The sequence below is a fragment of the Streptomyces sp. NPDC015532 genome, assembly GCF_043078065.1.
Taxonomy (GTDB): Bacteria; Actinomycetota; Actinomycetes; order Streptomycetales; family Streptomycetaceae; genus Streptomyces.
In genome coordinates this window covers 112,572-170,242 of the sequence record NZ_JBIBSY010000018.1, presented here as the reverse complement: position 1 = coordinate 170,242, position 57,671 = coordinate 112,572, and the positions used below count along the sequence as shown (strand labels likewise).

Here is a 57,671-nt window from a genome sequence, read left to right as displayed (position 1 = left end):
CAATGCCCGGCTCGCCGCGGACGAGGTGGACGCCGTGGAGGCCCATGGCACCGGGACCCGGCTCGGCGACCCGATCGAGGCACAGGCGCTGCTGGCCACCTACGGCGAGGAGCGTTCCGAGGACCGGCCGCTGTGGCTCGGTTCACTGAAGTCCAACATCGGCCACGCGCAGGCGGCCGCGGGCGTCGGCGGCGTCATCAAGATGGTGATGGCCATCCGCAGCGGCGTCCTGCCGCGGACGCTGCACGTCGATGAGCCGACCCCGGACGTCGACTGGTCCAGGGGGAACGTGCGCCTGCTCACCGAGCAGACCGCCTGGCCCGACCGGGACAGGCCACGGCGTGCGGCCGTCTCCTCGTTCGGGATGAGCGGCACCAACGTGCACACCATCATCGAGCAGGCCCCGCGGACCGCGCCCGCCACCGAGGGCGAACAGACCCCCGCGGCGCAGGACGCGACCGCCGCCCGACCCCTGGACGTGCTCCCGTGGGCGCTGTCCGCGAAGACCGCCCGGTCCCTGCGCGAGCAGGCCCGCCGGCTCCTGAACCACCTCGACCGTGCCGAAGGGCTCTCGCTGTCCGACGTCGGCCGCGCCCTCGTCACCACGCGGACGCCGCTGGAGCAGCGGGCCGTGGTCGTCGGCCGCGACCGGCACGAGCTGCGGGCCGGGCTCGCGGCGCTCGCCGACGGTGAACCCGCGGACACCGTGGTCCAGGGCACCGCCGAGGCCTCCGGCAAGGTCGCCTTCGTCTTCCCCGGCCACGGCTCGCAGTGGACCGAGATGGCCCGCGAACTGCTGGACACCGCCCCGGTCTTCGCCGAGCGGGCGAAGGCCTGCGCCGAGGCGTTCGCCCCCTACCTCGACTGGCCGCTGCTCGACGTCCTGCGCGCCGAGCCCGACGCGCCTGACGTGGCCGAGGTGGAGGTCGCCCAGCCCGCGCTGTTCACCGTCATGGTGTCGCTGGCCGCCCTGTGGCGCTCCTACGGTGTGACGCCTGCCGCCGTCGTCGGCCACTCGCAGGGCGAGGTCGCCGCCGCGTATGTCGCGGGCGCGCTGACCCTGGACGACGCGGCCCGGATCGTGGCCCTGCGCAGCCGCTCGCTGACCAGGCTCATCGGCAAGGGCGCCATGCTCGCGGTCGCCATGCCCGCCGACCGGGTGCGCGCGAGGCTGGAGAAGTACGGGGACCGGCTGTCGGTGGCCGCCGTGAACGGGCCCGCCGCCCTGACCGTCTCCGGAGAGCCCGACGCGGTCGACGAACTCCTGGCGGAACTCGAAGCCGAGGGCGTGCGCGTGCGCAGGGTCCGCGGCGCCACCGGCGCCGGGCACTCCGCCCAGGTCGAGAGCCTGCGCCCCGAACTGCTCGAGTTGCTCGCCCCGGTCGCGCCGCGCGCGGCGGACATCCCCTTCTACTCCACGGTGACCGGCACCGTGCTGGACACCACCACCCTGGACGCCGAGTACTGGTACCGCAACGCGCGGCACACGGTGGAGTTCGAGCGGACCGTACGGTCGCTGCTGACGGACGGGCACGGGGTGTTCGTCGAGTGCAGCGCGCACCCGCTGCTGGCCGGCTCGGTGCAGGAGATCGCGGAGGAGGCCGGTGCCGACGCCGTGACCGGCGCCTCGCTGCGCAGGGGCCAGGGCGGCATGGACCGCTTCCTGCGCTCCGTGTCCGAACTGCAGGTGAGCGGCGTGCACGTCGACTTGACGGTCCCCTTCGCCGGGCGTCCGGTACGGCGCGTGGACCTGCCGACGTACGCGTTCCAACGGCAGAGGTACTGGCTGGAGAGCGCCGACCCGGTGCCCGCGGGCACCGATCCGGTCGAGGCCGGGTTCTGGGAGCTGGTGGAGAACACGGACCTGTCCGGGCTCGCCGATGAACTCGGGGCGGATGACGCCGACCTCGTCGGCCCGGCGCTGCCGGTGCTGTCCGCGTGGCGTCGGCGCAGTCGCGAGAAGTCCACCGTGGACGGCTGGCGCTACCGAGTCTCCTTCCGGCGGCTGACCGACCACCCTGCCCCCGGCCTGGACGGCCTGTGGCTCGCCGTCTTCCCCGCCGGAATGGCGGACGAGCAGTGGGCGCCCTGCGTCGTCGGTGTGCTCGGCGCCCACGGCGCCAAGGTGCGGGTCGTCGAACTCCCCGTCGACTGCGACCGGTCGCAGGCCGCGAAACGGCTCACCGAGGAACTCGGCGGCGAACAGCCCGCCGGTGTCCTGTCGATGCTCGGCCTCGCCCCCGGCCGCCACCCCGCCCACCCCACGTTGTCCGCGAGCCTCGCCGCGACCGTCACCCTGGTGCAGGCGCTGGGCGACGCGGACGTCCAGGCACCGCTGTGGTGTGCGACCCGCGGAGCCGTGTCCACCGGAGCCACCGACCCGCTGCGCGACGCCGGCCAGGCACAGCTCTGGGGCCTGGGCGTCGTCGCCGCACTGGAACTGCCCCGGCGCTGGGGCGGTCTCGTCGACCTGCCCGAGAAGCTGGACGAGCACGCGCTGCGCCGCCTGGCCGGGGCGCTGGCCCGGCACGACGAGGATCAGCTCGCCGTACGGGTCGACGGCGTGTACGGCAGGCGCTTGGTCCGGGCGCGGCCCGCCGACGTGGAGTCCGCGACACCGTGGCAGCCGCGCGGCACCGTCCTGGTCACCGGCGGAACCGGTGGCGTGGGCCGGCACCTCGCCCGTTGGCTGGCCGGCGCGGGCGCGCAGCACCTGGTGCTCACCAGCAGGAGCGGGCCCGACGCCCCCGGTGCGCGGGAGCTGCACGCGGAGCTGACCGCCCTGGGCGCCGAAGTGACCATCGTCGCCTGCGACATCGCCGACCGTGACGCGGTCGCCCGGCTGCTCGCCGGCATCGAGTCCCGGCACCCGCTCACCGCGGTGCTGCACGCCGCCGGCACGGCACGGTCGTCCCCGCTGGCCGACGCCGGTCTCGACGAGTTCGCCGAAGCCGCGGCCGCCAAGGTCACCGGCGCCATCCACCTCGACGAGTTGCTCGACGGCCGTGAGCTGGACGCGTTCGTCCTCTTCGCCTCCGGTGCCGGCGTCTGGGGCAGCGGCGGGCAGGCCTCCTACGCCGCCGCCAACGCCTTCCTCGACGCCCTGGCCCTGCGGCGGCGGGCCCGCGGCCTGACCGCGACCTCGGTCGCCTGGGGCGGCTGGGCGGGCGGCGGCATGGTCGACGACGCGGTCCAGGAGCGCGGCGAGCGGCGGGGCCTGGGCCTCATGGCCCCCTACCTCGCGATCACCGCCCTGCGCAGGGCCGTCGAGCACGACGAGGCGGCCCTCACCGTCGCCCCGATCGACTGGGAGAAGTTCCTGCCCGCCTTCACCGTCGGACGGCCCAGCCCGCTGCTGGCCGACCTGCCCGACGTACAGCGGCTCCTGGAGGCCGAGCAGGCCGCCGGCGAGGAGACCGGCGCCGAAGCGGCGCTGGCGACCGAGCTCGCCGCACTCGCCCCGGCCGAGCAGGAGGAGCGGCTGCTGGAGCACATCCGCGCCCAGAGCGCCGTGGTCCTCGGCCACGCGTCGGCCGAGGACGTGCCGCCCACCGCGCACTTCCTGGAGCTCGGCTTCGACTCGCTCACCGCGATCGACCTGCGCCGGCGCCTGTCGGCGGCGACCGGTGTCCGCCTGCCCGCCGGACTGGCCTTCGACCATCCCACGCCCGCCAGGCTCGCCAGGCACCTGTTGACGCGGCTCCGGGGCGCCGGCCACGGCACGGCGGAGGAGCGGTCCGCCGACATGCTGGTGCAGCTCTACCGGCACGCGAGCGAGAACGGGACGGCCGCCGAGGCCATGGGGATGCTGATGGAGGCGGCCCGTTTCCGGCCCTCGTTCCAGCTGCCCGAGGAACTGGACCGGCGGCCCGCCCCGGTACGGCTGTCGCAAGGCGACCGTCCCCTCGCGCTGATGTGCTTGTCGCCGTACGTCGTACCGGCCGGGGCGCATCAGTACGCGCGGTTCGCCGCACCCTTCCGCGACCGGCTGGACGTGTGGGCGCTGGTCCACCCCGGCTACGAGAAGGGCGAGCCGGTCCCGTCCGATCCGGACGTCGTGCTCCGGCTGCACGCACAGACCGTACGGGAGTGCGCTGGCGGAAAGCCGGTCGTCCTGCTCGGCTACTCCTCGGGCGGCTGGATCGCCCACGGCGTGGCGGCACACCTGGAGGCCATGGGCGAGCCGCCGACGGCCGTGGTCATGGTCGACAGCTTCAGCCGCGAGGTCCCCTTCGACCACCAGGTGCTCAACGCGATGGCCCAGGCGCAGTCGCAGCGCCTGGACTTCATGAGGTCCGGCGGCGAACAGCTCACCGCGATGGGCCGCTACATGCGCCTGTTCGACGGCTGGGCCGCGCCGCAGATCGCCGCGCCGACCCTGCTCGTACGGGCGAGCGAGCCCATGCTGGCCGACGCCGCGGACGGCGACGGGCGCGCGGCACCGCCCGAGCACGTGGACACGATCGTCGAAGTGGCCGGAAACCACTACTCGATGCTGGAGGACCACGCCGGCAGCACCGCGGCGGCGGTGGATTCCTGGCTGGCGGACGTCGTCACCGATCCGTCCGGCCCTGCCGCACCTCCGGACGCAACGACCGCATGACCGGCCCGCGACCACCGCGGGCACCCCGGACCCGGACAGAGCAGATGTGGGAGAGAAACCATGACGAAGACTCTCTACGAGATGGGCGAGACCCCGCCCCTCGGTGAGGTCCCGCGGCAGATGTACGCCTCGGTGATCCGCCAGAACCGCTTCGGAGAGCCGAAGCAGGCGTTCCGCACCGAGGTCGTCGACACCCCCCAGGTGGGCCGGGGCCAGGTGCTGGTCTACGTGATGGCCGCCGGCATCAACTACAACAATGTGTGGTCCTCGCTGGGCGTGCCGGTCGACGTCATCGGCATGCGGCAGCGCCAGGGCCAGCCCGAGGACTTCCACATCGGGGGCTCGGAGGCCTCCGGCGTGGTGTGGGCCGTCGGCGAAGACGTCCGCAACGTCGCGGTGGGTGACCACGTGCTGCTCACCAGCGGCCAGTGGGACGAGGCCGCCGCGGACATCCGGCTGGGCACGGACCCTCTGGTCTCGGAGAGCATCAAGGCCTGGGGATACGAGACCAACTACGGTTCCTTCGCGCAGTTCTGCCGCGTCGACGAGTACCAGTGCCACCCCAAGCCCGCCCATCTGTCGTGGGAGGAGTCGGCGGCGTTCCTGCTCACCGGGCCCACCGCCTACCGGCAGCTGTTCGGCTGGCAGGGCAACACGGTCCGCCCCGGTGACCCCGTGCTGATCTGGGGCGGTGCGGGCGGCCTCGGGTCGATGGCCATCCAGCTCGTCAGGCTGGCCGGCGGCATCCCGATCGCCGTGGTCTCCAGCGAGGACCGCTCCGAGTACTGCCGCCGCCTCGGGGCGGTGGGCACCATCAACCGCCGTGACTTCGATCATTGGGGCCGGCTGCCCGATGCCGGGGACGCCGAGGCGTCGGCGCGGTTCCTGCGCGGCGCTCGCGGGGTCGGCAAGAAGGTCTGGGAGATCCTCGGTGAGCGCAGGTCCCCGCGGATCGTGCTGGAGCACAGCGGCCAGGACACCCTGCCGACCTCGATGTACCTGTGCGACAACGCCGGCATGGTGGTGATCTGCGGTGGCACCTCCGGCTACAACGGCGACGTCGACCTGCGCCACCTGTGGATGCGCTCCAAGCGCCTCCAGGGCTCGCACTACGCCGACACCCGCCAGTGCCGCGAGGTCATCAGCCTCGTCGGCGCCGGCATGCTCGACCCCTGTCTGTCCGTCTGCGAAGGCCTCCAGGACATCGGGCGCATGCACCAGATGATGCACGACAACGTGCACCCCTCCGGGAACATGGCCGTCCTCGTGAACGCGCCCCGGCGCGGCGAGATCGCGCTCGAACTCGCCGCCGCCTGACCGTCCCGCCGTACGAACCCCCTTTCCACAAGCGCTAGGAGAGTCATGCCCGAGCCCACCGTCGACGTTCCCGCCGTCCCCAAGGCCCGCAGCTGTCCGTTCCTGCCGCCGGACGGCATCGCCGACATCCGGGCGGCCGCCCCGGTGACCCGGGCCACCTTCACCAGCGGCCAGGAGGCGTGGCTGGTGACCGGTTACGAGGAGGTGCGCGCCCTGCTGCGCGCCCCCTCGTTCAGCGTCCAGGTGCCCCACGCACTGCACACCCAGGACGGCGTCGTCACGCAGAAGCCCGGCCGCGGCAGCCTGCTGTGGCAGGACGAGCCGGAGCACACCTCGGACCGCAAGCTGCTCGCCAAGGAGTTCACCGTCCGGCGCATGCAGGCGCTCCGGCCGAACATCCAGCGCATCGTCGACGAGCACCTCGATGCCATCGAGGCGCACGGCGGCCCGGTCGACCTGGTGAAGACCTTCGCCAACCCGGTGCCGTCCATGGTGATCTCCGACCTGTTCGGTGTCCCGGTCGAGCGCCGGGCGGAGTTCCAGGACATCGCCGAGGCGATGATGCGGGTCGACCAGGACGCCGCCGCCACCGAGGCCGCCGGCATGCGCCTGGGCGGGCTGCTCTACCAGCTCGTCCAGGAGCGCCGGGCCGACCCCGGGGACGACCTGATCTCGGCGCTGATCACCACAGAGGACCCCGACGGCGTCGTCGACGACATGTTCCTCATGAACGCGGCCGGCACCCTGCTGATAGCGGCCCATGACACCACCGCCTGCATGATCGGCCTCGGCGCGGCGCTGTTGTTCGACCGCCCCGACCAGCTGGCCCTGCTTCGCGAGGACCCCTCGCTGGTCGCCAACGCGGTCGAGGAGCTGCTGCGCTACCTCACCATCGGCCAGTTCGGCGGCGAACGCGTCGCCACCCGGGACGTCGAACTCGGTGGCGTGCGCATCGCCGAGGGCGAGCAGGTCGTCGCGCACGTCCTCGCCGCCGACTTCGACCCCGCCTTCGTGGAGGAGCCGGAGCGGTTCGACATCACCCGCCGCCCCGCCCCGCATCTGGCCTTCGGCTTCGGCGCACACCAGTGCATCGGCCAGCAACTCGCCCGGATCGAGCTGCAGATCGTCTTCGAGACCCTGCTCCGCCGTTTCCCGACCCTGCGCCTGGCCAAGCCCGTCGAGGAACTCCGCTTCCGTACCGACATGGTCTTCTACGGCGTGCACGAGCTGCCCGTCACCTGGTGACCTCCGCACCACCGCTCACTCCCAGAGGTGATCAGCGCCCGCGGACCGCGTGCGCTGATCACGCCTTCCGCCGCCGCCTCGCGCCGGGGGCGGCCAAGGCGGCCGTGCGCACCACTGGTTGCCCTGCTTCAAGTACATGACCGTCGGACCTGGATTGCCCGCGTGCCGGTCTTCGTGCCGCCGGGACTCTCCCGCCGCTGCCGCGGTCCTCGCGCCGACCGTCCCCGAAGCCGCTTGCCGCACGCCACAGCGCGACGCAGTGGCGGTCGCGTCCCGGGCGGCCCGGCGCGCAGTCCCGTTCACCGAGGCGGCCGTCACCGAGCACGGAGCCGGTCACTTGCCCGACGAAGGGTCCGGGGCCGGACGGCCGGGTGCAGACAGGGCTGCGTACGGCCTTGCCGACGGACTGAAACCTGTTTCCCGTAGCCCATCACTCACCGATGAACGACCGCACTGCCGATTGTTCGAAAGGCACGACATGACCGAGACCGAAATGCGCCTCACCGGGTCGCGGACTCCGTCCTTCCCTCAGGACCGGACCTGCCCGTACCAGCCGCCGAAGGCCTACGCGGAATGGCGGGGCGAGAGCCCGCTGACGCAGGTCACGCTGTTCGACGGCCGACCGGCGTGGCTGATCACCGGGCATGCGGAGGGACGGGCGCTGCTCGTCGATCCCCGGCTGTCCTCCGACTGGGGTCACCCGGCCTTCCCCGTCGTCGTCCGGCGCACCGAGGGCCGGGACGGGCTCGCCTTCCCGCTGATCGGCGTCGACGACCCCCTGCACGCCCGTCAGCGGCGCATGTTGATCCCCAGCTTCGGCGTCAAGCGCATGAACGCCATCCGTCCCAGGCTTCAGAGCCTCGTCGACCGGCTTCTGGACGACATGCTGGCGGAGGGGCCGGTCGTGGACCTGGTGTCGGCCTTCGCCCTGCCGGTGCCCTCCATGGCGATCTGCGAGCTCCTCGGCGTCCCGTACGGCGACCATGACTTCTTCGAGGAGTGCTCCCGCGACTTCGTGGGCGCCGCGACGTCGGCGGAGGCCGACGCGGCCTTCGGCGAGCTCTACACGTATCTGCACGGCCTGGTCGGGAAGAAGCAGGCCGAGCCCGAGGACGGTCTGCTGGACGAGCTGATCGCACGCCAGTTGGAGGAGGGCGGGCTGGACCACGACGAGGTGGTCATGATCGCGCTGGTCCTGCTGGTGGCCGGCCACGAGACCACCGTCAACGCGATCGCCCTCGGTGCCCTCACGCTCATCCAGCACCCCGAGCAGACCGACGTGCTGCTGAGGGATCCCGGTGCGCTCCCGGGAGTGGTCGAGGAGCTGCTGCGGTTCACCTCCGTCTCCGACTACTTGGTCCGGATGGCCAAGGAAGACATCGATGTCGGCGGCGAGACCGTCAGGGCCGGGGACGCGGTGCTGGTCTCCATCACACTGATGAACCGCGACGCGAAGGCGTACGAGGACCCCGACGTCTTCGACGCCCGGCGCACCGCACGCCACCACGTCGGCTTCGGCCACGGCATCCATCAGTGCCTGGGGCAGAACCTCGCCCGCGCCGAACTCGAGATCGCCCTCGGCGCGCTCTTCGCCCGCATCCCGGGCCTGCGGCTGGCCGTACCCCTGGACGAGGTGCCCATCAAGGCCGGCCACGACGCCCAGGGCCCGATCGAGCTCCCGGTCACCTGGTGAGGGGCCGGGCGGAAGGAACGGAAGGAAGCGAGACCGGCCACACCATGCGCATCACCGTCGACCGCGACCGGTGCATCGGCTCCGGCCAGTGCGTCATGACCGCACCCGGCGTCTTCACCCAGGACGACGACGCGCTGGTCGCCCTGGTCCCGGGACATGAGGACGCGGCGGCGGACCCGCGCGTGCGCGACGTCCCCATGGCCTGTCCGGTACAGGCGATCGCGATCCACGAGGACTGAGCCGCGTCGGCCGTGAGGCCCGGGGGTCCGCAACCGTGCGAGTGGTGGCTCTCCGGGAGCCGGGCGGTCAGGGCCACCGCTTGTTGAATCCCGCAGCGGCGCGTCACGGGGACATGGAACTGGATGAGTCGACCGGCGAGGCAGAGCATGGATCCATCACGCTCGTCGGCCGGAGCCGGGCCCGACCCGTCCCGGGCCCCGCCCCGTGAGCGCGTCGTCGGCACCGTGGCTCAGCAGTTCGTGGAGCAGCGGGGTCGCGGGCAGTGCCGGGTGGAGGTACACGCGCTCGCGGCGTTGTTCGACGGCGGCCAGGAGCTTCCGGAAGGTGGTCCTCGCCTCCTCGATCCGCCCGCCGTGATGTTGCGCCTGGCCCAACAGGCCCAGGTGGAGCGGGTGGCGTAAGCACGTCCTGGACTGGCCCAATTCAGCCAGTGAGGTGTGGATGAGGTCGAGGCCGTCGTCGTGATGTCCTGTGTGCGCCAGGCCCCACCCTTTGACGACGCCCAGCATCGCCTTCCAGTAGAGCAGTCCGTGTTCGCCCGCGACGCGGATGCCCTCGTCGCTAGAGGCGAGTGCGGTGAGGGTGTCACCCTCCCAAGCCGCCACGACCCCGTCCACGTACAGCGCGAAGGAGCGGTCGGACGGCCTGCTTTCGTACTCGGTGAGGCTCAACAGCTCACGTCGGCGCGCGCCGGCGGTCCGCCGGTGTCCAAGGAGCCAATGGGTGAAGGTGTCGTAGGAGCGGCAGGAGACGCGTGGGTCGTGCTGGAAGGTTCGCGCCAGCGCGTGATTCTCGTTGGCGAAACGATCCGCTATGCCGACGCCGCGCTCCAGTTCGGCGAGTGCCTGCGGGAGCATCCCGCGCACATGCAGCACGATGCCTTCCCCGTACGCCGCACCGAGCGCCGCCACGGGCTCCCAGGTCTGCCGCGAGATCTTCCGCAGCAGGCCGGAGAACTGCCGAGAGGCGTCGTAGCGGCCGGTGACCATGTACGCCGTGCACAGCGCCCAGAGCACCGACGGGTCCTCGGGGGCGTGAGCTGCCGTGCTGAGGGCGCGACCGCGCGTCAGCGCCGTCTCGGCCTCGGGGTGGCCGTAGCCGCGAGTGGTGGCGAGTACCTGGCCGAGTTGGATGTGCAGGTCCTGTTCCAACCTCCCTGTGGCGGGATCGTCCTGCGGCAGGAAGCCGACCAGGTGCACGGCGCGGCGCAGCCAGATCTCCACCTGCTCGTACGCCATGGACTGCTCGGCGTGTTCCGCGGCGAGCAGCAGCCGAGGCAGCACCTCGGCGGCGGGCAGCGCACTCTTGGCGTGCCAGCTGTGATGCGCCACCCGCTCGATCTCCTCGTCCCCCACCTGCCCGCGCCTGCGTGCGCACAGCGCGTCGGCGACCCTGGCGTGCAGACGGTGGCGGTCCTCACGGGGGAGCTCGTCGACGAGCGTCTCCTGGACCAGGGCGTGAGCGAAGTGCAGCCGTCCCGGATGGTGCGGGTCCTCCCCGAGCAGGCCGGCACGGATGGCCGACTCAAGACCCGCGACGACCGGTTCGTCGTGCGTGGCGGTCCGGTGCAACAGGTCGGTGTCCACCTCGGCGCCGATGACGGCGCACAGGTGAAGCACCCGCAGGACCGGCTCGGGCAGCGCGGCGAACCGCTGGTGCAGTGCCTCGCGTACTCCGGTGGGAATGTGAGCCAGGAGCGTGTCGGCCGCATCCGGGCGACGCAGCTTACGCGCGTCGTCCACGAGAGAGAGAAGCTGGATCACCGAGTACGGGTTGCCTTCGCTGCGCCGGTGCAGCACCTCGACGACCTTCGGGTCCACACCAGGTCCTGCGTGTGCCTCGACGAGGGCACCGACGGCCTGCGGGGAAAGCCCGCCGAGCCGCAGCGTCTCGGTCCTGGGGCCGCGTAGCACCTCGGAGACCATCCGGCGCAGCGTCGCGTCCGACTCGGCCTCGAACGCCCGCGCCGTGAGCACGATGCTGATCGGATGGCCCTGGCAGCGGGTGCTCAGCAGCCTGAGCAGGTCGAGGGAGGCGGTGTCCGCCCATTGCAGATCTTCGAGGAGCAGGACGAGCGGGCGTTGCCCGGCGAGGGCGAGCAGCACCTCGCAGACCGCGTCATGGGTGAGGAAGCGGGCCTGGCACCAGTCGGAGGCCCGTCCCGGGCCTCCGGCACGGGCCGCCGACCGTTCGGGCATCAGTGGGGCGAGCAGGGCGCCGAACGGTTCCGTCGCCTCGCGAAAGGCATCCGGCCGGGTCGCGGACAGCCGCCGCAGGATCTGCGTCCACAGCCAGTAGGCGGGCACGCCCTCGCCGGGGAAGCAGTGGCTCCAGAACACCTCCAGCCTGGAGCCGTTCTCGTGCGCGTCCATGCTCTCCAGACGCGCCGCGAGTTCGAGCAGCAGGCGGGTCTTTCCGACTCCCGGGGGGCCGAGGACACCGGCCACATGGCCATGGCCCACGACCGCGCTCGCGGCCGCGGTCGTCAGGCGGTCGAGCTCCTGGCCACGGCCGGTGAACGGCGAGGGGGCAGGCGCCCACCCCGACTCGAACTCCGGGGATTCCCCGGCTTCCGGGGCGGCAGCCGGCTCGTGTTCCGGTCCGGGTACGGGCCGCGACCGGGACGACCCGGTCCGCGTGCCGGCGGCATCCGCCCGCGGGCCCGGCGGCACGTCGGTTCGCGCCCTCGGGCGCGCGTCGGTCCCCGCGATCCCCTCGCGTTCGACGGCCGTGCCGGACTCGTCCGTCCCGTCGGCGCCGCCGGATGCCACCACCGGGCCGTACCCCCGGACCGTGACGGCCGTCCCGCCGTTCCAGGAGGCCCCGAAGCTCTGCAAGCCCTCGGAGTCGTGTACTCCGACGTCACCGATCTCGTTCGTCACCGGCGGGACACACGACGCTCCGGTGGACTCGAGCAGTGGGGGAGACAGCTTCTTCGAGGGGGCGCTCGCTCCCGGCTCCTGGCGCAGGATCGCACCTCTGACCCGGCGCAGTTCGGCCGCGGTGTCCACGCCGAACTCATCGACCAGATGCCTGCGCGTCCGCTCGTACACCTCGAGCGCCTCGGCCTGCCGCCCGAGCCGGGACAGTGCCGTCATGAGGTGGCCGACCAGCCGCTCCCGCGTGGGATGACGGCGCGCCTCCCCGTCCAGATCGGCGGCCACCTCCTCGGCCGCGCCGAGAGCCAGCCGTGCCTCGGCGCGGGACTCGACGGCGGTGAGCCGGATCTGTTCGAGTCGGGTGCACTCGTCGCTGAGCGGCGGATGGCCGTCGAACTCCGCGTACGGCGAGCCGCGCCACAGCCCCAGGGCCTCGGTGAGCCGTGCATGCGCGGCGCGCGGATCGCGCTGCTCCAGCAGCCGCCGTCCGTCGGTGACCAGACGCTCGAAGCGGCAGGCGTCGACCTGTTCGGGGTCGAGATCGAGGACATAGCCCGGTGTCCGATGACGCAGCACCGAAGTTTGGCCTGTTCCCGTCTTTGTGCGCAGGGACCGTCGCAGATGGGAGACGTGACTCTGGAGTGTGGCGACGGCGTGTCGGGGCGCCTGCTCACCCCACAGTTCCTCGACGAGCAGCTCGGTGGGCACCACCCGGCCGAGGCGTATGAGCAGCAGGGCGAGCAGGGTTCGCCGACGTGGCGGGCCGAGCGGCAGGTCATGCCCGTCGTGTCGCGCCGACATGGGCCCCAGAACGCTCAGGAGGAGCTCAGCCCGGCCGGTCGTCCCGGGTGACACGTCTGCGGGCGGAGGGAAAGGCATGAACGGTCCTCATCATGCTTGCGGATATGGCTGACGGACAGTTCGAGCTGGCTGTTCTCACACCTTCTTCTGTGGATCCTGACATGGCGAACGACGCCCTCCAAGCCGGAGATCCGGCGATTGGCAAGAAAGCGTCAGGTGTCCGGCAAGGATTTCGACAAGGGGGCCTGGAAACGACGGCGGGCGGCGGCAAGGTACCGCCAGCGGCTCGACCAGAACCCTGCAAGGGCCGTGACGCACGATGTTCGCATCTGGAGTTACCGCTGGTCCCAGGGCCGATGACGCCCCTGCCGACAGCCTCACGGCCGTTCGCCGGCGTCCGAGTTCATTTCGCCCAAGTTTCTGGGAGGTCTCTCTTGCTGAGTCCAGCACCTGCAACTCCGGGCCTGTGCATGGCGAGTCTCGATAAAACCTTGACCATCCAGCAGGCGAACCAGGAGTTCTTCAGTCAGTTCAACGGATCGTCCGAGGACATATGCGGTCGCAATTTCCGTGACGTCGTGCACCCGAGCGTGCAGCAACCGTTGATGCGTCAATTATTGAATTTACTCGAAGGGAAACACCAGCGATTCGTCACGCCCGTCATCGCCGTGGGGCCCGGCGCGGAGTCCGCCTTCACCGTTCCCCTCACCGCGGTCGCGGTACGCGGCGTCCTGCCCGACACGACCGCGATCCTGGTCATGATGCCCACGGCCGGGGACGCCGAGCAGACACCTGTGATGCCCCGACGCAAGAAGATCCTCTCCTCGATGGACGCGCGCATCCTCGAAGGCGTCGCCGCCGGCGTCTCCACCATCCCCTTGGCGGCAAGCCTCTACCTCAGCCGGCAGGGCGTCGAGTACCACGTGACCTGCCTGCTGCGGAAGCTGAAGGTGCCCAACCGCGCCGCGCTGGTCTCCCGTGCCTACTCACTGGGCGTACTCAAGGTCGGCACCTGGCCGCCCCAGGTCGTGGACGACTTCGTGAAGTGAGCGGGCACGGGGCCCGCGCCGGGCGCCCGCGCGCGGGTGGCCGGCGCGGCGTTCGCCCGGGCCGGACACAGGGTCGCCGGACTCGCCGTTCACCCGGTATCCGGCAAGCACCTGGGGGAGCGGCTCGCGTGCGTGCACGCGCGGTGGACGAGCACCTCACCGGCGCCCACCACAGGCTCCGGGCCGCCGGACGGCCCGAACCGGCCGCGTCCTGCCCTCTGCCGCCCGGTCCGGCGGACGCCTGAAGACATGCGTGAACTCTGCCCGCGCCCGGGAGCGGGCCGTACCGTGACGCCCTCTTCCGCGCCCCGGGCAACCGAAGAGCCGTGCCTGGCCTTCACCGGGTCGGCCCGCGTCCGATCCGGACGTCGCCGACGGCCTTTGCGCGATCTCCACTCGGTCCGTTCCGCCCCGGACCGCCACTCCGGTCGGCGTTCCGATTCACCTTTCCCCCCAAGTTCAGGAGCCACAGCGTGATTGCCCACCAGCCTCTGTCCCGCCGCCGCATGCTCGGCCTGGCGGTCCTGGGTGCCGCCGCACTCGGGGGGCAGACCACGATCACCGCCGCCCCCCGGGCGGCCGCTGCCACCGCAACCAGTGGTTCCGGCGGCACGTTCGTCCCTGCCGTCGTGGTCGGCACCGGTTACGGCGCGGCCGTCTCCGCCCTGCGCCTCGGCGAGGCAGGGGTTCCCACCCTGATGCTGGAGATGGGCCGACTGTGGAACCAGCCCGGTCCGGACGGCAGCGTGTTCTCCGGAATGCTCAAGCCCGACAAGCGCTCCAGCTGGTTCAAGACCCGCACCGAGGCGCCGCTCGGCTCCTTCCTGTGGCTCGACCTCGCCAACCGGGACATCGAGCCCTACGCGGGCGTACTGGACCGGGTCAACTTCGACCAGATGTCCGTATACGTGGGACGCGGGGTCGGTGGCGGTTCGCTCGTCAACGGCGGCATGGCGGTCACGCCCCGGCGCTCGTACTTCGAGGAGGTGCTGCCCCAGGTCGACGCCGAGGAGATGTACACCAAGTACTTCCCCCGCGCGAACTCCACCCTCCGGGTCAACAACATCGACAAGAGCTGGTTCGAGCGGACCGACTGGTACTCGTTCGCGCGTGTCTCGCGCCGGCAGGCCTCGAACGCGGGCCTGAGCACCACCTTCGTGCCCAACGTCTACGACTGGGACTACATGCGCCGTGAGGCGGACGGTGCGGTGCCCAAGTCCGCGCTGGCCGCCGAGGTGATCTACGGCAACAACCACGGCAAGGTCTCACTCGACAAGAGCTACCTGGCGGCCGCCCTGGGCACCGGCAATGTCACCATCGAGACCTTGCACGAGGTCAGGACGATCCGTCAGCAGAACGACGGCACATATGCGCTGACCGTCGAGCAGAGGGACGCCGACGGCAAGCTGCTCGCGACGAAGGAGATCTCCTGCCGCCACCTCTTCCTCGGCGCAGGCAGCCTCGGCTCGACCGAGTTGCTGCTGCGTGCCCGGGAGACCGGCACTCTCCCGAACCTCAGCCCTGAGATCGGCGGAGGCTGGGGCCCCAACGGCAACATCATGACCGCCCGCGCCAACCACGTGTGGAACCCCACGGGCACCAAGCAGTCGTCGATCCCCGCCCTCGGCATCGACGACTGGGACAACCCGGACACCCCCGTCTTCGCCGAGATCGCCCCCCTGCCGGCGGGAGTCGAGACCTGGGCCAGCCTCTATCTGGCCATCACCAAGAACCCGGAGCGCGGCACCTTCGTCTACGACGCCGCCAAGGACCGGGCGGACCTGCGCTGGACCCGGGACCAGAACGCACCCGCGGTCGCGGCCGCGAAATCGCTGTTCGACCGCATCAACAAGGCCAACACCACCGTCTATCGGTACGACCTCTTCGGCAAGCAGATCAAAGCCTTCGCCGACGACTTCTGCTACCACCCGCTCGGCGGCTGCGTCCTCGGCAAGGCCACCGACAACTACGGCCGCGTCGCCGGATACAAGAACCTCTACGTGACCGACGGCTCACTCGTCCCCGGCAGTATCGGCGTCAACCCGTTCGTGACCATCACGGCACTGGCGGAGCGGAACGTCGAGCGCATCATCAAGCAGGACGTCACGGATTCCTGACCAGCGGTACGCGCGGCCCGACCGAGCCCCACCCCTTCTCCTCCCGGCGAACGCCCCGCCACGGCAGGCGGTCGAACCGAAACCGAAAAGGAACGACTCCGTGAACTCCCCGCTCACCGAGAACAACAGCCTCTGGATCCGCAGGTTCCACCCGCGCCCCGACAGCCGCGTCCGGCTGGTCTGCCTGCCCCACGCGGGCGGCTCCGCCAGCTTCTACTTCCCCGTGTCCCGGTCCATGCCCGACAGCGTCGACGTGCTGTGCGTGCAGTACCCCGGCCGCCAGGACCGCCGCACCGAACCTCTCCTGGACTCCGTACCGGCGCTCGCCGACAAGGTCTACGAGGCCCTCCTGCCCTGGACCGACCGGCCCATCGCCCTGTTCGGCCACAGCATGGGCGCCTCCCTCGCCTACGAGATCGCCCGACGGCTGGAGCAGGAGCGGGGCGTCATGCCCGCCGCCCTCATCGCCTCCGGCCGCCGCGCCCCGTCCACGCACCGTGACGAGGCACTCCACCTGCGCGACGACGACGGCCTCGTCGCCGAGATGCGCGGCCTCAGCGGCACCAACCCCCAGCTGCTGGGCGACGAGGAAGTCCTGCGCATGATCCTCCCGGCCATCCGGGCGGACTACCGCGCAGCCGAGACCTACGTCTGGGAACCCGGGCCGCCCCTGCGCTGCCCCGTGACCTGCCTCGTCGGCGACGACGACCCGAAGGTCACCGTGGAGGAGGCCGCCGCCTGGTCCGGGCACACCGACGGCCCCTTCATGCTGAAGGTCTTCCCCGGCGGTCACTTCTTCCTGGCCCAGCACCAGACGGAGATCGTCCGCCTCATGACCACCCAGCTGGAGGCGTCCGACCGGGCATGAGGACCGGCCTGCCCGTCGCGCCGTGAGACCTCCGCACGGCGCGACGATCCTGCTGCAGCACGTTGCCATGGCCTGCCGGCAGCAGGTCGTCCTGCAGGGCCCCCGACGGAGCGCTCCGTCACCCGCTCTTCCCGCACGTGCGGCGCGAGCTGACCGACGCGTACGTCAGGCTCGTCGGCATGAAGTCGTTCAGCGACCGCGCTGTCGACTGCTTCCGCTCCGCCGGGCCCGACGACCGCCGCTACCCGCTCTTCAGCCCTACGACGAAGATGAAGGTGAGTACGGAGGGCGAGAAGGCGCTTGGTCCTGGAACACGGACTCCGACCCCACAGTCCCTCGATGCGAACAGTGCTGAGTTCTTCGCACTGGCCAGGACTCTCCATGCCTGCGATTCGACATCAACTCCGGGCAGTGACATCCGGAATTCGGCCAGTGGCCACCCAGGATCTGATGACCGGCTCCGCGGGCGATCCGAAGACGCCCGCCAGCAGGACGTGTACCAGGAGTTTGACGGCCGTTGTGAACAACGCGGGGGAGGACTCCTGGTTGAAGCCCGCCCGGTCGATCACCAGGTGGCCGGCTGGTAGGGCACCGGCGTTGAGGTCTGCCCACAGGCCCATCGCCGCAGCGTCATCCAGCCTTGCGGGCAGACCCGGCAGCAGTGCACCGGGCAGCAGCCCCTGCTGTGGAGTAGGCCGGGCCGTCTCCCAGCACCTGACCCGCCAGGCAATCCGGTCGCCCTCTCCCGGCACGAACTCGCCACCCACCAGAGCCCTGAACTGCAGACGGCCATAGTTCTGTTGCAGTTCCAGGAGCGCGCGGGATCGGACGCCCGTGGTGGCCGGGCGTGCGAGGTCCAGCCCGCTGAACTGTCTCCTCCCCAGGAGTTTGAACTCAGGGCGGTCGTCGTCGACTGCCGCGCTTCGGCCGGACGTCCTCACCACAAACACGCAGTACTCCCCCTGTTTCACGCAAGACCGGAACCAGCGACGCGAGCGCGCGATGAACGGACCCAGCTACCGGCCGGACAAGCGACCCAAGAACCTCGGTGAGAAGCCGGCGAAAAGCTAAGCCGCTTCCTCGGATCACGGCTCATCTTCCCCTGCCGTCCCGATGACGTCAGGCTCGTCCCCAGCCGGGCGGAAGCAGGTCCCAGGAGTCACGACCGAGCCATTCGCCGAAGGTCACAGGCCGGGCGCCGCCAGTATGGTCGAGGGACAGCGGGATGATCAGGTCGCTTGTCGCCCGTCCGTCCCACCAAAGCGTCCCGGCGAACGGGCCCGTGATCACCAAAAGCGTGGCGAATCCGCAACCGTGCTCCTTCGCGACGAAAGACCCCGTTGTCTTCCGCTCGTTGAAGTCCCAATGCTCGGTGTTCCAGCCACTCATGGACTCCGAGAACGCGTCCTCATCCGCATGGTCCTCAGCCCGAGGCGGGCGCCGATAGGCTCCCATCCCGTCTGCCGTCGACCCACACACCGTGGAGCGGGCGTGGTTCCTGGCGTCCAGGTGGAGCGCGCCACTGTACGAACGACTGTGAGGCTTGGTTGCGGCATCGCTCGGGGGTCTGACCCACCGAACGATTGACGCTTCGGGCTGTCCTCCCCTGCAGTCTGCCGCGCCTCACCTCCATGCCGGTAAGGCTCAATTCTGGTTGGCCTCCCGCGGTCTGGCAGGTCTCGAAGGTGGGAGCAGACTCGGCGGCCGCCGAGACGACCGGCTGTGGTCGCAGTGCGGGTGCTGCTGCCGGTGGGACTCTCCTCGGCCTGACCACCTTGCCCTAGGACATCGCAGGAGCGAAGAAATTGCGCCCAGGGGACGTCGAGCCGTGAGAAGTGAGCCGCACTCGGCCCGGATCGAGCCGCAACCGTTCGGCTCGTACGCCGAGGCTGCCGCGCCGTCCCGGTCATCAACGTCCCTTCCAGCAGAGTTACATACCCCACTTTTCAGCCTGCGGGTGAGCACTCATTCGAGGCGCCCCGTTGAACCCAGTAACCGGTGACCCACCTCTAGACCGGTAAGTGAGGTTTGTACATGTCAAAGATCGGTCCCAAACAAACCAAGCGGCGTCTCCCCACCGCTGACTGCTGCCCGGGTTGGGTGCACCTTTGCTCCCGTCAACTCAAGGACTGAGGACGGTCGCTTCATGGACTACTGCATCCCGTGCAGCCGCACGCTCAACGGCGCCGTTACCTGCCCAGAGTGTGGGGCATACGACCCCGGCATGGCACAGCTGAGCGATCAGAGAGGCGGTGCTCCGGCCGTCGAGGCCGCGATGCCGGAGGTCCGCTCGAGTCGGGGACCGAGGTCCTCCGGGTCGCCCCTTCCCGGGTCACCGACTGCCCTGCAAGACCTGTCGGCTGACCGGTACGACCGTCCGGCGCGGCTGAAGAAGTATGCCGTCCGGTCTCTTGCCGCAGCCGCCTTCACCCTGCTCGGAGGCCTGGCCACCGCATCGGTGTTTCCCCAGTCGACGGCCCCACGAGCAGCCTCGATCCCGGAACAGCCGTCCCCCGAAGAGCCCGGGGTCCGCGTTCCCGATTCACAGGCTTCACCGGAGCGTGTGACCACGCACCCGGCCCGAAAGGGCGTCCATGACCGAAACGGTGACGGGATCTGGCGTCCTCTGCCAACGGCGACTCGCAGCACGTCACCGGTCTCTCGGCCTCCCGCCACCACCAGTGCATCGCCACCGGTGAAGGCGAAGCCGACCCCCCGAGCCTCCAGCGGCCGCCGCCCCAGCTCGCCCTCGCAGTCGGCAACCCCTTCCGCGAGGCCCTCCGCCAGTTCCTCCGCCAGTTCTTCCGTCAGTCCTTCCGTCAGCATCAGCGCCTCTTCTACCAGTTAGTGGCTCACCGAGCAGCAAAGGGGAAGCCGGTGGCTGAAACATGGGCAGGGCTCCCCAGCACAGAAACCTCCAGCTGGTCCGAGCACGGCATCCGTCTGATCGGCGGCGGGCTCGCCGGCGCCAACAGAGGCCACAACCACGCACCCGTCTGCCGTCAACGACGTGCGGCTGGTGGACTGAGGTGGGTCTCGCGCTTCCAGTGGTCATGGGGTTGCGGCGGTCGCCCAGCGCGCGGCACACCAGGTTGGCAGGGCGGCTTGGTGGCAGGTGGTGCAGACGCCGGTTCAGCACCTCGGAACGTCCTGGAGCGTGTCGAGGACTTGGTAGAGGGTGAGACCGGTCCGGGTGCTTTTGGGGCGAGGCGCTGTTCGGTGAGGAAGACGTGGGCGGCGGTCACGAGGGTGACGTGGTGGTGCCGGCCGGCCAGGATCGGCTTTCGAAGTGGTCCGGGCCCAGGCCGTGTTGAGTTCGCGGTAGTCGTGCTCGACGCGCCGGCGGACCTTGGCTGGACAGACCAGGTAGTGACGGGACTGCTTGTGGGAGCCGTTCATTTCTGTCCGTCGTCCCTCTGAGCCGCATCCCACGCACTGGGCACCGACGAGTAGCCGGCACCGACGATTCGGTGCTGGGAACGTGCGATCGCCCACAGTTATGTTGTGCACAATTAAATTGCGTACTAGCGTCTGTGCGCAGTACCCCACGAGAGGGAGGCGGCACAATGAATCCTGTTCGCTACGAGGACTACCGGCCCATCGAACGCCCGTCCTACCAGGAGGAGATGGAAGCAGTCATCGCCCAGGTGGCGCGTCGTACTCGCGCCTCGGTCGAGCGCGAGACCGTCGGCCGCGCTGTCCGCACGGCCCACGGCAAGACCTACGGCCTCCTCAAGGCCACGGTCACGGTTGGTGACAATCCAGGCTTCTACCGGCAGGGAATCTTCGCACGGCCGACCGCGTACGATGCCGTCGTCCGCTACTCGAACGGCTTGGGCCACGACCGCCCCGACCACCAGCTGGGCGCGGCTTGCGGAATGGGCATCAAGCTGTTCGGAGTTGCCGGCCCCTCGCTGCTGGACGACGAACGAGACAGCGGCACCTTCGACCTCAACCTGATCAACAACGATGTCTTCTTCGCGAACACGGCCTACGACTACATGGTGATCGAGGATTTGTTCGCCGAATTGCCCGAGGCTCTCGTGGACCCAGCCCGCCGCAAGACCTGGATGGCGGAGTTCCTGACCCGCCGGCTGACGCTCACCGATCCCGACAGCTGGCTGTGGGACGAACTGCTCGCCATGCTGTCGTTCACCGGTGTCCCGCGCAGGAACCTGCTGTCGTATACCTACAACAGCATGGGCGCCTTCCGTTACGGCGAACACATCGCCAAGCTCCGTACCGTGCCGACCGCCGCGTCCCTGGCCTCCATCACGCAGCAGATCGTGGACGTGCGCGCGGACAATGAGGCATTCCGCCGCACCCTGGTGGCCGAGGCCGCGGAGCGAGACCACTCCTTCGAGCTCCAGGTCCAGCTCAACACCGATCTGGCCCGTATGCAGGTGGACAACACGTCCGTCAAGTGGCCCGAGGACCTGTCCCCCTGGGTGACGGTCGCCCGGGTGGATCTCCCGCGCCAGGCTATCGGCGGGGACGACAACCTGGCGGCCGCCGACGTCACGTCGATCACGCCGTGGCGTTCACGTGAGGACCACCGGCCCATCGGCGAGATTCAGCGGGTGCGGCAGGAGGTGTACCGGCGCTCGTCCATCGAACGGCACCGCATCAACGGGCAAGAGCGGCGCGAGCCGGCCGGAAGCGCTGAGCTGCTGGGCTGACTGCCTCGGTCGCGCCCGCTGTCGCGCAGGTTATGTGGGCACGGCACCGCCGTCCACCGGCCCGCTGGACACCCAGGGGCGCGGCAGCCAGGTGGTGGCCGGCGGATCGGATGGCCAGCAGGTGTGTGGTGCCCCGGAGGCCGGCGGCGACTCCCGTGGCTCGGACCGGTTGAACCCGTGCACGAACCGCTCGTGCCCAGCATCCAGTTCACTCGCCCACAAGCTGACGTCAGCAAGGTCCCCATCCATATCCACGCACGTCATCTGCAAGCACCTGCGACTTCAAGATCCTGGGCGTCGACTTCGCAGGGCCGCCTGTCTTCGACCGGATCGGGCCCGGCCAGTCGAATCTGACCCAACTGGTAAGGGACCAGGAAGGCCGCAGGCGGGTGCTGCGGTGCCCACTGCTGGGTCGCCTGCTGGCGTCGGCGCACGACGTGGCCCGCGAGGCGCGGATTCTGACCGCGCTGGAGGGCGCTGCCGTCTCAACCCCGTGGATGCTCGGGCCGACCGACGGTGTCTGTGGGCGAGCAGCTCGTCGGCGCCACCCGCCTGTACGCCGTGTACGACCCGGTCTCCCTCCGCCGCCCCCACCAGCACGGTTGAGCTCCGGTGCTGGGTGCGCGCTGACTTCAAGGCCACCCATGAGGTAAAACCGCAGGTCCTAGCTCCGATCGGATGAGTTGTCGTACCACTCGATGGTGGTGCCGATGAGACTGGCGGCGACGATGCGCTTGAGACTGGCGGGGGGTGGGGGAGTGGTGGTTCCGGAGGCCATGTGCGCCACTTCCTCGTGTGCGGTGGGGGCGGGTACGTGTCGGCACACGGTAGGAAGAGGCATGTCAGGGGCACATGTGGTGGGGCAACATAGTTCGAGGGTTGGCTATGCGCGCGGCCACCATGCCGACTCACGGAAGCGGGGTGCGGGGGCTCGAAGTTCGACGCCCACGGCCAGGCGGACCTGGCATCCGGACTGAGCTCGCGCGAGGCGGCGGAACGGCACTACGACGGAGAGTTCGCCAGGTTCGAGAGCCCGCGCGCATGGTGGCGCATCGCTGAACTGCCCGACGGCGGCGGCCCGGTGGGCTTCGTGATCCCGGCCCGCAACAGCTACCACCCGATCATCGCGTACATCGGCGTCCTGCCCGCCCACCGCGGCAACGGCTACATCGACGAGATCCTCGCCGAGGGCACCCTCATCCTGGCCGCGGAGGGCGTCGACCGGATCAGGGCGTCCACGGACCTCGGCAACGTCCCCATGGCACGAGCCTTCGCCCGTGCCGGATACGTCGACTTCGAACGCTCCCTCAACCTGGTCTGGGACTGACCCCCTTCGCCGCGCCTCCGGATCTCTCCCCGAACGACCTTCGCCCCGCGCAGCCGGATGATCTCCTCTCGCGGGGCGGCGATACGGGCCAAGGGCCGGAGCGTCACCGCCCCGGCCCCCTTTCCGTTCGGCGCGCTTTACGGCTCGGTGCCCCAGACGAGGGTGCCCGACACGTACACGGTCACCTTCGCCGCGTCGGCGTAGGAGGTGCCGGCGCCGCGGCTGTAGTCGTTCGACTCGTCGAAGGCCGACCAGTCCGACTTGGCCAGGCGCAACTGGAGATCACCGCTGTCGGCTCCGACGGCCAGCGAACCGGAGGTGAAGCCCACCTCCAGGTAGTGGTCCGCGCCCGTGCGGCTCGGGGAGACGGCGCTCACCGAAGTCTTCACCGTGGAGCAGCCGAGCTGCGCCCAGTCGCAGAAGGTCTGGTAGCCGGCGGAGGAGGACTCCCCGGTGAACCAGTAGCGGATGGTCACCTTGGACAGATCGACGGCGCCGGAACCGCCGTTGACGAGCTTGAGGCCGGGCCTGATCCCGTTGTCACTGGTGGAGGAGTCGTTGTTCTTGTACTGCGCCTTGAGGCCCGACGTGCCTCCGCCTCCGCCCGAGGCCTTGGTGGTGGCGGACACCGCCGTGGACGAGGCCGAGACGTTGCCGGCCGCGTCCTTGGCCTTGACGGTGTACGTGTAGGTGGTGGAGGCGGCGAGCCCGCTGTCGGTGTAGGACGTCGTGGTGGCGCTGCCCACCTTCGTGCCGTCGCGATAGACGTCGTATCCGGTGACCGCGGTGTTGTCCGTGGACGCGCTCCAGCTCAGGGTGGCGCTGTTGCTCGTCGTGGAGCTGACCGCGAGACCGCCGGGAACGGTCGGGGCCTGCGTGTCACCGCCGCCGCCACCCGATCCGCTCAGGGGCGGGTTGGCGTTGGCGAGCAGCTGACGGAACTGGGCGGAGAACCAGTGCCCGGCGAGCGGGGAGTTGGCCAGCGCTCCGGTGAGGTTGTTCCCGTTGCGCCCGTTCCCGGTGTACGTGGGGTCGCACATCCGGTCGAAGCCCTTGCCCTCGTCGTTGTCGACGGCCTGGCTGGCCCCGTCGGACTCGCCCGGCGGCTTGGCCCACACGTAGGCGTCGATCCCGGTGTCGGGTGCGGTCGCCGGGCGCTCACCCAGGCCGGCCCCGCTCTGGTTGCACCAGTTTCCGGCGTGGATGCGCCGGTCGATGCGACCGCCGTCCACGTAGGCGTCGACACTGGTCGTCGGGCCGGGACCGGTCGGCCGGGCCGAACCGCCCCAGCCGTTGCGCGAGGTGTCGATGAGCATGCCGATGCCGGCGTCGAAGCCCTGCGCGACGAGCGCGGTGCGCAGACCCTGTGCGTACGAGCTCTCGTCGTCGTACTGGTTCCAGTCGATCCACTTCGACTGGCGCACCGTCTGCCCGTTCACCGTGTCCGTCACCTTGACGTACGGCTCTTTGGTGGCGGAGTAGTTGGCGGTGTTGACGATGAAGCCCGTCACATCGTTCACGGTGGCGCCGTTGGTGGTGGCGGCCTTCTTGAACTCCTGGGCCGACGGCGTGAGGTTGCTGTCCCAGCCGAGCCAGCCGTGGTGGCCGGCGTCGATGTAGTTGTAGGCGTTGGGCAGAGCGCCGAGCTTGTGGAGGGCGTAACCGACGCCCTTCTCGTAGTTGCCGTTCGCCTTCATGGTGGCGCACTGGGTCGTGGAACCGGCCGTGCCGCCCGCGTTGGTCACGAGGTTGGGCAGCGAGTCGGGCTCGATGAGGTTGACGATCCGCAGGCTCGCGTAGGCCGGGTCGGCGAGGATCGCCGCGATCGGGTCGATGTAGTCGCTCTGGTAGGTGGCCAGGTCGTCGGGACCGAGTTCGCCGTTGGAGGCGAGTGCCGCGCAGTCCCGGCCCGGCAGGTCGTAGATGACCAACTGGACGAGGTTGGCGCCCTGCGCCTTGGCCGCGTCGAGGTGCGCCTTGAGGCCACGGGCGTCGGCGGTGCCCTGGATCGCGGCCATCCGGTCCAGCCAGACGAACGTCGGCTGGTCGGAGATGGCCGAACCGCCCGGCTCGGCCGCCGCCTTGGCCGACCAGTCGGGATTCACGTAGGCCTTCGCGCCGACGTAGGGATTGTCGAGTTTGGCGGCCGCGTTCGCGGTGGTCGGAAGGGCGGTGACAGACAGGGCTCCGAGGAGGGCGCCAACGGCCAGAGCGGCGGTCCGCTTCGGTCCGCTTCGGCGCACGGTGGAGTCGGGTCTACGGGAAGGCATCAGCCATCTCCTGGGGAGTGCATGCGGGTACGGTCGGCGTGCGGGGTCGCCGGCGGCGCCCCGGTGTGCCGCGGCTCGGGCACACCGGACGGAGCTCCGCCGGACGGGCGTTGCGTGCGGGCATGACGAAGGTGCGATCGCGTGCGTTGCGCAAGCTGGAGCTGGAGGGCCGCCGGACACGAGCGCGCCACGGCGTCGTCCGGACGGGCGCCCGACATCTTGGCGGCGCGCGTGGACGGTGCCCGGTCACGGATGTGACGGCGGGGACAGGGACTGCGGGTGGGAGCGCTCCCAAGGTGCGACGTTCGACCTTCGGATGTCAACACTCGTGCAAAAGATGGGTTGCTGACGCTCCGTCACTCATTGAGCCCGTGGCGTGCTCGCTCGCGGGCCGCGCGGTCGCGGGCCGGGTCCCGGCGGGCGTGAGGGCGTGGGGGATACGGGGAGCTTCCCGCGGAGAATCCGGAAGGCGGGGGCGCCTCCGTGGCCGCGGCGGCGCGGGCGTGGCCCGAACGCGGCGTTCTCACGGTCGACGGTCCCGCGGAGGGGCAATCACCGCGTGAGGTATTGACGCGAACACGCTTAGTGGCTTCCATGTGCGCAGTCCGGCTTCGATGAGCCGGCCGTCGGGAGCGGGACACTCCTGCCGGTCCGCGGGAGCCGTCATGCCGGATGCCCATCCGCCTGCCCGCCCGGAAACGCGCGCCCAAGAATGGGAGCGCTCCCACCCGGAGAGGACCCCCCCCACCATGCGTCACCCACCCTCACTTCGCGTCCGGCGCACCCTGGTCGCGCTCCTCACCGCGGCCCTCGCGGCCCTCGTCCCGCTCGCGGTGGCGGTGCCCGCGCAGGCGGTCGCCGCCTCGTCCCCGGCGCCCGCGGCAGCCGCGTCGGGCGCCGGATACTGGCACACGGAGGGCCGCCGGATCCTTGACGCGCAGAACCAGCCGGTGCGCATGGCGGGCATCAACTGGTTCGGGTTCGAGACGTCCAACTACGTTGCGCACGGCCTCTGGTCGCGTGACTACAAGTCGATGATCGACCAGATGAAGACCCTGGGCTACAACACCATCCGTCTGCCCTACAGCGACGACATCTTCAAGGGCACCCAGCCCAACGGCATCACCTACGCCAACGGTCTGAACTCCGACCTGCAAGGCCTCAACTCGCTCCAGGTGATGGACAAGATCGTCGGCTACGCGGGCTCGATCGGCCTCAAGGTCGTACTCGACCGTCACCGGCCCGACTCCTCGGCCCAGTCGGCGCTCTGGTACACCTCCGCCGTACCCGAGGCGACCTGGATCGCCGACCTCAAGGCCCTGGCGACGCGGTACCAGGGCAACGCCGCCGTGATCGGTATCGACCTGCACAACGAGCCGCACGATCCCGCCTGTTGGGGATGCGGGGACACGAGTACCGACTGGCGGCTCGCGGCGGAGCGGGCCGGCAACGCGGTCCTGTCCGTCAACCCCAGCCTGCTGATCTTCGTCGAGGGCGTCCAGACGGTGAACGGTCAGAGCACCTGGTGGGGCGGCAATCTCGCCGGGGTCGCCGCCGCGCCGGTGCGGCTGAGTGTCGCCAACCGCCTGGTCTACTCGGCCCACGACTACGCCACCAGCGTCGCGCAGCAACCGTGGTTCAGCGACCCGTCGTTCCCGGCGAACATGCCGGCCGTCTGGGACAAGTACTGGGGCTACATCTTCAAACAGAACATCGCCCCCGTCTGGCTCGGCGAGTTCGGCACCACCCTTCAGTCGACGGTCGACCAGAAGTGGCTGGCGGCGCTCGTCGACTACCTGCGTCCCACCAGCACATACGGGGCCGACAGCTTCAACTGGACCTTCTGGTCGTGGAATCCGAACTCCGGCGACACGGGAGGCATCCTCAAGGACGACTGGCAGACCGTGGACACCGTGAAGGACGGCTACCTGGCATCCGTCAAGGCCCCGGGCTTCACCGGAGGCGGGACGGGCGGAGACTCGACCGCGCCCTCGACGCCGACGGGACTGGCCGTGACCGGTAGCACCGCGTCGAGTGTGTCCCTGTCGTGGAAAGCCTCCACGGACGACACCGGGGTGGCCGGTTACGACGTCTACCGTGGTACCGCCAAGGCGGGTGAGGCCACCGGCACCTCCTTCACCGACACGGGCCTCACCGCGGGGACCCGCTACGACTACACCGTGCGGGCTCGCGACGCGGCCGGCAACACCTCCGCGGCCTCCGCGTCGGTCAGCGCGACGACCACCGGCACCGGGGGCGGCTCCAGCGGATGCACCGCCACCTACAAGGTGAGCAGCGACTGGGGCGGTGGCTTCAACGCCGACGTCACGGTCACCAACACGGGCACCTCGACGACCAGGTCGTGGCAGGTCACGTGGGAGTGGCCGGGCAGCCAGACCATCTCCGCGATGTGGAACGCCTCCTACAGTCAGGTGGGCAAGACGGTGACCGCGAACAACGCCGACCACAACGGCGCCATCGCGGCCGGTGCCTCCACCGCCTTCGGGTTCGGCGCGGCACCAGGAGGCGCCGGTACGCCGGTCCTGAGCTGCCGAGCCGGATAGCGAGACTGCCCGGGCGCCTGTCTCGGCCGTACCGCGACCGCTGCCGCACGGTGCGGCAGACGACATGGTGAGCCTCTCCGTGCGGCGGCACGCGGACGAAGCCGGACACGGCGTCCTTCCCGTCTTCGGGACGGGCCGTACCGTCTCGCATCCGCCGCACGGAGAGGGAACCCAGCCCTCCACACCATCGAACGACCCGTCGGAATGCGGGGTGGGTCAACCCCGGACGGGCCCGCGATGCGAATCCCGTGCCGGCGCGAGGTTCTGTCCTGGACGGGGCAAGAGGGGGCTTCCGCCGGCGGCGGTGAGCCCCCTCCCTCTCATGCCAGGGCGAACTTCTGGGCGCCGGAGCTGTTGCAGTCCCAGATCTGGAGGCGTGTGCCGTTCGCGGTGGCGCCGGACGGTGAGTCGATGCACCGGCCGGTGGCCGGGTTGGACATCGAGCCATCGGCGTTGGTGACCCAGTTCTGGTAGGCACCGCCGTTGCAGCCGGCCAACTGGAGCTTTGTGCCTGCCGCGTTGACACCGCCCGCGATGTCCAGGCACTTGCCCAGCGTGCGCAGGGTCTGACCGTTCCAGGTCCACTTCTGGTCGAGGGAGGTCGCCTGCTGGCAGTCCCACAGCTGGACCGCGGTGCCGTCGCCGCCGATGTCGTCACCCGCCACGTCCACGCACTTGCCGCCCGGTCCGTAGATCGGGGTACCGATGGCGAAGTTCTGGGCGCCGGAGCTGTTGCAGTCCCAGATCTGGAGGCGTGTGCCGTTCGCGGTGGCGCCCGACGGCGAGTCGACGCACCGGCCGCTGGCCGGGTTCCTCAGCGAGCCGTCGGTCTGCCGCACCCATGCCTGGTAGCCGCCGCTGTTGCACGTGGCGAGCTGCAACTTCGTCCCCGCCGCGCTGGTGCCACCGGCGATGTCCAGGCACTTGCCGAGGGTCTGGAGAGTCTGGCCGCTCCAGGTCCAGTGCTGGTCCTTGGCCGCCGACTGGCAGTCCCACAGCTGCACCGCGGTACCGTCGCCGCCGGTGTCGTCACCCGCCACATCGACACACTTGCCGCCCGGTCCGGTGATCGTCTGGCCGGTCGACGAACCGCCGCCGCCACCCCCGGAGCCAGGCCCCTTGTTGTAGACGGCCACGGAGTCGACGACCAGCTTGCCGCCGGAGACCGTCGACGCGTCCGGGCCCCCGCCGAAGGCGTCAGGGAAGCCTCCGCCGATCGCCAGGTCGTAGATGATGAAGAAGGGGTGGTCGACCGCGTCGGCCCAGGTCGTCGCGTCCACCTGGTTGGCGTTGACGGTGAAGAAGTTGTTCCCGTCGAGGTAGAACCTGATCTGCTCCGGTGACACCGAACGGTCGATCTCCGCCGCGTAGTCGTGGAAGCCGGTCTGGCAGCCGCCACAGGCGCGTTCACCCGAACCGATGCCGGTCGACTCGTTGCACGGACCGCCCGGATTCACGCCGCAGTGCAGGGTGCTGAAGACGGAGCTGCGGCCGTTGATGTCCTCCATGATGTCGATCTCGCCGGACTTCGGCCAGGTCACCCCATCACGCAGCGGCGCGCCGAGCATCCAGAACGCCGGCCAGTAGCCGGCGCCGTTGGCGGTGCTGACGTTGGGCTGCTGGAGGACGGACTCGATACGCACGACTCCGCCGGCCGGGGCGCCGAAGGACGCCGACTGGGTCTCCACGCGCCCGGAGGTCCATCCGCCTCGCGGGTCGGAACCGGAATGCAGCGCTTGGAGCACCAGATGACCCTGACCGTCGTAGTAGACGTTCGAGGTGCTGTTGGTCATGGTCTCGATCTCGCCGGTGCCGAAGTTGCTGCCCGGCCCGGTGTCGTACTTCCACAGACTCTGGTCGATGCCGGTCCCGGACGCACCGTTGAAGTCGTCGCTCCACGTGAGCGTGAAACCCGACGGCGTCGGAGGCACGGCCGCTTCGGCGTTCAGCGTCCCGGTGACGGTGGCCGCCACCGTCACCACGACGACGGGAATCAGGGTCAGCGCTCGCTTCCATCCACGGCGCCGTGGTCTCGCAGAGGATAATTGCATGGGTCGGACCTCCGAGGAAAAGGCGCGATCGTGTCTGTCCGCCACGCCGCCCCGGTGATCTCCACCAACGGCGCGCAGGGCACGCGCACGTGAGGATCCGGAGGACGACGAACAGGCGAGGACCGGCACCTTGGCTGCCGTGGACAGGCAGTCCCAGCGGGCGGCCGGGCTCCCGTCCCTGGCCGGCGGACACACCATCAGCGCAGGTGACGGCTGGCGGGTGTTGAGCCGTGTGGAGTTCTGTGCGGGGGCGACGCTATTGGACCGGACCAATGCCGTCAAGGCTGTGCGACGGACCTCGTTTCTGGAGGGATCGATCTCTGTGGCTCTGTCCTGAGGGGGCGGTTCATGCGCCCTTGAGCTGCTCTCTGATCGCCTGATGCTGTGTGCGGCTTGGCAGTTGGGTGCCGCGTTCGCTCGAAGTCGCGGAAATGGGCCGGGCATCGCCGTCCGGATCCCAGGATCGCGGTACGTCGGTCTGGGGAGCCGCTCGACGGGTGCCGCCTGAACGAGCTGTCCTGGCGCTTGAAGTCCCTTCGTACGTAGCTGAGTTGGCGGGGGGCCACGGCAGACCGTGGCACACCGCTCGCTAACATCTCTTCGCATGATGAGGCGGGGGTGGCGGCTGGGTGCCGTCGTGGTGCTGGCGGCGGTCTGTGTCTCCGGTCCAGGAGGGCCGAAGGTCATCCGTACGGCGTCGGACCTCGGCCCCCTGCCTGCCGACCGCTACGACTACACGCCTCAGGACTATCAACGTTCGCAGCGGGCATCGGCGTTGCTGGTCCGGCAGTGCATGGCGGAGCGTGGCCACCCGGACTTCCCGCTCGACCCCCGCTACCCCAGCGACCCCATAGTCGTCACCGCGGTCAGCACCGACTACGGCGCCCTGGATCTGGCCGCCGCCCGCCGGTGGGGTTACGGCTGGGACCCGGCGAAGACCCTGTCCCGGCGGCCGATGGGCCGCCGGATGACCAACGCCGAGTATGCGGACCTCCCCGCCTGCAACCTCGACGCGAACCGGCGGCTGATGCGCGGCATCGACCTCAAGCGGGACTGGCTCTACGCGAGCACACGGGCGATCGAGGTCGACAAGGCGGTCAAGCGCGATCCGCGTCTCCGCGCGGCTTGGGATGCCTGGTCCCGCTGTGTGGCCGACCAAGGATTCCCGCGCTATCGAGACCCCGTCGCGGCGTACAGGGACACCGCCTGGCGGCGGAACGCTGACGGCAACACCCGGCATACGCGGCGGGAGCGGTCCACCGCCGTCGCGGACGTCACCTGCAAGCGCCGCCACCACACGGCCGAGCTCTGGCACACCGTACGGGCGCGGGAGCAGGCCGTGGACATCACCCGCCACCGCGACCGCTACGCCGCCGGCCTGCGGGCGCTGCGGACGTACCGGACCACCATCGCCGAGGTGCTGCGAAAGCTCGGCTAGTGCGGTCACCGCGTACGTTCGCCGGGTTGGGTTCAGGCCACCCTGTGACTCACAGCCAAAGGGGCACTCCCTAACCGGCGTCGAGCGATGAGTTCCGATACGAAGAGAAGTCTTCTTGGGCGAACGTGCTCATGAGGTGCCGCTGGAGGCGCCGCCCAGGCCTCGGACCGTGGGCACGTACGAACGTGACCAAGCTCGACGACCGGTGAGGAGACTCCAGCGTGAGCGACATCGTGGTCCAGAAGATCGTCCGGCCTCAGCGCCTGGTATCGGGCCCGTGGCTGGAGGTGATCGCCTCGAATCTCGACTACCACCGAGCGACCTTCCTGTGGAAGTGCGAGGGCCTCTCGGATGAACAACTGCGGCTGCGTCCCGTGCGGTCGTCGGCGTTGACCCTGCTGGGTCTCATGCGCCATCTGCAGGGGGTTGAGCGTGCCTGGTTCCAGCGGACGTTGGCCGGCACGACGCCTCGCTTCTTTCCCTATCGGACCTACGTCACCGCTGATGGCGGCGAGTGGTACGACGAGTCGGACGCCACGTCGGGCAGGGACGTCTACGAGGACTACCTCACGGCGTGCGAGGAGTCGCGGCGGATCTTCGAGAAGGTGACCGTCGACATCGCGCGCATCGTGCCGAACGCGGAATTCGGTGACACCGATGTGCGGTTCGTCCTGGAGCACGTGATCGAGGAGTACGCCCGCCACGTCGGCCATGCGGATCTTCTTCGCGAGGCCATCGACGGGGTCACCGGCGAGTAGCCGACCGCTGCGCGCGGCCGGCGCGTTCCAGCCTCACATCCGGGATCTCAGCACGTCGACCTCGCAGCCCGGCGCGAACGGGTCGAAGCCGTGCTCGGTCAGCCAGCGAACCACCAGCAGGCTGCGCAACGACCACCACGCGTGGATCACGTCGAGGTCGACGGCGGTGCCGTATCCGGCGACGACGTCGTCGAGGTGCTCCTCGTGTCCGAGTGTGAAGGTGGCGAGGTCGAACAGGGCATCACCCTGGCCCGCCTCGGACCAGTCGATGATGCCGGTGACCTCGTCGCCGTCGAGGAACACGTGTGCGATCTGCAAGTCACCGTGCGTGAACGCCGGGGTCCACGGTCTGAGCGCGGCCTCGGCGACCTGGCGATTGCGGGTGACCACGTCGGCGGGCAGGACGCCGCTCGACACGAGCGACTCGCACTCGTCGTCGAGTTCCGCCGCCAGCGCGACGACGCTCCGGCCGGCCCTGCCCGACCGGGCCGGCAGCGGCGCGTCATGCAGCTTCCGGATGGCGGCGCCCGCCGCGGCCCACGCCGCCGGCGACCCGGTCGACGGCCCGCCGAGGCGCCCCAGCGTCGTCCCCGGGAGCGCGGCCATCGCGAGCACGGGCGGCTTACGCCACAGGACCTCCGGGGTCGGGACCGGCGCCAGTGCCATCGCCTCGACCTCGACGTCGATGCGCGTCTGATCGGCGTCCACCTTCAAGAACACGTCGCCGACGCGCAGAGTCGCGCGCTCGGAATGGGCGACGACGACTTCGACCTCATCCATGGGCGACGAGTATCCCGGGGATGACCGTCCGCGTCGCCGGGTTCATCGCGTGCGATTGCAGAGCCGACCGCGTCCCGCTGCTCGGCAGTGTCCGCGCGGCCCGTCGGACCGCCGACTGGGATCGACGACACGAGCGTGGCGTGCTTGACCGGCCATGCCGCCCCCTGCAGAGTCGGATTGCGCCACCCCAGCACGGTGCCGCCCGACACCACCGACCGTCCCGCTTGTCAACAGACGGCAGACAGCCCTCATCCAGGAGCGACTGATCCGATGGTCCTCGACCTGCTCGTGATCGGTACGGCCATCACCCTGGGGCCCCTGCACAACAGCGCCTTCATCCTGCTGCTCTCCTCCCGGCGCGGCGTTCGCCAGGGTCTGGCGTTCCTGTTGTCGTGGCTGGCCAACCTGATCGCGGTGATCGCCTGTGTGGTGCTGCTGACCGGCGGTCAGCCCCCAGCCCGTCACAGCGTGCCCTCGACCGCCACGATCGCTGTGAAACTCGCCATCGGCCTGGGGCTGGTGCTGTACGGCGCGCACCGGCGCCGCAGACCGCCCCGCCCGCACGGCCCACCACGCTGGACCGCCCGGATCGACAACGCCTCCCCGGCCACGGCAGCGGGCTTGGCCTGGCTGCTGCAGCCCTGGGCCATGGTCGGCGCCGGAGCCGCGACCGCCGTCGACGCGAACCTCTCCACCCTCACCGACTGGCTCGCCCTGACCGGCTACTGTCTGCTGGCCACGCTCAGCCTCATCGTCATGGAGATGTACACGGTCTGGGCGCCCACGGCCGCCAACGCCCGCTTGAACGGCCTGCGCAGCTGGCTGGAACAACACCAGGAACAGCTGATCGTCACGCTCTCCCTGCTCGTCGGCCTGTGGCTGATGGCCCGGAGCATCTACGAGCTGGTCACCTGACACGGACGGTCCCGGCAGAGGTCTTCCCCCAACCCGCATCACGCGCGTCTCCGCGGTACAGCAGCCAAGCGCGGCAACCCTGTTGACCAGCGCCGGCCGACCTCGCCCCGAACGGGGTGGGGTGCCAGGCCGGGAGACCTCACAACCATCGTGCCCATGGTTCGCATGGAGGGATCGAGCGGTGGCGGCCGACTTCGGTCGCGTTACGATGCGCGGTCTGGAGGGGATCATGACTCGCACTGTTCCGCCAGCCCCGTTCGACATCGCTGACGCATTTCCAGAACTCGTGCCGTATGCGCGGGCGACCACCCTGCTGTACCCGCGCGCCGGCAGCCCTGGACGGGATGAGAGCTCGCTGGGCGGGCCGCTCCTTTGGCCCGCCGATGAGTCCTGGCCGGAGTGTGCGGCTCCCGATCACTACAACCCCACCCGCGGTTGTGCGGTGGTCGGCCCGGCCCCTGTCTCCATGGTGCCCGTCCTGCAGCTCATCGCTCGCGACGTTCCGGCATTGGTGTTCCCGGCCGGCACCGATCTACTTCAAGTGCTCTGGTGCCCGCTGATCCACTCCGAGCACGACCAGCACTCGCCGGTGCCGGTGCTGCGGTGGCGATCCGTCGCCGACCTGGCAGATCGTCCCCTGCTGGATGAGGCGCCACGCCCCCACGAGTTCGAGGACGAGTTCGTTCCACGGCCCTGCGTGATACACCCCACTGAGGCCGTGGAGTACCCCAACTGGGACATGCCTGCGGAGTTGTCCGAGCGCGTGGGCAAGTGGAGCGAGGAAGTGGAGGAGTCCTGTGGCATCTCCTACTACGACGCCTTCACCACCCAGCAGAGCAAGATCGGCGGATACCCCGGCTGGACACAGCCCCCGAACTGGCCGTACTGCGCCTGTGGTTCCCGGATGGAACACTTGCTGACCATCTCGGCGAGCGAATCCTGTGGCCGCTGGCTCCCGGTCGAGGAGCGCACCAGCCCCGGCTGCGCCGGGGAAGTCTCCGACAACCCCGAGCCGCAGCGTGACAGCCACGACATGGACATGGGCGACAGTGGAGGCATCTACGTCTTCGTCTGCCGCACCTGCCCCACCTGGCCCACGGTTCACCGCTACGACTGCTAGTGGTGCCGTGGTCCGTCGATATGGATGCCGGTATGTCGCGTTGGCTGGTCAGGGGGCTTATATTGCGCAGACTCCCGGATCTTGGACCCCCTGGTCCGAACGGCCGGGTCCGGCACTTGAGCGAGCGGAACGACAGCCATGGCACGCAGCAGGATGACCCGACGTCATGGGTGGGCGACGGTGGCGCTGCTGTGCGCGGTGGTGTCGTCGGCAGCCGCGTGTACGGCAGCGACCGGGAAGCCGGCGGCGACCGAGGCCAAGGCGAAGGCCACCGCGTCCGCGCCGTCCTGCGCGGGCGGGGCCGTCCGGTGGACCTCGGTGCACCGGGAGCGGCGGCTCACCGAGGTCTCGCCGGTCGTGAACGTCCGCGAGAGCGACGGCGGGGTCACGTTTCACCCGGGGCTCGTGCGCAACATCGTGGCCCAGGTCAGCACGAGCGACGACCGCGTATCAGCGCACCAGGTCCTCGCCGCGCTCACCAAGCGCCTCAAGCGGTGGGACGTCGATCAGCTGGCCGCTCCGGGGAAGGAGTCCGCCGATCGTCGGCGCAACCCCGTCAAGGTCGACTTCCTCGGACACGCGGGGCGTTTCGTCGAGGCCGAGGCAGTCCAGGCCGTCGAAGCGAGCTTCACTGTGACCTGCCCCGGCGGTGACATCTACGGCAGCGTGACCACCTGGTTCGGCAGTTCAGGTGCATCCCTGGCCTGCGGCGTGAACCCCCACACCAAGGAGCCCTGGGTCCAGGAGGCCTACCGGCTGACCTGCGGTCCGCTCAGACTCTGAGGAGCGGACCCGGCGGGCGGCCTGAAGTGCGCCCGCCAGATCCCGGACGATGTCACGCCGTCCCTCGACGACTGGCCGGCGAGTGCTTTCGAGCTCGCGACCGCTGCCTCGTGCGGCTTACGGACGACGTTGCCGATCAGGCGGACTTGTGGCGGGCGCCGCCCTCGATGTGGATCGTCTCGCCGGAGACGAAGCCCGCACGCAGGAGCCACATCACCGTGTCGACGACGTCGTCGGCCTCGCCGTGGCGGCCGACGAAGGTCCCGGCCGCGCTCTTGCTCAACAAGCCGGTCTTCTTCTCACCAAGGCGATCCCATGCGCCCGAGTCCACGACACCGGGCGAGACGGCATTGACCCGTACCGGCGCAAGATCCGCCGCCAGGTGGCGCGCGGCGTACTCGACCGCACCGTTCGTGACGCCCTTGACGAGTGATCCCGGCCCAGGGCGCCAGCCGACCACACCGGAGAACAGCACCATCGACCCGGTCGGCCGCAGGACCGGCGCGAAGTGCTTGGCCACCAGCATCGGGCCGACCACCTTCGCCGTGAACGCGGCCAGCAACTTGTCGCGGTCCAACTCGGTCGCGCGAACGTCGTGCGGCGCCGAACCAGTCGTCACGATGTGGTCGATTCCGTCCTTCAGCCGTTCCGCCGCGGCCGCGAGCGTCGACTCGTCCTGCAGATCGACCCGCACGGCGGTGGCGCCGATCTCGCGCGCCAGCACGTCGGCCGCAGCCAGGTCGCGGGCACCGACAACGACCTCGTACCCGTCCTTCGCCGCACGCCTCGCGACGGCCGCGCCGAGCGCCCGTGCACCACCGATGACCAGGATCCGTTCCATGTGTCTCGACTCCCTTTCGTAGGATCGAGCACCACGGTATGAATTTGATACCGGTATCTTCAACGAAACTGGGAGCGGCGATGGGCAAGGCGTACGACGTGATGGCAGCGACCTGCCCGAGCCGCACGGTGCTGCACCGTATCGGCGCCCGCTGGACCGTGTTCGTCGTCAACGCCCTGGACGACGGACCTCGCCGCTTCAGCGAACTGAAGGGGCATATCCGGGGCATCACCCCGAAGACCCTCACCGAGACCCTGCGCTCCCTGGAAGCCGACGGTCTGGTCAGCCGCCACGCGTACGACGAGAACCCGCCCCGCGTCGAGTACACCCTGACGCCGCTGGGCCGCTCTCTGCTCATCCCGCTCCGCGCCGTACGGCTCTGGGCCGAAGAGCATGTCCCGGACATCGAGGCGGCCCGAGCACGCCGGCCGATTCTCTGACCCGTGCGTCGGCTGCCGACACGCACCTCGGTCGCGGCCGGCGGCCAGGGCCCCGGCGAGTTCCTCACGGGCAATCACCCGGCGCTCCAACACACCTTCCGCGTGGGCGGAGCCGCAGCAGTGACTGCCCACGGTCAGGGGCTCGGCGCGCCCCTTCCGGCGACACGAACTGCCGTCCACGCCTCACCGAAACGGAGCGCCCGTCCTTATCGCGGCGGTGAGGGGGCGAAACCCCGAACGAGCGCCACGGCCGCCCTGTGCCGCGCTACGTGCGGCGGCCGGCCAGCCACAGCACCGTGACGCCCGCGGCGGCGACCAGCAGCACGGTGCGGTTGTCCCGGGCCAGCCGCGCAGACCGGGCTGCCGTCTGCCGCAGAGGCACGGGGGCCCTCTCCTCCCACATCCGTCCGGCCTGCCCTGCCGTGACGCGGACCCGCCCGGACGCCTGGGCGGCCTTGTCCTTGACAGAGCCGGGCAGCTTGTCCCCGGCTCGGGAGGTGACCGTCGCGGCCCGAGCCTTGACCTCGTCGGCTATGACGACGGCCCGTTCCTTCAAGTGCCCGGCCTTCCGCTGGGCGCGGACCTTGACGTCGGTCTTGTCAGCGAGGGCCTGGACGGTCTGTCCGAGGGCATGGCGGGTCTGCTCGACCTGTTCGCGGAGCTGGTCGGGGGTGGGAGTGCTCTGCTGGTCGGCGGGCGTGTGGGTCATCGGTGGGCGCTCCTCTTGATCTCGGCCACGTCGGCCTTGACGTTCTCGATCGTGCTCTGGGGCGTCGGCGGGGCGGCCCTGCCGATCTGCTTCTTCCCGCTCAGGGCGAGAGCGGCAGCGAGCACACCGAGAGCGCCGGTGACGATGAGGGCCGAGGCCCACACGGGCAGCAGCAGGGCCAGGGCCGCGATGACGGTGGCCACCAGTGCCTGCAGCATCAGGAATCCGGCCAGTGAGGCACCGCCGAAGAGCCCCCCGCTCTTGCCGTAACGCTTGCCCTTCTCCCGCATCTCCGCCTGTGCCAGCCTCATCTCGCCGCGCACCAGTTCGGTCAGCTGCTGCGACGCCTGCCGCACCAGCTCGCCCACCGGCTCGTGCTCCACGCCGTTCGCAGGCTTGCCCGAGGCGGGGCTGTGCGGTTGTGTACTTGACACGCGATCACCTTCTGCTCCGTCGATCCTGTCGGCCGGACCGTGCTCACCGGGGGACCCGGCCGTCCGGTGAGTGCGCGAGTACCCCGAAACGGCGAGTTCAGGAGAAGGCGATCTGCCGCGAACAGGGACGCGCCCGGGTCCTCCGCGTCGGCGAGAAGAGCGGTGCCGCTCCAGGCCGGCCGGGCGCGCGCCCGCTTCCGGCACGCCGCGCATGCTTCAGCGTCCGTGACCTGGGCACTCCGATCTACACAGGGCACCGCACGTGCAGCCCGCGGAATCCGGGGAACGGTCTTTGGAACGATGCCGTCTCGTCTCAAGGAGTGGCCGTGAACGCGTCCATCGGGGTGGAAGAGGAGTTCCACATCGTCGATGTGGAGACAGGGATATGGGCGCCGCGTGCCGAAGCCGTGCTCGAGGGGCTCCCCGGGGAAGTCTTCACCACCGAGTTGAAGCAGTCCGTGGTCGAGACGAACAGTGCGGTGCATTCTTCTTTGAGTGACCTGCACACAGACCTGCTCGGCAGTCGGCGGCGGTTGGATGCCGCCGCCTCCGCCAAGGGTCTCGCGGTGGTGGCGGCGGGGACAGTACCGCTGGCCCGCCGTTCGTCGTCGGTGCCGCCGACTCCCAGCGCTCGCTACCGGCACATGGTGGACGAATACCGTGCGGTCGCCGACGAGCAACTGATCTGCGGTGCCCAGGTCCATGTGGGCGTAGCCGACCGGGACATGGCCGTGCGGATCATGTGCGAGGTTTCGCCGTGGCTTGCGGCGCTGCTGGCCCTGTCCGCGAGTTCCCCGTTCTGGCAGGGCGCCGACACGGGTTACGCGAGCTGGCGCACGATGCTGTGGCAGCGCTGGCCCACCGCCGGCCCCGTGGGCTGTTTCGCGGACGGGAGCGAGTACGACGCGGCCGTACGGGAGCTCGTCGGCTCGGGCGTCATCAGTGATCCGGGAATGATCTACTACGATGTCCGGCCCTCCGCCCACCTGCCGACGCTGGAGATGCGGATCTGCGACGCCTGCCCGCGCGTGGAGACGGTGGTGCTCATCGCGGGCCTGTTCCGCGCCCTGGTGACGCATGCACGTGAGCAACTGGCGGCACGCGGCGCTCCAGCCTGCCAGATGCGCCATGAGTGGCTGCGAGCCGCATCCTGGCGGGCCGCCCGGTCCGGTCTCGAAGGGGACTTGATCCATCCGGACACCCGCCGCGAGGCGCCGGCGCCGCAGGTGATCCGCGGCCTGCTGAAGCGGGTGCGTCCCCAGCTCGAAGCCGCCGGGGACTGGGAGACCGTGGTGGCGCTGACCGAGGAAGTTCTGGCGCGGGGCAGCGCCGCCCACCGCATGCGCTGCGTCGCCGACCAGGAGGACCTGCTGGCCTGCGTCGACCTCACGGTCGCCGAAACCCGCGGGGAACGCAGGCGGCCCCGGTCGGCATCCGCCACCGCACGCCGGCCGATCGCGCCCCTGACGTCATCGCCCGGCGACGACGACGCCAAGGGCCCCGACACGGCGCAGGTCGCCGGCCCCTGACACAGGTGCCGCCCCCGTTCATCCTGTCTGGCCGAGCGGCCGACTCCACGGTGCACCCCTACGCGGAGCGTCCTGACCGAGGAGCCCACCGCGTCCGGGATGAGGGCACCGTGCCCGACTCCGCCGCGCAGGTGGGCAAGAACCCCTTTGGTGATCACGTCGCCAGGTACCACCGCAGGCACCCCCGCGGGGCCCGGGCTGATCGTCTCGGCGTTGACGGGCCCTGCCGGGAGCCGCCCGGTTCCCGGTCGCGTGATGGTGAGGGCTGATTTGTACCGATCACTGCCGTGGGACTCGCCGGAGGACGTGAGCCGAGCAGACTGGGAGTCGCGGGTGCCTGCGTGCGGTCGTCCGAGCAGCGTGGGAGAACAGGGAGATCGGCTCGTCCTCACCGGCCTTCCCGGGATGCGCGGGAGAGTCATCCCGGGCTCCAACCGGCCGGTGAGGACGGCAGGCGGGTTGGAGTCGGGTAGTCGGTGGCCTGGCTCCAGCCCGCCCTCGGTGGTGTCCGGCCGGAGCCGGCGAGGTGTACCGAGCGCCGGCGCGGACACGGAGCTTGGGTCCAACTCCCTTGTACGGGACAAGGGTAGAACCTGCGGTCCCGTGATCGGAAGCCAAGAATCCGACCGCCGCCCGCACGGCAGACCCTCCCTCGGCGGGAGACGTGCGACTGGAACGCCGGGATACGGCTCACATCCTCACGGTCACCACGTCCGGGGGCGGGCACAGAAGCGGAGTTGACGGACTGTCACCGGCACATGAGAAGTGGGGGCGGCCGAAGCTGCTCCGGCCGTCCCCACTCCCGGGGTGGTGCTGAGAGGTCAGGCACGCGGGTTCTGGTAGTAGCCGCCGACCTGCTCGTGATAGCCGACGTCCCCGATGTGCTTGTCCTTGTCGAACTCGGGGGACTCCTTGATCTGGTCCTTGGTGAGGGCGACGTAGATCTTCCGCTCGTCCTGGTCGACCCGCTCGACGGTTCCGGCCGGCAGCAGAACGTGCTTGCCGAAGATCCATACGCCGGTGTCGACGACGAGGTACGCGGAGCCCACGTCGTCCGAGTGCTTGTCGACCTTTCCGATACCGCCGTCGATCGCCTCGACCTTGAACCCGGTCAGATCGGTGCCCGCGATGTGGCCGGTGGTCGGCTGGTAGCCCCAGATGCTGTCACTCATGAATCGGCTCCCTCATCGAGATTCATCGTTACTCCACGGTCGGACCATGGAGTCTCTTCAGGTGTCATCGAATTCGGTGACCTTCCCTCAGAACGCCGAGTGCCCTTCCTGCCGGAGCTCACACACGCGCTCCATCCGTGATGCGCGACGGATCCGCCAGGCCCCCGGCGAGTGGCGTCGAGTCCAGACAGCGAACTGCCGTGAGCTCGCCTCGTCGGGTCGTCGACGCGTGGCCGCCGCCCGCACCCGCGGTGCGCGGGCGCGGCGCCGTTCCGCCGTCGTCGGTGAGTTCCGGCAGGCGTGGCAGGCCAGGGACGTGGATGCCCTGGTGCGACTCCTCGACCCCTCGGTCGTCGCCGTCGCCGCCGCCGTCGTCGCCGACGGTGGCGGTCGCGCGATGGCCTCGCCGGAGCCGGTCCAAGGCCCCCTTCGGGTCGCGGAGTTCCTGGTTCACCTGGCGGGTCTTGCCGGCCGGCTCGACCTCCTTGAACGGACCGTCAACGGCCAGCCGGGACTCGTCGCGGTGAACGGCGGTCAGGTGATGACGGTGTACGCGTTCGACATCGACGAGTCCCGCATCCGGTGCATCTGGGCGATGCGCAACCCGGACAAGCCGCGGTCATGGAGCAGTTGAGGGGCGCGTCGGCCTCGGGCCTGACAACTCCCGCCCCAAGGCCGTCGATCGGTCGGGCCGTCGGCGCGTTTGATGCCGTGCTCGAACCGGCCGGACCAAGATCTCGGAAGGGAAGCACCGATGTCGTTCAACTCCCACACCCTGCACCTGACCACTCGCGGTACGCACGAGGCATCCGCCTGGTACCAACGGGCCTTCGGTGCCGCAGAGTTCACCAGGCTGGTGGTACCCGGCGGCCGGCTGATCCACGTCCAGATCCGCATCGGGACGCTCACCCTGATGCCGGCCGACGAGTTCCCTGAGATGGAGTCCTTCGGGCCGGGGCACTTCGGCGGCACCTATGGTGCCATCTACCTGCATGTCGACGACGTCGATGACACTTGGCAGCGGGCCGTCGGTGCCGGCGCCACCGTGATTCGCTCCTTGAACGACACCTTCTGGGGCGAGCGAGAAGGCCGACTGCTCGACCCCTTCGGCCATCCGTGGAGGCTCACGCAGCACCTGCGTGACGTCACGCTCGCCGAGCTCCAGGAGCTCATGACCGAAGCATTCTCCGGCCTCACCGCGGGCTGAACACTGTGGCGCCCCACCACACCTCGCTCACCGGCATCGCCCCGGCGCCGCAGGTCCCCTCCACCAGGCGGGCTCCTCAACGGAGGAGACGTAGCAATCGCGGGCCAGTTCGATGCCGGGCGGTTGCCGCGCGGCTCGCCGCGGGTCGCGGACCAGGGCGCGGGGGCGCACGCCGTGGCACTGTGCGGCGCGTAGCGGGAGCAGACCGATGGTGCCGGTCGCACCGACGCTGAGGACATCCGTGATGTGCTGATTCTGGGACATGCGACATGCCTGGTCCGTGAGGCGGGTCCGCCCAGCCCGCCCGTGCTTACGCATGACGTACTGGTCAGCGGTCCGCTGGAAGAAGGGGTGCGCCTCGACCTGGTTCACCGTGGGGACCACCTCGTTGTTGCTGATGAGGTCGACGAGCCGGTCGGGGTAGAAGTTCGCGACACCGATGGCCTTGATGTGTCCCTCGTGGTGCGGCGCCTCCATGGCCCGCCACTGCCCGTACACGTCGGCGAACGGCTGGTGCATCAGGTACAGGTCGAGATGGTCCAGCCCCAGCTCGCGCAGCGAGGTCTCGAAGGCGCGCCTGGTGTTCTCCTCGTCCGCCTGCTCACTCTCAGCGGCCAGAGCATGCACCTGGAGGGCACACCCTGCCTGCGCCTCGGCGTCTACACCGCCGAACCGGACTCCCCGGACCACGACGCCGTGCTCCTGCTCGACATGACGGCGCCCGGCCGGCGATGGACCCAGGGCAGGAGGCCGACCCTTTCCGGCACCCTCATTCCTGACAGCCCTGTCCCGCCGGCCGCTTCGACCGGCGATCGGGATCGGTCGCTGATGAGGCTCATGAGGCTGATGGGAGACTGGAGGTATGGACATTCGTCGCAGGAACAACGTCTCCGTCACCGGCCGTGCCGATGGACCGGTCGTGCTGTTGGCGCACGGGTTCGGCTGCGACCAGAACATGTGGCGGCTGGTGGTACCCGCGCTGGCCAGGGACCACCGGGTGGTGGTGTTCGACTACGTCGGCTCCGGAAACGCGGACTCCTCGGGCTGGACCGAACAGCGCTACAGCTCGCTGGAGGGCTACGCCGCGGATGTGCTGGAAGTCTGCGACGAGCTGGACCTGCGCGATGTGATCTTCGTGGGGCATTCGGTGAGTGCCATGGTCGGCGTACTCGCGGCGGCGAAGGCGCCGCAGCGCTTCTCCAGCCTGGTGATGGTGGCTCCCTCACCTCGCTACATCGACGAGGACGGCTACCGCGGTGGTTTCAGCGCGGACGACATCGACGAGCTGCTCGACTCGCTCGACTCGAACTATCTGGGCTGGTCCGCCGCGATGGCCCCGGTCATCATGGGCAATCCGGAGCGGCCGGAACTCGGTGACGAGCTGGCCACGTCGTTCTGCGCGACCGACCCCGCGATGGCCCGCGTCTTCGCCCGTACGACGTTCCTGTCCGACAGCCGCGCGGATCTCGGCTCGGTCACCGTGCCGACGCTGATACTGGAATGCAGGCAGGACGTGATCGCCCCGCGGGAGGTCGGCGCCTACGTCCACCAGGCGATTCCCGGCAGCCGGCTGGTCACGTTGGAGGCGACCGGGCACTGCCCGCAGCTGAGTGCCTCACAGGCCACCGCCGCGGCGATCACCGAGTTCATCGGCACCGGCGGATGATGGGTTCCGCCGGCCCGGATCAGGACCCCGAGGCGGAGAGCGAGGTGGGTGCCACGGACGCGACGTTCACGTCACTGCTGGAGGACAGTGCGGAGGAGCTGTACGAGCAGGCGCCGTGCGGCTATCTGTCGACGCTGATGGACGGCACCATCGCGAAGATCAACACCACCCTGCTGGACTGGCTGGGCCTGTCCCGTTCCCAGGTGGTGGGCCGGATGCGGTTCGCCGACCTGCTCACGGTCGGTGGCAAGCTCTACCACGAGACCCACTTCGCCCCGATGCTGCAGATGAAGGGCGAGGTCAGCGGCATCGCCCTGGACCTCAGAATCGCGGCGAAGAAGCGTATGCCGGTGCTCGTCACCTCCAAGGTCAAGACCAGCGACGACGGCGAGCCGTTGCTGATCCGCACCACCGTCTTCGACGCCCGCGAACGACGAGCCTACGAGACCGAGCTGCTGCGCGGACGCCGGGCGGCCGAGGAAGCGCATCGTCAGGCGGAGGCCGACCGCAAACGCCTCCAAGAGGCTCTCGCCGTACTCCAGCAGAGCCTTCTGCCCGCCGCGCTGCCCGAGGTTCCCGGCCTGGAGGCAGCCTCGTACTACCACACCGCCTCCCCGGACCTGCTCGGCGGAGACTTCTACGATCTCTTCCCCCTCGGCGACGGCCGGTGGGCCTTCTTCCTCGGCGACGTGTGCGGCAAGGGCCCCCAGGCGGCCGCTGTCACGTCACTGACGCGCTACACCCTGCGGGCCGCGGCCCTGCACGACCCTGACCCGGTCACCGTGCTCAGCACCCTGAACACCGTCCTGCACGAGCAGTACACCAGCGGCGAGCCACGCTACTGCACCGCCATATTCGGCTTCCTCCACCCGGCCGCCGACAAGGCCCACGTTCACTGGGCCTCCGGCGGCCACCCCTCCGCCCTGGTCCAGCACGCGGACGGCACAGCCGGATACCTGCCCACCCCCGGTGGCATGCTCGTCGGTATCCTGCCCAACGCGCCGTTCGTCACCGCCAGCACCCAACTCCTCCCCGGCGACACGCTGTTGCTCTACACCGACGGCCTGACCGAAGCCCGCCCCGGACCGAAGCGCGAACTGTACGGGGAGGACGCGCTGCGCGCCTTCACCGCAGCCCAGCCGCCCGTCGGCCCCAAGGCCCTGATCAGTGCTCTGACCGGGCTCCTCGCCGGCTTCGGCGAAGGGCTCGACGACGACACCGCTCTCCTCGCCCTCGGCGTACCCGCCCCGCTTCCCACTCCCGCGAACGATGACCTGACATGAGACGACTGACGATCACCACCCGCAACGCCGCCGTCGGCCCCATCGTGGAGATCACTGGTGACCTCGACTACGACAGCGCCCCGGACCTCCGTGAGACCGTGAAGGATCTCCCGCTGACCAGCGGCCAACTGCTCGTCCTGGACCTCGCCGGCCTCGAACACTGCGACTCCAGCGGGCTCACGGTCCTCTTGGCCGCCCGCAATCTCGCCACCGAACAAGGCGCCGACCTGGCTCTGGCCGCGATCCCCGACAACACGGCCCGCATCCTGTCCATCACCGGCCTGGACCGCGTCTTCACCATCCACCCCGACGCGTCGACGGCCGACACCAGCCGTTCCACGGCGAACTGACCCGTTCTCCGTGCCTGCGCCGGGTATGCGTACAGGCGGAATCTCGGGCGGCCGGAGGGATGTTGTCGCACTCGCCGGAAAACGGCGTGTTGGTCCTGACCGTGGATGACCATCCAGGGCCCGCGCGGTCAGGCGATCAGGCTCAGCGCGGAGGCCGTCGGCGGCCCGCAGCCGCAGGAGCGCTGGGCCAGGGTCTTTCGCTCGGTGGGGGTGTGCTCAGTGGCTGGTGAGCTCGCCGCTGAGTCTGCCGTGGAGGTCGGCGCTGTTCTCGTTCAGTCCGATGATTTCGACGGTCTTGCCGCGCTGCTTGTACTTGGTCTCGATGGTGTCGAGGGCGGCGACGGAGCATGCGTCCCAGATGTGGGCGGAGGTCAGGTCGATGATGACCTTGTCGGGGTCGTCCGCGAAGTTGAAGTGGCCGACGAGGTCGTTGGAGGAGGCGAAGAACAGTTCGCCGGTCACCGTGTACACGATGCTGGAGGCGCCGGGGTCGGTGACGGCGGTGACACGGGCGAGGTGGGCGACGCGCTTGGCGAAGACGGCCATGGCGGTGAGGGAGCCGACGACGACGCCAATGGCGAGGTTGGAGGTGGCGACCACCACGATCACGGTGATGACCATGACGCTGATCTCGCCCGCGGGCATCCGCTTGAGCGTCTTGGGCGCGATGGAGTGCCAGTCGAACGTCGCGAAGGACACCATGACCATGACGGCGACCAGGGCGGCCATCGGGATGTCGGAGACGACGGGGCCGAAGACGATGCACAGCACCATCAGGAACGAGCCCGCCAGGAAGGTGGACAGGCGAGTGCGCGCGCCCGAGACCTTCACGTTGATCATCGTCTGGCCGATCATCGCGCAGCCGCCCATGCCGCCGAAGAACCCGGTGACGATGTTGGCGACGCCCTGGCCGATGGACTCGCGGGTCTTGGAGGAGTGCGTGTCCGTGATGTCGTCGACCAGCTTCGCCGTCATCAGCGACTCCATCAGGCCGACCAGCGCCATCGCGAGCGCGTACGGGGCGATGGTGGTCAGCGTGTCCATGGTGAAGGGCACGTCCGGGAGGCCCGGTACCGGCAGCGATGAGGGGAGTGCGCCCTTGTCGCCCACGGTCGGCACGGCGATCCCGGCCGCGAGGGTGATGACGGTCAGGATGACGATGGAGACCAGCGGCGCCGGAATCACCTTCGTGACCTTCGGGAAGAACACCATCAGCGCGAGACCGGCGATGATCAGCGGATACACGGCCCACGGCACGTCGTGCATTTCCGGGACCTGCGCCATGAAGATCAAGATGGCGAGGGCGTTGACGAAGCCGACCATCACCGACCGGGGGACGAAGCGCATCAGCTTCGCGACGCCCAGCGCGCCGAGCGCGATCTGGATGACGCCGGCCAGGATGACGGTGGCGACCAGGTAGCCGAAGCCGTGCTCACGGTTGAGAGGCGCGATCACCAGGGCGACCGCGCCCGTCGCGGCGGAGATCATCGCCCGGCGGCCGCCGACGATCGAGATGGTCACGGCCATGGTGAACGAGGCGAACAAGCCGACCGCGGGATCGACACCGGCGATGATCGAGAACGAGATCGCTTCGGGGATCAGGGCCAGGGCGACGACCAGACCGGCCAGCACCTCGGTACGCCAGACCTTCGGGTCGCCCAGCCAGTCCGGGCGCAGGCCGCGCAGGCGCGCCGCGGAAGTCGATGCGGAAGATGACAAGGAGATGCGTACCTGTCGTGCTCAGGCACACCCCGCCGGCAGGCAGGGATGTGCGGGAGAACGCGGAGGAACCGGGCCGGCACCCCGCGGAACGGCCCCCAGAGTGCGGGCCGGAAGTCGAAAGGGAGACGGAGCCGGGGCGCGCGAAGGCGCGGCCGCTCGGCTCACATCGCGGGACGAAGAGTCACGGCGGGCAGGCGCCGACGATGGGCGTCATGGGCTCGCGCACGCTCTCTCCCGCAAGAATCGGTCTTTGCCGGGGGCACCATCGGCCCCGGATCGGCGGTAACGGGGCAGACGGCTCGCCCTTGGCACCGGCAACTCTACCCTAACGTTAGGGTAGAGATCGGCGCGGCCGCACGGGACGTGGCCCGTACGACGAGAAGGGCCAGGGCTACCGGCGTGGTCGACAAGCACATGCAGATCGGTGAAGTCGCCGCGCGGACGGAGCTGTCCCTGCGCACCATCCGGCACTACGAGGAGACGGGGCTGGTCGTCCCCTCCGCCCGTTCCCAGGGAGGCTTCCGTCTCTATACCGAGACGGATGTCGCCCGGCTCATGGTCATCCGCCGCATGAAGCCCCTCGGTTTCACCCTTGAGCAGATGCGCGACCTCTTGGAGGCCACCGATCGTCTGGACGGCGGCGAGGTACTGAGCGTCGAGGAGCGCGAGTCCTTGCTGGACCGGGTCCGCGGCTACGAGAGGGCCGCCACCGAGCAGGTGGAAAAGCTGCGCGTCCAACTCGCCCGTGCCGAGGACTTCGCCGCCACCCTGGGTACGCGCCTGGAGCGGAACGACCCGGCCACGTCCTGAACTCGCGCCGGCGGCCGCCCGGGGGCTTCGCCGTGATGCTTCCGAGTCCGTCAGGACGGCCAGGCCGTGCGGGCGGGTCTGCACACCGCTGTCACCAGCGGCTACACGCTGCGCCCCGCTCACCTGACGCGGCGGGGAGATCGCGTCCTGGGGTCAGTGCTGGGCGGCGAACATGGCTTCGACCGCCTTGAGCACGACGTCGGGGCGTTCCGTCGGCACCTCGTGGGAGGTGCCCTCGGCGGTGACGAGCGTTCGGTTGGGGGCCTCCTGGGCGAACGAGGCGGCAGCGTCGCGCCAGCGCCGGGCATCCTCGGGAGACCCGGCGAACGGGGTCTTCTCCGAGACCAGAACCGTTGCCGGCACCGAGTCCGGCCACGTCACCTCGTGGAATGCCTCGTGCGCCGCGGCGAAGCCCTCCGCGGTGGAGATGAGCTGGCGGTTCTCCGGCTTCTCGGGGGCCTTCTTCGCCGCGTCGACCTCCGGCTGGGTCGCGGCCACAAGACGGGGAATCTCCTCGTCCGTGAAGAACTGGGGAAGGTTGGCGTCGACCAGGACCGCACCGGAGAGCATCTCCGGGTCGTCCTTGGCGAGGTAGTTCGCGATCTCGCCGGCCTGGGAGTGGGACACCAGGGTCACGTCCTTGGTGATACCCAGCTGCTTGAGCCCGGCCGTGAGGTCGCTGACGGCACTCTCGGCCTTCCACGGGCCGGGTACCACGTCGCTCTTGCCGAGGCCGGCCCGGTCGTAGGTGATGACCGTGGCGCCGGTGGCGGCGTGGAGTTTGGGGGCTATGTCCTTCCACTGCGTGGAGTACTCGCCGCCGCCCGAGTCCAGGACGATGGTGGAGCCGCTTCCCCGGGTGACGTAGAAGGCCAGACGGTGACCGCCGTTGTCGACTATGCGCAGCTTCGCTTCGGCCGCCTTGCCGGCTCCCGGAGAGGCGGACGAGGTGGCGGACGACGACGCCGGGTGGTTGGAGGCGGAGTCGTTGTCGCCGCAGGCCGTGACGGCGCCGGCGGCCAAGGTCAGCAAGGCGAGAGACGACAGAGCACGGTACGTGGACCGACGCATGCGGGGGGTGCGGGACATGGGTGATCCTTCGGCGACTGAGGGTGCTGTTGTGCCGGTCCCATCATTCGGGGACCCGGTTGCTCACAGAATCCTGCTGGCACGCCTGTTGGTGGTGACGCTGATGCCCCTGGGCACGGTGGGGTCAGCCCCCGCATACGACACCTGCGCGGTGGGCGTCGTTCAGCTGCTGGTCACCTGGACACCGCCGCGGTTCGCTCACTCCCACCGCTTCTACGGCGAGGCGGACGTCCGCCTCCTCGCCGTCCCGCTCGACCTGTGCGCGGGGCTCGTGGACCACCCCAGCGTCTTCGCGGTGAGTCCCCTTTTGCGTGAGGCGCTCCTTGCGCTCACCGACAGGCCGGAGAGACGGCCCGGCGCGCACAGGCGACTGCTCACCGTGGTCGTCGACGAGCTCTCCGGCACCGCCGAGCAATCACTGCACCTGCCGGAATCCGGCGATGACCGGCTTCGCGCCGCCACCGCTCTTCTGCACGAGGATCCCGCCCGACCCGCCACCCTGGCCGAACTGGGTCGGACGGTCGGGGCGAGCGAGCGCACTCTGAGCCGCTTGTGCCACACAGAACTCGGCATGAGCTTCCACCGCTGGCGCACGACCCTGCGCATCCATCACGCCCTGGCTCATCTCACCGACGGCATGTCCGTCACCGACACCGCCATGGCGTGCGGCTGGTCCAACCCTTCCAGCTTCATCGACGCCTTCACCGAGGTCGTCGGCCAGACCCCCGGCCGCTACCAGGCAGACCTGCGCAACGACAAGAAGTAGCCGTTGCGCGTCTGCCGTTTCCTGCCTCCATTAGGTTGGCGGCTTTCCGGCATCCCCTGTCCCATCACCGGTGGTTCGCGGGCCCCAGCGGGTTCCACAGTGGTCTCCGTACGCCGCACCACCGGGCGGCGCCGTCGTTCGCGCCGCCGGGATGATCGGCCACCGCATCGAGCACGGAGGCTCGCACACACATGACTGAGACACGCGAAAACACGGCCGTCGTCATCGTCGGGGCCGGCGTCGCCGGCCTGACGCTCGGCAACTTCCTGCTGCGCAACGGCATCGACTGCGTCGTGCTGGAGAAGCACTCCCGCGCCTACGTCGAGCAGCGTCAGCGCGCCGGGACCATCGACACCTTCGGAGTGCGCATGTTCCGCGAGTGGGGCCTCGAAGAAGTGCTGGCCGGTGATCCCATCCCGCACAGTGAGGGCGGCTTCTACGTCGACGGAGAAGCAATGCCGATCGACGTGGACGACGACGACCACGAGAGCCTCTACTGCCCCCAGCAGGTCCTGGTCCGCAACCTCACGGACGTCTTCCTGCGTGACGGCGGTGACCTCCGCCACGAAGCCGCCGACGTGGTCCTGGACGACATCACCGGCGATCGCCCCCTTGTCCGTTACCGGGACGCCGACGGCGCGGCCAGGGTCGTCGACTGCGGCCTCATCGCCGGCTGCGACGGCTTTCACGGAGTGAGTCGGCGCAGCATCCCGGCCTCCGCGCTGACCGAGTACTCCCACGAGTACGGGTGACGCCGAGATCTTCGCCCGCGCCGTCATCCGCCAGGTCAAGGAGGGCGACCGAAGCCTCCTCGATGGCTACTCCGAGACCTGCCTTCCCCACATCTGGAACTACCAGGCGTTCGCGACCTGGATCACCGACACCATGCACAACGCCGGCTACACCGGCTATGAAGGAGAGTTCCGCAAGCAGATCGCCCGAGCCGAACTCCAGCGCCAGTTCACCTCAGACGCCGCGAACAAGCTCTTCAGCGAACTCACCGCCGGAACCAACTAGCCCACGCTCCAACAGCCACGCATCCGGCGGGCACGGTCAGGAAGCGGTCAACCCTGTGTTGCACCAAAGGGTCCAGGCCGGTCAACTTCGAGACGATCAGGCGAAGTTCCCGGCCGAGTTCGGGAAACGCGGTCCAGGCTGCCGAGTCCCTGGTGAGAACCGCCGACAGCAGATCGCCTTCGTACATGTGCCCCTCTGCCATCGGGTTCCGCCGCAGTACCTCCAGCGCCAGTGGCAGGAGGTAGGGCAGGCCTATGTCCTGCCCGATCAGCAAGCGCATGTCTTCGACGGTCAGCTCGCCGATCGGCCGACGCCGCAGGGCGAGCGCGGTAGCGACAAGACGGGTGTCGTCGGCTGACGGCGCGGGCCGGCGGTCGCCTTCAAGCTCTTCAAGGGAGCGGTCACGATGCAAGGGGAACGTCACCGATCGATTGTCCTACGACCGCCCGCGTCACCGCCTGAGCGCGGTCCGGCCCGGCCCGCCGGCCAGGGGGACGGGAGGCCTGGGCGCGGTCGGTGCGGACCGCGTCCAGGCGCGCGGTGTTCCCGACGAGGTGGTCCCACCTGCTGACTCAGGTGAGTACGGGATCCAGGAACGTGAGTACGCCCGCGTCGGCGTCGAGCCTGGCCCGGGTGCCGATGGGGAACGTCTGCTGCGGCACGCCATGGCCGATGTCCGCGCCGACGAGGACCGGGATGCCGAGGTCGCCGAGGCGGTCGTGCAGGAGTTCCTCGACGCGCTCGCGTGTGCCGCAGTCGGTGAAGGTGCCGCAGACGATGCCCGCCGCGCCGTCGAAGTATCCGGCGCGGCGCAGCTGGGTGAGGAACCGGTCGAGCCGGAAGGTCTCCTCGTCCACGTCCTCCAGCAGGAGGATGCCGCCGCGCGCGGGCAGCGAGGTGTCGGTGCCCAGGGAGCAGGCCAGCAGGGTGACCGTGCCTCCCAGGGTGACGCCCTCCGCGGTGCCGCCGACCAAGGGGCGGGAGCCGGGGAAGCGCAGCTCCTTGACGGACGCCGGGTCGGTCAGCAGCGCGGCGAGCCCGTCGAAGTCGGCGCGGCCGGGGTGGAATCCGCGGATGGCGGGCATCGGTCCGAACAGGCCCGTCCAGCCCAGCTTCACCGCCACCGCCTCCAACAGCGCGGTGACGTCGGAGAATCCGATGAGGGTGCGCGGGGTGGGGGTGCCGATGGCGTCCCAGTCGACCAGTTCCAGCGTGCGCTGGGCGCCGTATCCGCCGTTCGCGCAGAAGACGGCCGTGAACGCGGGATCGGTGAGGGCGGCTGTCAGGTCGCGGGCGCGCAGCGCGTCGTCTCCGGCGAGGTATTCGCCGGTAGCCCGCGCGGAGGCGAACACCTCGGGCTGGAGGCCGAGCCCGCGCAGCGACTCCAGGCCGGTCTCCAGGTTCTCCTGGTTGGTCGGTCCGCTGGCGGCGATGACGGCGACACGGTCACCGGGCTTGGGTGCGGCGGGGCGGATGAGCCCCTCGGAGGGCAGGGTGGGCATGTGGATCCTTGGGGAGTGAGGATGGGCGATGGCTGAGGCAAGGTCAGTGGGTTTCCAGGAACGCGGCGATGAGCGCCGCCCGTTCCAGCAGGGAGGACAGCGAGGCGTGTTCGTCCTCGCCGTGGGCGCCGGCGCCCGCAGGGCCGAGGCCGTCGACCGTCGGGATGCCGAGCGCGCCGGTGAGGTTGGTGTCGCCCGCGCCGCCGGAGGAACCGAGGGGCAGGGCCAGGCCCAGGGTGGCGGCGAGCGTGGTGAGTTCGGCCGCCAGGGGGTTGGCCGGGTCCATCGCCCAGGCCGGGCGGTGGGACAGGGTCTCGGCGGACAGGGTGGCCCGCTGTCGCACCGGCGTCGGTTCCAACAGGGCGGACAGCAGGGCCCGTTCGGTCTCGGCGGTGGCATAGCGCAGGCCGATCTCCGCCTCGGCGTGGTCGGCGACCACGTTGGCGCGGGTACCGCCGGTGATCGTGCCGACGTTCAGTGCGGCGTCGGGGAGTGCGGCGGCCGTCGCCCGCAACCCGGCCAGCTGGTCCACGAGTTCGTCGATCGCGGAGACGCCGAGCGCCGCGTCGAGGCCGGCGTGGGCGCTGACCCCGCGCACGCTCAGCCGTACCCGGGCCACCCCGCGCCGTCCGATCTTCAACGCGCCGCCGGGCAGGGGCGGTTCGAGGCCGAGCACCGCGTGGGCGCCCTCGGCGTGCCGGGCCACGAGGCGGCCGCCGTCGGGGCTGCCGATCTCCTCGTCGTTGACCACGACGAGACGTACGGGACGTCTGGGCGTGGTGCCCGTACGGGACAGCAGGTCCATGGCCAGTTCGACGGCGACCAGGGAGCCCTTCATGTCGAAGACCCCGGGGCCGGTGACCGTGTCGCCGTCCTCGGCGAGCGTGAAGGGGCGCCGGGCGATCGTCCCGGCCGGGAAGACGGTGTCGCTGTGGGCCACGAGCAGCGTATGTCCGGCGCCGGGGCCGTCGTCCGCCGTCCCGCGCCCGTTCCAGTACGCCACCAGGTGGTCGCCGCCCGGTCCCGGAGGCCGTTCGACGCGGTCGGCGGTGGGGGCGAGGCCCGCGGCGAGTTCCTCGCCGAACACGGCCGCACGGTCCGCGTCGCCGGACGGGGTTTCCAACGTGACCAGGTGTTCCCAGCGTTCCAGCACCGTGTCGCCGAACGTGCGCGCCAGGGTGAGGAGTTCGGCGGGCTCAGCCATAGCAGTTCTCCACGGCCGAGGTGACGACCCGGGTCAGGGCGCGGAAGCAGCGGATCGCCTCGTACATGGTCGGCAGGGTGAACCGCACGGTCAGCGGGTCGGTCTGGACGACGCCGGGGATGTAGCTTGCGGCGGGCGCCAGTTGAGCGGCGTCGAAGGACACCTCGTAGGTGTAGCCCTCGGTGGGCGGGGTCGCGGGCCGGGAGGAGGCGGGCAGGGCCGCGAGGCCTTCGCGGGCGGCCTCGGTGATCCGGGCGGCGCTCACCTCGGGCGGCAGGCAGATCGCGGAGTAGCGGTCCACGCAGGTCTTGACCACGGCGTGGGCGGCGTGCGGCGCCCATCCGCGGGCGTCCTCGCAGCACAGGTCGTCGCCGGTGACCAGGACCACCGGGACGCCGTACTCGTCGGCGAGCAGCGCGTTCATCCGGCCCTCGGAGGCCGGCTCGCCGTTGATCCGCACCGCGGTGATGGTGTTGGGCAGATAGGTGTGGGCGAGCACGCCCGGCTGACCGGCGCCGGTGTGGTAACCGACGAAGGCGACCGCGTCGGGGGAGCGGTCGACGCCCTCCATCATGCCGAGCGGCTTGTGCGTGCCGATCAGCAGCGTGGCCCGCTTGTCGAGCCGGTCGAGGAGCAGGTTGCGCTGGTCGGCGTGGGCCTCGTTGACGAGGATCTCGGTGGCGCCGGCCGCGGCGAAACCGGCGATCGCGGCGTTGACGTCGGCGGTGAGGAACTGCCGGTTGTACTCCCAGCGGGCGTGGCCGGGCTCGCAGTCGTCGGGGAAGGTGACGCCGGTGACGCCCTCCATGTCGGCGGAGATCAGGACTTTCATGCTGCTTTCCCCTCAGGGGTGGTGAACTGGGCGCGGGGACGGATGGTCCAGGTGCGCATGGTGTGGCGGCCGAGTTGGTCGAGGTCCACGTCGAGGCCGATGCCGGGCCGGGAGCGCGGCACGGCGACCATGCCGTCCACGGCGCGGATCGGCGGCGTGACGATGTCCCGCCGGTAGTACTTGTCGGAGCCGGAGACGTCCGAGGGCAGGGTGAAGCCGGGAAGCCCGGCGAGGGCCAGGTTGGCGGCCCGGCCGATGCCGAACTCGTGCATCCCGCCGCACCACACCGGCACCCCGGCGTCCAGGCACAGGTCGTGCACCGTCTTCGACGGGCCGAGGCCGCCGAGCCGGGACACCTTGATGTTGACGACGTCGGCCGCGCCCAGGTGCAGCGCGGTGCGCAGCACGTCCGGGGTGGTGACCGACTCGTCCAGGCACACCGGGGTGTCCAGACGGGCGGCGAGCCGGGCGTGGGAGAGCAGGTCGGAGGCGGCGTACGGCTGCTCGATCATCAGCAGGCCGCGGCCGTCCAACTCCGCGAGCACGGACTCCTGTTCGGGCCGGTAGGCGGTGTTGGCGTCCACCTGGAGGGCGACGCCGGGGAAGGCGTCCTGGACGGCGCGGACCGGTTCGAGGTCCCAGCCGGGGCGGATCTTCAGTTTGACGCGGCGGTAGCCGTCGGCGACGTGCCGGGAGACCTGCGCGAGCAGCGCGTCGATCGTCGGCTCGATGCCGAGGCTGACCCCGGCGGGCACCGCGTCGGCGGCGGCGCCGAGCAGGTCGGCCAGGGGCTCGCCGCGCCGCTGCCCGTACAGGTCCCAGCAGGCCATGTCGAGGCCGGCGCGGGCGAAGTGGTTGCCGCTCACCTTGGCGGTGAGCCGGGCCGCGTCCTCGGGGTGGTCCCAGGGCCGGCCGAGCAGCATCGGGGCGAGGTACTCGCCCAGTACCTGCCAGCAGCTCCAGGTGGACTCGTCGCAGTAGTACGGGTCGGTCGGCGAGGCGCACTCGCCCCAGCCGACGCTGCCGTCCTCGGCGGTCGCGCGGACGACGATGTGTTCCAGGTACGACTTGCGGTGCGAACTGGTCTCGAAGGAGTGGACGAGTTCGAGCCGGACCAGCGCCAGCTCGATCTCGGCAAGGGTGACGGTCATGTGGGGTCGTCCTACGGTGCGGGGCCCCGGTCAGGGGCGAGGGGCCGTGCCGGGTGCGGCGGCACGGGGGATGAAGCGGTACGCGGCGAGCCCGCCCGGCAGCCGTACGCAGGAGACGGCCGTGCGGTCGGCGAGCAGCCGGGCGAAGGTGTGGGTGAGGCGGCCGCGCAGCCGGGCGGCGTGCTCCGGACCGGCCTGGGCGCGCAGCCGGTGCCAGTCGTCGGGCAGCACCACGATCCGGTCTTCGCCGTCGTCGTCCACCTGGCCGACGCTCCAGCCGCCCGGCGGCGGACCGGGAGCGGTTGCGGCGGGCCGCGCCGGGGCGTCCAGGTGCCAGGAGACGATGAAGCGGTCGGTGGACTCGCCGGTGGCGGCGCCGAAGCCCGAGGCGCCGTACATCGCGGGCTTGAACGCGTCCACCACCGCGCCGAGCACGTCCAGGTTGAAGTGGGCGTTGCGGGTCTGCATCGGGTCGTACGCCCAGCGGATCAGCGTCGTCCCCTCCGCGAGGCAGCGATCGCGCTGGCCGAGCTTGAGCAGCCGTCCGATGCCGAGGCCCTGGCGTTCGTGCGCCACCACGGCCAGCTGCGAGTACTGGTAGAGGCGAGGACCCTGCCCGTCGGCGCCCCGCTCGCGGGCGAGGAAGCTGTAGGTGAATCCCACCAGCGCCTCGCCGAGATAGGCGCCGACGACCAGGCCGCTGTTGTCCTGAAGGGCGGTCAGCAGGCGCGGGTTGAGGCTGCCGTCGCCGGGGCGCAGGCCCATGACCCGGTCGTACAGCGCGACGCAGTCGGCCATCTCCAGCGGGCCGTCCACGTCCCGTACGACCAGCGCCGGAGCGGGCCGGGTACCGGCCGCGCACCTCGGTGTCGCCGTCGCGTTCACGAGGCGCTCGCGAGGTGACACGCGGCCCGGCCGCCCGCCGGCGCCTGTGCCGGCAGGACCGGCAGCGTCCGCCGGTCGCAGCCCGCCTCCGCGCGGCCCGCCGCGTCGAGGCTGGCCCACAGCGGGCAGCGCGGATGGAACCGGCAGCCCCCGGGCACGTCCGTCGGGTCCGGCGGCTCGCCCTGGAGCAGCTGGGGCCGCCGCTCACCGCGCCCGCCCTCCGCGGACACCACCGACAGCAGCGCCTTGGTGTACGGGTGCTTCGGCGCGAGCAGGACCTCCTCCACCGTGCCGACCTCGACGATCCGGCCCAGGTACATCACCGCCACCCGGTCGGCGATGTTCCAGGCAAGGCCCAGGTCATGACTGACCACCAGGGAGGACAGGCCGAGGTCGCGGCGCAGGTCGAGGACGAGCTTGAGGATCTCGCCGCGTACGGAGGCGTCCAGCGAGGCCACCGGTTCGTCGGCGACGATCACCGAGGGCTCCAGTGCCAGCGCGCCCGCGATCACCACGCGCTGCTGCTGCCCGCCGGACATCTCGTGCGGGAAGCGAGTGAGGAACTGCTCCGGAGGGCGCAGACCGGCCTTGGACAGGGCGGTGTGCACGCGCTGTTCGAGGCCGTCCTTCATGCGGTGCAGCCGGGGGCCCTCGGCGACCGCGTCGAACACGTTCTGCCGCGGGTTCAGGGCGCCGCCGGGGTCCTGGAGGACGAACTGGACCTGGCGGCGGTGCGCCTTCAGCGCGGCGCTCGTGTAGCGCAGCGGCACGCCGTCGCACAGGACCTCGCCCGACGTGGGCTTGACCAGCCCGGTCAGGGCGCGCGCCAAGGTGGACTTGCCGCAGCCGGACTCGCCGATCAGGGCGAGGATCTCGCCGCGGCCCAGCTGGAGGTCGACGCCGTCCACCGCGCGGGCGGGGCCGCGGCCCGCCCGGGGCGGGTAGGTGATGTGCAGGTCGCGGACCTCCAGCGCGGGCGCCGTGGCCGCGTCGGGTCCGGTGACCGTGCCCGTGGTGGTGACGGTCATGAGCGGGCTCCTTCCGCGGACGGTTCGGGCACGGGCGGGGCCGTGGCGAGATTCGGGAAACCGGGCAGCACCCGCAGGCACGCCGACTGCCGTCCGGGACCGGCCGGCCACAGCTCGACGGGGGTGCTCCCGCAGACCTCGTGCGCGTCGGGGCAGCGGGCCGCGAAGGGGCAGCCCGCGCCCAGCGACGCCGGGTCGGGCGGGTCGCCCGGCAGGCCGGCCGGCGCCCTGCGGGAGGCGGGGTCGCCGATGGTGGGGAAGGCGCGGGACAGCGCCCGGGTGTAGGGGTGCTCCGGCTCGTCCAGGAGCTGCCGGGAGGGGCCGGACTCCACCAGCTCGCCGGCGTACATCACCGCCAGCCGGTCGCACATCTGGCCGAGGACGGACAGATCGTGGCTGATCATGATGACGCCGATGCCCTCGTCGCGCACCAGGTCCGACAGCAGGTCCAGGATCTGGGCCTGCACCATCACGTCCAGCGCCGTGGTGGGCTCGTCCGCGATGATCAGGTTCGGGCGGCAGGCCAGCGCCATCGCG

45 protein-coding genes and 4 pseudogenes (2 of these 49 cut by a window edge) are annotated in these 57,671 nt (G+C 70.3%); 27 read left to right on the top strand and 22 right to left on the bottom strand.

From position 1 onward, the window contains the following. The 5 genes from ACF07B_RS37225 to ACF07B_RS37205 form a co-directional block, all read left to right on the top strand. Nucleotides 1-4,603, top strand: the final stretch of a protein-coding gene (locus tag ACF07B_RS37225) for a type I polyketide synthase (RefSeq protein WP_392182171.1). It extends 5,462 nt beyond the left edge of the window; 4,603 of the gene's 10,065 nt are visible here — the last part of the coding sequence; its start codon lies beyond the left edge, outside the window; the stop codon is at nt 4,601-4,603. 60 nt (nt 4,604-4,663) lie between these two features. Further along, nucleotides 4,664-5,920 (top strand): crotonyl-CoA carboxylase/reductase, encoded by a 1,257-nt coding sequence (gene ccrA / locus ACF07B_RS37220; RefSeq protein ID WP_392182170.1) that lies wholly within the window; start codon nt 4,664-4,666, stop codon nt 5,918-5,920. Between the two features lie 45 nt (nt 5,921-5,965). Further along, a complete protein-coding gene (locus ACF07B_RS37215; protein ID WP_392182169.1) occupies nt 5,966-7,165 on the top strand; it encodes a cytochrome P450 in 1,200 nt (399 codons plus the stop codon). A gap of 478 nt (nt 7,166-7,643) precedes the next feature. After that, a complete protein-coding gene (locus ACF07B_RS37210) occupies nt 7,644-8,858 on the top strand; it encodes a cytochrome P450 (protein ID WP_392182168.1) in 1,215 nt (404 codons plus the stop codon). A gap of 44 nt (nt 8,859-8,902) precedes the next feature. Then, nucleotides 8,903-9,097 (top strand): ferredoxin, encoded by a 195-nt coding sequence (locus ACF07B_RS37205; RefSeq protein WP_069925204.1) that lies wholly within the window; start codon nt 8,903-8,905, stop codon nt 9,095-9,097. A 156-nt stretch (nt 9,098-9,253) separates the two neighbouring features. Here the strand turns inward: ACF07B_RS37205 and ACF07B_RS37200 are convergent, their stop codons facing one another. Continuing rightward, a complete protein-coding gene (locus ACF07B_RS37200) occupies nt 9,254-12,778 on the bottom strand; it encodes a BTAD domain-containing putative transcriptional regulator (RefSeq protein ID WP_392182167.1) in 3,525 nt (1,174 codons plus the stop codon). Between the two features lie 470 nt (nt 12,779-13,248). On the opposite strand from ACF07B_RS37200, the gene ACF07B_RS37195 reads away from it, so the two are divergent. The 4 genes and pseudogenes from ACF07B_RS37195 to ACF07B_RS37180 all read left to right on the top strand — a co-directional run. Next, the gene (locus ACF07B_RS37195; protein WP_369481859.1) at nt 13,249-13,827 is read left to right on the top strand and encodes a LuxR C-terminal-related transcriptional regulator; all 579 of its coding nucleotides are present in this window, start codon (nt 13,249-13,251) and stop codon (nt 13,825-13,827) included. A gap of 506 nt (nt 13,828-14,333) precedes the next feature. Then, nucleotides 14,334-15,944 carry a GMC oxidoreductase gene (locus ACF07B_RS37190; RefSeq protein WP_392182179.1) on the top strand — a complete coding sequence of 537 codons (1,611 nt, stop codon included), beginning with the start codon at nt 14,334-14,336 and terminating at the stop codon, nt 15,942-15,944. A gap of 100 nt (nt 15,945-16,044) precedes the next feature. Then, a complete protein-coding gene (locus ACF07B_RS37185; protein WP_392182166.1) occupies nt 16,045-16,812 on the top strand; it encodes a thioesterase II family protein in 768 nt (255 codons plus the stop codon). Between the two features lie 128 nt (nt 16,813-16,940). Further along, nucleotides 16,941-17,114: pseudogene (locus ACF07B_RS37180) on the top strand (acyl-CoA dehydrogenase); the annotation flags it as partial. Nucleotides 17,115-17,210: 96 nt separating this feature from the next. Here the strand turns inward: ACF07B_RS37180 and ACF07B_RS37175 are convergent. From ACF07B_RS37175 to ACF07B_RS37165, 3 genes and pseudogenes are all read right to left on the bottom strand, one after another. Next, nucleotides 17,211-17,783, bottom strand: a complete 573-nt coding sequence (locus tag ACF07B_RS37175) for a hypothetical protein (protein WP_392182180.1) — start codon at nt 17,781-17,783, stop codon at nt 17,211-17,213. A 148-nt stretch (nt 17,784-17,931) separates the two neighbouring features. Further along, nucleotides 17,932-18,201: a hypothetical protein gene (locus ACF07B_RS37170; RefSeq protein ID WP_392182165.1), complete on the bottom strand. Its 270-nt coding sequence runs from the start codon at nt 18,199-18,201 to the stop codon at nt 17,932-17,934. 1,757 nt (nt 18,202-19,958) lie between these two features. Beyond that, nucleotides 19,959-20,178: pseudogene (locus ACF07B_RS37165) on the bottom strand (IS701 family transposase); the annotation flags it as partial. 200 nt (nt 20,179-20,378) lie between these two features. Between ACF07B_RS37165 and ACF07B_RS37160 the strand changes: the two are divergent. Both ACF07B_RS37160 and ACF07B_RS37155 read left to right on the top strand, forming a co-directional pair. Beyond that, complete coding sequence (locus ACF07B_RS37160; RefSeq protein ID WP_392182164.1) at nt 20,379-21,491, top strand: catalase family protein; 1,113 nt, start codon at nt 20,379-20,381, stop codon at nt 21,489-21,491. 940 nt (nt 21,492-22,431) lie between these two features. Continuing rightward, a pseudogene (locus ACF07B_RS37155) lies at nt 22,432-22,818 on the top strand (GNAT family N-acetyltransferase); the annotation flags it as partial. Between the two features lie 137 nt (nt 22,819-22,955). Here the strand turns inward: ACF07B_RS37155 and ACF07B_RS37150 are convergent. Beyond that, a complete protein-coding gene (locus ACF07B_RS37150) occupies nt 22,956-25,088 on the bottom strand; it encodes a glycoside hydrolase family 6 protein (RefSeq protein ID WP_392182163.1) in 2,133 nt (710 codons plus the stop codon). A 749-nt stretch (nt 25,089-25,837) separates the two neighbouring features. Between ACF07B_RS37150 and ACF07B_RS37145 the strand changes: the two genes are divergently transcribed. Continuing rightward, nucleotides 25,838-27,652, top strand: a complete 1,815-nt coding sequence (locus tag ACF07B_RS37145) for a cellulase family glycosylhydrolase (RefSeq protein WP_392182162.1) — start codon at nt 25,838-25,840, stop codon at nt 27,650-27,652. A gap of 320 nt (nt 27,653-27,972) precedes the next feature. On the opposite strand, the gene ACF07B_RS37140 is transcribed toward ACF07B_RS37145, so the two are convergent. Further along, nucleotides 27,973-29,703, bottom strand: a complete 1,731-nt coding sequence (locus ACF07B_RS37140; RefSeq protein WP_392182161.1) for a ricin-type beta-trefoil lectin domain protein — start codon at nt 29,701-29,703, stop codon at nt 27,973-27,975. A gap of 604 nt (nt 29,704-30,307) precedes the next feature. Between ACF07B_RS37140 and ACF07B_RS37135 the strand changes: the two genes are divergently transcribed. Both ACF07B_RS37135 and ACF07B_RS37130 read left to right on the top strand, forming a co-directional pair. Further along, on the top strand, nt 30,308-31,141 hold the full coding sequence (locus tag ACF07B_RS37135; protein ID WP_392182160.1) for a hypothetical protein: 834 nt from the start codon (nt 30,308-30,310) through the stop codon (nt 31,139-31,141). A gap of 221 nt (nt 31,142-31,362) precedes the next feature. Then, nucleotides 31,363-31,899, top strand: coding sequence for a DinB family protein (locus ACF07B_RS37130; protein WP_392182159.1), 537 nt, complete (start codon nt 31,363-31,365; stop codon nt 31,897-31,899). 33 nt (nt 31,900-31,932) lie between these two features. On the opposite strand, the gene ACF07B_RS37125 is transcribed toward ACF07B_RS37130, so the two are convergent. After that, entirely contained in the window at nt 31,933-32,679 is a 747-nt protein-coding gene (locus ACF07B_RS37125) for a phosphotransferase family protein (RefSeq protein WP_392182158.1), read from the bottom strand. 270 nt (nt 32,680-32,949) lie between these two features. Between ACF07B_RS37125 and ACF07B_RS37120 the strand changes: the two genes are divergently transcribed. From ACF07B_RS37120 to ACF07B_RS37110, 3 genes are all read left to right on the top strand, one after another. Then, complete coding sequence (locus tag ACF07B_RS37120) at nt 32,950-33,594, top strand: GAP family protein (RefSeq protein ID WP_392182157.1); 645 nt, start codon at nt 32,950-32,952, stop codon at nt 33,592-33,594. Nucleotides 33,595-34,060: 466 nt separating this feature from the next. Continuing rightward, nucleotides 34,061-34,714: a hypothetical protein gene (locus tag ACF07B_RS37115; RefSeq protein ID WP_392182156.1), complete on the top strand. Its 654-nt coding sequence runs from the start codon at nt 34,061-34,063 to the stop codon at nt 34,712-34,714. A gap of 138 nt (nt 34,715-34,852) precedes the next feature. Then, nucleotides 34,853-35,497, top strand: a complete 645-nt coding sequence (locus ACF07B_RS37110; RefSeq protein WP_392182155.1) for a hypothetical protein — start codon at nt 34,853-34,855, stop codon at nt 35,495-35,497. A 136-nt stretch (nt 35,498-35,633) separates the two neighbouring features. Here ACF07B_RS37110 and ACF07B_RS37105 read toward each other — a convergent pair whose 3' ends face one another. Next, nucleotides 35,634-36,338, bottom strand: a complete 705-nt coding sequence (locus ACF07B_RS37105) for an SDR family oxidoreductase (protein WP_362396552.1) — start codon at nt 36,336-36,338, stop codon at nt 35,634-35,636. A gap of 80 nt (nt 36,339-36,418) precedes the next feature. Between ACF07B_RS37105 and ACF07B_RS37100 the strand changes: the two genes are divergently transcribed. Then, the gene (locus tag ACF07B_RS37100) at nt 36,419-36,778 is read left to right on the top strand and encodes a winged helix-turn-helix transcriptional regulator (protein WP_369481874.1); all 360 of its coding nucleotides are present in this window, start codon (nt 36,419-36,421) and stop codon (nt 36,776-36,778) included. A gap of 265 nt (nt 36,779-37,043) precedes the next feature. Here ACF07B_RS37100 and ACF07B_RS37095 read toward each other — a convergent pair whose 3' ends face one another. Both ACF07B_RS37095 and ACF07B_RS37090 read right to left on the bottom strand, forming a co-directional pair. Next, nucleotides 37,044-37,487 (bottom strand): DUF3618 domain-containing protein, encoded by a 444-nt coding sequence (locus tag ACF07B_RS37095; protein ID WP_392182154.1) that lies wholly within the window; start codon nt 37,485-37,487, stop codon nt 37,044-37,046. Further along, a complete protein-coding gene (locus ACF07B_RS37090; protein ID WP_392182178.1) occupies nt 37,484-37,855 on the bottom strand; it encodes a phage holin family protein in 372 nt (123 codons plus the stop codon). Before ACF07B_RS37090 ends, ACF07B_RS37095 begins: the two co-directional genes overlap by 4 nt. 392 nt (nt 37,856-38,247) lie before the next feature. On the opposite strand from ACF07B_RS37090, the gene ACF07B_RS37085 reads away from it, so the two are divergent. After that, nucleotides 38,248-39,450, top strand: coding sequence for a glutamate--cysteine ligase (locus tag ACF07B_RS37085; protein ID WP_392182153.1), 1,203 nt, complete (start codon nt 38,248-38,250; stop codon nt 39,448-39,450). Nucleotides 39,451-40,271: 821 nt separating this feature from the next. Here the strand turns inward: ACF07B_RS37085 and ACF07B_RS37080 are convergent. After that, entirely contained in the window at nt 40,272-40,622 is a 351-nt protein-coding gene (locus tag ACF07B_RS37080; RefSeq protein WP_392182152.1) for a PRC-barrel domain-containing protein, read from the bottom strand. Between the two features lie 229 nt (nt 40,623-40,851). Here ACF07B_RS37080 and ACF07B_RS37075 point away from each other — a divergent pair, with 229 nt between their 5' ends. Beyond that, complete coding sequence (locus ACF07B_RS37075) at nt 40,852-41,256, top strand: hypothetical protein (protein WP_392182151.1); 405 nt, start codon at nt 40,852-40,854, stop codon at nt 41,254-41,256. 120 nt (nt 41,257-41,376) lie between these two features. After that, complete coding sequence (locus ACF07B_RS37070; RefSeq protein ID WP_392182150.1) at nt 41,377-41,829, top strand: VOC family protein; 453 nt, start codon at nt 41,377-41,379, stop codon at nt 41,827-41,829. A 27-nt stretch (nt 41,830-41,856) separates the two neighbouring features. On the opposite strand, the gene ACF07B_RS37065 is transcribed toward ACF07B_RS37070, so the two are convergent. Continuing rightward, entirely contained in the window at nt 41,857-42,519 is a 663-nt protein-coding gene (locus ACF07B_RS37065; RefSeq protein WP_392182149.1) for an aldo/keto reductase, read from the bottom strand. A 172-nt stretch (nt 42,520-42,691) separates the two neighbouring features. On the opposite strand from ACF07B_RS37065, the gene ACF07B_RS37060 reads away from it, so the two are divergent. Genes ACF07B_RS37060 through ACF07B_RS37050 form a run of 3 tightly spaced genes read left to right on the top strand, consistent with a single transcriptional unit; the run spans nt 42,692 to nt 45,128 of the window. Continuing rightward, the gene (locus tag ACF07B_RS37060) at nt 42,692-43,495 is read left to right on the top strand and encodes an alpha/beta fold hydrolase (protein ID WP_392182148.1); all 804 of its coding nucleotides are present in this window, start codon (nt 42,692-42,694) and stop codon (nt 43,493-43,495) included. After that, complete coding sequence (locus ACF07B_RS37055; protein ID WP_392182147.1) at nt 43,492-44,778, top strand: SpoIIE family protein phosphatase; 1,287 nt, start codon at nt 43,492-43,494, stop codon at nt 44,776-44,778. The genes ACF07B_RS37060 and ACF07B_RS37055 overlap by 4 nt, the downstream gene beginning before the upstream one ends. Continuing rightward, the gene (locus ACF07B_RS37050; RefSeq protein WP_369481882.1) at nt 44,775-45,128 is read left to right on the top strand and encodes an STAS domain-containing protein; all 354 of its coding nucleotides are present in this window, start codon (nt 44,775-44,777) and stop codon (nt 45,126-45,128) included. The genes ACF07B_RS37055 and ACF07B_RS37050 overlap by 4 nt, the downstream gene beginning before the upstream one ends. A 216-nt stretch (nt 45,129-45,344) precedes the next feature. Here the strand turns inward: ACF07B_RS37050 and ACF07B_RS37045 are convergent, their stop codons facing one another. Next, entirely contained in the window at nt 45,345-46,847 is a 1,503-nt protein-coding gene (locus tag ACF07B_RS37045; RefSeq protein WP_392182146.1) for a SulP family inorganic anion transporter, read from the bottom strand. A gap of 417 nt (nt 46,848-47,264) precedes the next feature. Here ACF07B_RS37045 and ACF07B_RS37040 point away from each other — a divergent pair, with 417 nt between their 5' ends. Beyond that, a complete protein-coding gene (locus ACF07B_RS37040) occupies nt 47,265-47,660 on the top strand; it encodes a MerR family transcriptional regulator (protein WP_392182177.1) in 396 nt (131 codons plus the stop codon). 153 nt (nt 47,661-47,813) lie between these two features. Here ACF07B_RS37040 and ACF07B_RS37035 read toward each other — a convergent pair whose 3' ends face one another. After that, nucleotides 47,814-48,749, bottom strand: coding sequence for an alpha/beta fold hydrolase (locus ACF07B_RS37035; RefSeq protein ID WP_392182145.1), 936 nt, complete (start codon nt 48,747-48,749; stop codon nt 47,814-47,816). Between ACF07B_RS37035 and ACF07B_RS37030 the strand changes: the two genes are divergently transcribed. Then, nucleotides 48,748-49,515 (top strand): helix-turn-helix domain-containing protein, encoded by a 768-nt coding sequence (locus tag ACF07B_RS37030; protein ID WP_392182144.1) that lies wholly within the window; start codon nt 48,748-48,750, stop codon nt 49,513-49,515. The two genes, ACF07B_RS37035 and ACF07B_RS37030, sit on opposite strands and share 2 nt — an antisense overlap. Nucleotides 49,516-49,706: 191 nt before the next feature. Further along, nucleotides 49,707-50,532 (top strand): annotated as a pseudogene (locus tag ACF07B_RS37025) (FAD-dependent monooxygenase). Here the strand turns inward: ACF07B_RS37025 and ACF07B_RS37020 are convergent. From ACF07B_RS37020 to ACF07B_RS36985, 8 genes are all read right to left on the bottom strand, one after another. Then, nucleotides 50,513-50,956: a contact-dependent growth inhibition system immunity protein gene (locus ACF07B_RS37020; protein ID WP_392182143.1), complete on the bottom strand. Its 444-nt coding sequence runs from the start codon at nt 50,954-50,956 to the stop codon at nt 50,513-50,515. The pseudogene ACF07B_RS37025 and the gene ACF07B_RS37020 sit on opposite strands and share 20 nt — an antisense overlap. A 148-nt stretch (nt 50,957-51,104) precedes the next feature. Next, a complete protein-coding gene (locus tag ACF07B_RS37015) occupies nt 51,105-52,034 on the bottom strand; it encodes an LD-carboxypeptidase (protein ID WP_392182142.1) in 930 nt (309 codons plus the stop codon). 43 nt (nt 52,035-52,077) lie between these two features. Further along, nucleotides 52,078-53,238 (bottom strand): M20/M25/M40 family metallo-hydrolase, encoded by a 1,161-nt coding sequence (locus ACF07B_RS37010; RefSeq protein WP_392182141.1) that lies wholly within the window; start codon nt 53,236-53,238, stop codon nt 52,078-52,080. Further along, nucleotides 53,231-54,070: a M55 family metallopeptidase gene (locus tag ACF07B_RS37005; RefSeq protein WP_392182140.1), complete on the bottom strand. Its 840-nt coding sequence runs from the start codon at nt 54,068-54,070 to the stop codon at nt 53,231-53,233. The genes ACF07B_RS37010 and ACF07B_RS37005 overlap by 8 nt, the downstream gene beginning before the upstream one ends. Continuing rightward, on the bottom strand, nt 54,067-55,221 hold the full coding sequence (menC, locus tag ACF07B_RS37000; protein ID WP_392182139.1) for an o-succinylbenzoate synthase: 1,155 nt from the start codon (nt 55,219-55,221) through the stop codon (nt 54,067-54,069). Before menC ends, ACF07B_RS37005 begins: the two co-directional genes overlap by 4 nt. A 30-nt stretch (nt 55,222-55,251) precedes the next feature. Continuing rightward, nucleotides 55,252-56,106 carry a hypothetical protein gene (locus tag ACF07B_RS36995; RefSeq protein WP_392182138.1) on the bottom strand — a complete coding sequence of 285 codons (855 nt, stop codon included), beginning with the start codon at nt 56,104-56,106 and terminating at the stop codon, nt 55,252-55,254. Next, nucleotides 56,103-57,134 (bottom strand): ABC transporter ATP-binding protein, encoded by a 1,032-nt coding sequence (locus ACF07B_RS36990; RefSeq protein WP_392182137.1) that lies wholly within the window; start codon nt 57,132-57,134, stop codon nt 56,103-56,105. Before ACF07B_RS36990 ends, ACF07B_RS36995 begins: the two co-directional genes overlap by 4 nt. Further along, nucleotides 57,131-57,671 carry the 3' portion of an ABC transporter ATP-binding protein gene (locus tag ACF07B_RS36985; protein WP_392182136.1) on the bottom strand. It continues 500 nt past the right edge of the window, so only the last 541 of its 1,041 coding nucleotides appear in the window; the start codon falls outside the window, past its right edge; it ends in the stop codon at nt 57,131-57,133. Before ACF07B_RS36985 ends, ACF07B_RS36990 begins: the two co-directional genes overlap by 4 nt.

What these genes read in the sequence shown, in the direction of transcription:
- ccrA (WP_392182170.1), top strand. Translation starts at nt 4,664, where the DNA reads ATGACGAAGACTCTCTACGAGATGGGCGAGACCCCGCCCCTCGGTGAG.
- ACF07B_RS37215 (WP_392182169.1), top strand. Translation starts at nt 5,966, where the DNA reads ATGCCCGAGCCCACCGTCGACGTTCCCGCCGTCCCCAAGGCCCGCAGC.
- ACF07B_RS37210 (WP_392182168.1), top strand. Translation starts at nt 7,644, where the DNA reads ATGACCGAGACCGAAATGCGCCTCACCGGGTCGCGGACTCCGTCCTTC.
- ACF07B_RS37205 (WP_069925204.1), top strand. Translation starts at nt 8,903, where the DNA reads ATGCGCATCACCGTCGACCGCGACCGGTGCATCGGCTCCGGCCAGTGC.
- ACF07B_RS37200 (WP_392182167.1), bottom strand. Translation starts at nt 12,778, where the DNA reads ATGTCGGCGCGACACGACGGGCATGACCTGCCGCTCGGCCCGCCACGT.
- ACF07B_RS37195 (WP_369481859.1), top strand. Translation starts at nt 13,249, where the DNA reads ATGGCGAGTCTCGATAAAACCTTGACCATCCAGCAGGCGAACCAGGAG.
- ACF07B_RS37190 (WP_392182179.1), top strand. Translation starts at nt 14,334, where the DNA reads ATGCTCGGCCTGGCGGTCCTGGGTGCCGCCGCACTCGGGGGGCAGACC.
- ACF07B_RS37170 (WP_392182165.1), bottom strand. Translation starts at nt 18,201, where the DNA reads ATGAGTGGCTGGAACACCGAGCATTGGGACTTCAACGAGCGGAAGACA.
- ACF07B_RS37160 (WP_392182164.1), top strand. Translation starts at nt 20,379, where the DNA reads ATGAATCCTGTTCGCTACGAGGACTACCGGCCCATCGAACGCCCGTCC.
- ACF07B_RS37150 (WP_392182163.1), bottom strand. Translation starts at nt 25,088, where the DNA reads ATGCCTTCCCGTAGACCCGACTCCACCGTGCGCCGAAGCGGACCGAAG.
- ACF07B_RS37145 (WP_392182162.1), top strand. Translation starts at nt 25,838, where the DNA reads ATGCGTCACCCACCCTCACTTCGCGTCCGGCGCACCCTGGTCGCGCTC.
- ACF07B_RS37140 (WP_392182161.1), bottom strand. Translation starts at nt 29,703, where the DNA reads ATGCAATTATCCTCTGCGAGACCACGGCGCCGTGGATGGAAGCGAGCG.
- ACF07B_RS37135 (WP_392182160.1), top strand. Translation starts at nt 30,308, where the DNA reads ATGATGAGGCGGGGGTGGCGGCTGGGTGCCGTCGTGGTGCTGGCGGCG.
- ACF07B_RS37125 (WP_392182158.1), bottom strand. Translation starts at nt 32,679, where the DNA reads ATGGATGAGGTCGAAGTCGTCGTCGCCCATTCCGAGCGCGCGACTCTG.
- ACF07B_RS37120 (WP_392182157.1), top strand. Translation starts at nt 32,950, where the DNA reads ATGGTCCTCGACCTGCTCGTGATCGGTACGGCCATCACCCTGGGGCCC.
- ACF07B_RS37115 (WP_392182156.1), top strand. Translation starts at nt 34,061, where the DNA reads ATGGTGCCCGTCCTGCAGCTCATCGCTCGCGACGTTCCGGCATTGGTG.
- ACF07B_RS37110 (WP_392182155.1), top strand. Translation starts at nt 34,853, where the DNA reads ATGGCACGCAGCAGGATGACCCGACGTCATGGGTGGGCGACGGTGGCG.
- ACF07B_RS37105 (WP_362396552.1), bottom strand. Translation starts at nt 36,338, where the DNA reads ATGGAACGGATCCTGGTCATCGGTGGTGCACGGGCGCTCGGCGCGGCC.
- ACF07B_RS37100 (WP_369481874.1), top strand. Translation starts at nt 36,419, where the DNA reads ATGGGCAAGGCGTACGACGTGATGGCAGCGACCTGCCCGAGCCGCACG.
- ACF07B_RS37095 (WP_392182154.1), bottom strand. Translation starts at nt 37,487, where the DNA reads ATGACCCACACGCCCGCCGACCAGCAGAGCACTCCCACCCCCGACCAG.
- ACF07B_RS37080 (WP_392182152.1), bottom strand. Translation starts at nt 40,622, where the DNA reads ATGAGTGACAGCATCTGGGGCTACCAGCCGACCACCGGCCACATCGCG.
- ACF07B_RS37070 (WP_392182150.1), top strand. Translation starts at nt 41,377, where the DNA reads ATGTCGTTCAACTCCCACACCCTGCACCTGACCACTCGCGGTACGCAC.
- ACF07B_RS37060 (WP_392182148.1), top strand. Translation starts at nt 42,692, where the DNA reads ATGGACATTCGTCGCAGGAACAACGTCTCCGTCACCGGCCGTGCCGAT.
- ACF07B_RS37055 (WP_392182147.1), top strand. Translation starts at nt 43,492, where the DNA reads ATGATGGGTTCCGCCGGCCCGGATCAGGACCCCGAGGCGGAGAGCGAG.
- ACF07B_RS37050 (WP_369481882.1), top strand. Translation starts at nt 44,775, where the DNA reads ATGAGACGACTGACGATCACCACCCGCAACGCCGCCGTCGGCCCCATC.
- ACF07B_RS37040 (WP_392182177.1), top strand. Translation starts at nt 47,265, where the DNA reads ATGCAGATCGGTGAAGTCGCCGCGCGGACGGAGCTGTCCCTGCGCACC.
- ACF07B_RS37030 (WP_392182144.1), top strand. Translation starts at nt 48,748, where the DNA reads ATGGGTGATCCTTCGGCGACTGAGGGTGCTGTTGTGCCGGTCCCATCA.
- ACF07B_RS37035 (WP_392182145.1), bottom strand. Translation starts at nt 48,749, where the DNA reads ATGTCCCGCACCCCCCGCATGCGTCGGTCCACGTACCGTGCTCTGTCG.
- ACF07B_RS37015 (WP_392182142.1), bottom strand. Translation starts at nt 52,034, where the DNA reads ATGCCCACCCTGCCCTCCGAGGGGCTCATCCGCCCCGCCGCACCCAAG.
- ACF07B_RS37010 (WP_392182141.1), bottom strand. Translation starts at nt 53,238, where the DNA reads ATGGCTGAGCCCGCCGAACTCCTCACCCTGGCGCGCACGTTCGGCGAC.
- ACF07B_RS37005 (WP_392182140.1), bottom strand. Translation starts at nt 54,070, where the DNA reads ATGAAAGTCCTGATCTCCGCCGACATGGAGGGCGTCACCGGCGTCACC.
- menC (WP_392182139.1), bottom strand. Translation starts at nt 55,221, where the DNA reads ATGACCGTCACCCTTGCCGAGATCGAGCTGGCGCTGGTCCGGCTCGAA.
- ACF07B_RS36990 (WP_392182137.1), bottom strand. Translation starts at nt 57,134, where the DNA reads ATGACCGTCACCACCACGGGCACGGTCACCGGACCCGACGCGGCCACG.